Source organism: Paraburkholderia sp. J12, assembly GCF_905220215.1.
Lineage (GTDB): Bacteria > Pseudomonadota > Gammaproteobacteria > Burkholderiales > Burkholderiaceae > Paraburkholderia.
In genome coordinates, this window is the sequence record NZ_CAJMZC010000016.1 from 1 (window position 1) to 56,678 (window position 56,678).

The 56,678-nt window shown below is 63.7% G+C and carries 54 protein-coding genes, 1 tRNA gene, 2 pseudogenes and 1 riboswitch; of the genes and pseudogenes, 8 read left to right on the forward strand and 49 right to left on the reverse strand.

The genetic code is table 11. The features are described from left to right. Positions 1–373: 373 nt before the first annotated feature. From U5760_RS26400 to U5760_RS26420, 5 genes are all read right to left on the reverse strand, one after another. The gene (locus U5760_RS26400) at positions 374–1,249 is read right to left on the reverse strand and encodes an NAD(P)-dependent oxidoreductase (RefSeq protein ID WP_322015277.1); all 876 of its coding nucleotides are present in this window, start codon (positions 1,247–1,249) and stop codon (positions 374–376) included. After that, on the reverse strand, positions 1,246–3,015 hold the full coding sequence (gene ilvD, locus U5760_RS26405; RefSeq protein ID WP_322015278.1) for a dihydroxy-acid dehydratase: 1,770 nt from the start codon (positions 3,013–3,015) through the stop codon (positions 1,246–1,248). Before ilvD ends, U5760_RS26400 begins: the two co-directional genes overlap by 4 nt. 172 nt (positions 3,016–3,187) lie before the next feature. Further along, on the reverse strand, positions 3,188–4,576 hold the full coding sequence (locus tag U5760_RS26410) for an aspartate aminotransferase family protein (protein ID WP_322015279.1): 1,389 nt from the start codon (positions 4,574–4,576) through the stop codon (positions 3,188–3,190). Between the two features lie 2 nt (positions 4,577–4,578). Next, complete coding sequence (locus U5760_RS26415; RefSeq protein ID WP_415914186.1) at positions 4,579–5,751, reverse strand: porin; 1,173 nt, start codon at positions 5,749–5,751, stop codon at positions 4,579–4,581. A 59-nt stretch (positions 5,752–5,810) separates the two neighbouring features. After that, positions 5,811–6,482 carry a haloacid dehalogenase type II gene (locus tag U5760_RS26420; protein WP_322015280.1) on the reverse strand — a complete coding sequence of 224 codons (672 nt, stop codon included), beginning with the start codon at positions 6,480–6,482 and terminating at the stop codon, positions 5,811–5,813. A gap of 211 nt (positions 6,483–6,693) precedes the next feature. Here U5760_RS26420 and U5760_RS26425 point away from each other — a divergent pair, with 211 nt between their 5' ends. After that, entirely contained in the window at positions 6,694–7,332 is a 639-nt protein-coding gene (locus U5760_RS26425) for a GntR family transcriptional regulator (RefSeq protein WP_322015281.1), read from the forward strand. Positions 7,333–7,385: 53 nt separating this feature from the next. After that, a pseudogene (locus U5760_RS26430) lies at positions 7,386–8,025 on the forward strand (DDE-type integrase/transposase/recombinase); the annotation flags it as partial. A gap of 53 nt (positions 8,026–8,078) precedes the next feature. Here U5760_RS26430 and U5760_RS26435 read toward each other — a convergent pair. The 5 genes and pseudogenes from U5760_RS26435 to U5760_RS26455 all read right to left on the reverse strand — a co-directional run bounded on the left by U5760_RS26435 (position 8,079) and on the right by U5760_RS26455 (position 11,512). Continuing rightward, positions 8,079–8,273 carry a hypothetical protein gene (locus U5760_RS26435; protein ID WP_322015282.1) on the reverse strand — a complete coding sequence of 65 codons (195 nt, stop codon included), beginning with the start codon at positions 8,271–8,273 and terminating at the stop codon, positions 8,079–8,081. A gap of 59 nt (positions 8,274–8,332) precedes the next feature. Continuing rightward, positions 8,333–9,196, reverse strand: a complete 864-nt coding sequence (locus U5760_RS26440; RefSeq protein WP_322015283.1) for a YecA family protein — start codon at positions 9,194–9,196, stop codon at positions 8,333–8,335. After that, complete coding sequence (locus U5760_RS26445) at positions 9,180–9,683, reverse strand: hypothetical protein (RefSeq protein WP_322015284.1); 504 nt, start codon at positions 9,681–9,683, stop codon at positions 9,180–9,182. The genes U5760_RS26440 and U5760_RS26445 overlap by 17 nt, the downstream gene beginning before the upstream one ends. Positions 9,684–9,855: 172 nt before the next feature. Continuing rightward, positions 9,856–10,898: pseudogene (locus U5760_RS26450) on the reverse strand (site-specific integrase). Between the two features lie 440 nt (positions 10,899–11,338). Further along, the gene (locus tag U5760_RS26455; protein ID WP_322015285.1) at positions 11,339–11,512 is read right to left on the reverse strand and encodes a stability determinant; all 174 of its coding nucleotides are present in this window, start codon (positions 11,510–11,512) and stop codon (positions 11,339–11,341) included. 429 nt (positions 11,513–11,941) lie between these two features. On the opposite strand from U5760_RS26455, the gene U5760_RS26460 reads away from it, so the two are divergent. Continuing rightward, positions 11,942–12,280, forward strand: a complete 339-nt coding sequence (locus tag U5760_RS26460; RefSeq protein ID WP_322015364.1) for a tyrosine-type recombinase/integrase — start codon at positions 11,942–11,944, stop codon at positions 12,278–12,280. A gap of 51 nt (positions 12,281–12,331) precedes the next feature. Here the strand turns inward: U5760_RS26460 and U5760_RS26465 are convergent, their stop codons facing one another. From U5760_RS26465 to U5760_RS26500, 8 genes are all read right to left on the reverse strand, one after another. Next, entirely contained in the window at positions 12,332–14,938 is a 2,607-nt protein-coding gene (locus U5760_RS26465; RefSeq protein WP_322015286.1) for an N-6 DNA methylase, read from the reverse strand. Positions 14,939–15,132: 194 nt separating this feature from the next. Beyond that, a tRNA-Thr gene (locus U5760_RS26470) sits at positions 15,133–15,208 on the reverse strand. A gap of 18 nt (positions 15,209–15,226) precedes the next feature. Continuing rightward, positions 15,227–15,718: a ClpXP protease specificity-enhancing factor gene (locus U5760_RS26475; protein WP_322015287.1), complete on the reverse strand. Its 492-nt coding sequence runs from the start codon at positions 15,716–15,718 to the stop codon at positions 15,227–15,229. Positions 15,719–15,790: 72 nt separating this feature from the next. Continuing rightward, positions 15,791–16,402, reverse strand: coding sequence for a glutathione S-transferase N-terminal domain-containing protein (locus U5760_RS26480; RefSeq protein ID WP_027797364.1), 612 nt, complete (start codon positions 16,400–16,402; stop codon positions 15,791–15,793). Positions 16,403–16,509: 107 nt separating this feature from the next. After that, on the reverse strand, positions 16,510–17,295 hold the full coding sequence (locus U5760_RS26485) for a cytochrome c1 (protein ID WP_322015288.1): 786 nt from the start codon (positions 17,293–17,295) through the stop codon (positions 16,510–16,512). Positions 17,296–17,313: 18 nt separating this feature from the next. Next, complete coding sequence (locus tag U5760_RS26490) at positions 17,314–18,699, reverse strand: cytochrome bc complex cytochrome b subunit (RefSeq protein WP_322015289.1); 1,386 nt, start codon at positions 18,697–18,699, stop codon at positions 17,314–17,316. Beyond that, positions 18,699–19,319, reverse strand: a complete 621-nt coding sequence (petA, locus tag U5760_RS26495; protein ID WP_322015290.1) for a ubiquinol-cytochrome c reductase iron-sulfur subunit — start codon at positions 19,317–19,319, stop codon at positions 18,699–18,701. Before petA ends, U5760_RS26490 begins: the two co-directional genes overlap by 1 nt. Before the next feature lie 309 nt (positions 19,320–19,628). Then, a complete protein-coding gene (locus tag U5760_RS26500; RefSeq protein WP_322015291.1) occupies positions 19,629–20,375 on the reverse strand; it encodes a Nif3-like dinuclear metal center hexameric protein in 747 nt (248 codons plus the stop codon). 19 nt (positions 20,376–20,394) lie between these two features. Here U5760_RS26500 and U5760_RS26505 point away from each other — a divergent pair, with 19 nt between their 5' ends. Then, a complete protein-coding gene (locus U5760_RS26505; RefSeq protein WP_322015292.1) occupies positions 20,395–21,612 on the forward strand; it encodes a Do family serine endopeptidase in 1,218 nt (405 codons plus the stop codon). 120 nt (positions 21,613–21,732) lie between these two features. Here U5760_RS26505 and tatC read toward each other — a convergent pair whose 3' ends face one another. The 28 genes from tatC to U5760_RS26645 all read right to left on the reverse strand — a co-directional run bounded on the left by tatC (position 21,733) and on the right by U5760_RS26645 (position 43,281). Beyond that, positions 21,733–22,515 (reverse strand): twin-arginine translocase subunit TatC, encoded by a 783-nt coding sequence (gene tatC / locus U5760_RS26510; RefSeq protein WP_322015293.1) that lies wholly within the window; start codon positions 22,513–22,515, stop codon positions 21,733–21,735. Between the two features lie 40 nt (positions 22,516–22,555). Then, a complete protein-coding gene (gene tatB, locus U5760_RS26515; protein WP_322015294.1) occupies positions 22,556–23,101 on the reverse strand; it encodes a Sec-independent protein translocase protein TatB in 546 nt (181 codons plus the stop codon). Positions 23,102–23,144: 43 nt separating this feature from the next. Continuing rightward, entirely contained in the window at positions 23,145–23,387 is a 243-nt protein-coding gene (tatA, locus tag U5760_RS26520; protein ID WP_322015295.1) for a Sec-independent protein translocase subunit TatA, read from the reverse strand. Positions 23,388–23,538: 151 nt separating this feature from the next. Continuing rightward, a complete protein-coding gene (locus U5760_RS26525; RefSeq protein WP_322015296.1) occupies positions 23,539–23,907 on the reverse strand; it encodes a histidine triad nucleotide-binding protein in 369 nt (122 codons plus the stop codon). A gap of 37 nt (positions 23,908–23,944) precedes the next feature. Continuing rightward, on the reverse strand, positions 23,945–24,337 hold the full coding sequence (locus tag U5760_RS26530; protein ID WP_322015297.1) for a hypothetical protein: 393 nt from the start codon (positions 24,335–24,337) through the stop codon (positions 23,945–23,947). Between the two features lie 108 nt (positions 24,338–24,445). After that, on the reverse strand, positions 24,446–24,814 hold the full coding sequence (locus U5760_RS26535) for a phosphoribosyl-ATP diphosphatase (protein WP_322015298.1): 369 nt from the start codon (positions 24,812–24,814) through the stop codon (positions 24,446–24,448). Beyond that, complete coding sequence (gene hisI / locus U5760_RS26540; RefSeq protein ID WP_322015299.1) at positions 24,811–25,227, reverse strand: phosphoribosyl-AMP cyclohydrolase; 417 nt, start codon at positions 25,225–25,227, stop codon at positions 24,811–24,813. The genes U5760_RS26535 and hisI overlap by 4 nt, the downstream gene beginning before the upstream one ends. Before the next feature lies 1 nt (position 25,228). Further along, entirely contained in the window at positions 25,229–26,002 is a 774-nt protein-coding gene (gene hisF / locus U5760_RS26545; protein WP_322015300.1) for an imidazole glycerol phosphate synthase subunit HisF, read from the reverse strand. A 42-nt stretch (positions 26,003–26,044) separates the two neighbouring features. Beyond that, positions 26,045–26,797 carry a 1-(5-phosphoribosyl)-5-[(5-phosphoribosylamino)methylideneamino]imidazole-4-carboxamide isomerase gene (gene hisA / locus U5760_RS26550; protein WP_322015301.1) on the reverse strand — a complete coding sequence of 251 codons (753 nt, stop codon included), beginning with the start codon at positions 26,795–26,797 and terminating at the stop codon, positions 26,045–26,047. 184 nt (positions 26,798–26,981) lie between these two features. After that, a complete protein-coding gene (hisH, locus tag U5760_RS26555) occupies positions 26,982–27,623 on the reverse strand; it encodes an imidazole glycerol phosphate synthase subunit HisH (protein ID WP_322015302.1) in 642 nt (213 codons plus the stop codon). Between the two features lie 257 nt (positions 27,624–27,880). Continuing rightward, positions 27,881–28,468, reverse strand: a complete 588-nt coding sequence (hisB, locus tag U5760_RS26560; RefSeq protein WP_028228098.1) for an imidazoleglycerol-phosphate dehydratase HisB — start codon at positions 28,466–28,468, stop codon at positions 27,881–27,883. A gap of 48 nt (positions 28,469–28,516) precedes the next feature. Further along, on the reverse strand, positions 28,517–29,593 hold the full coding sequence (gene hisC, locus U5760_RS26565) for a histidinol-phosphate transaminase (protein ID WP_322015303.1): 1,077 nt from the start codon (positions 29,591–29,593) through the stop codon (positions 28,517–28,519). A gap of 197 nt (positions 29,594–29,790) precedes the next feature. Beyond that, positions 29,791–31,110, reverse strand: coding sequence for a histidinol dehydrogenase (gene hisD / locus U5760_RS26570; RefSeq protein ID WP_322015304.1), 1,320 nt, complete (start codon positions 31,108–31,110; stop codon positions 29,791–29,793). A 104-nt stretch (positions 31,111–31,214) separates the two neighbouring features. Beyond that, positions 31,215–31,913, reverse strand: coding sequence for an ATP phosphoribosyltransferase (hisG, locus tag U5760_RS26575; protein WP_322015305.1), 699 nt, complete (start codon positions 31,911–31,913; stop codon positions 31,215–31,217). Then, positions 31,910–33,172 (reverse strand): UDP-N-acetylglucosamine 1-carboxyvinyltransferase, encoded by a 1,263-nt coding sequence (gene murA, locus U5760_RS26580; protein WP_322015306.1) that lies wholly within the window; start codon positions 33,170–33,172, stop codon positions 31,910–31,912. The genes hisG and murA overlap by 4 nt, the downstream gene beginning before the upstream one ends. Positions 33,173–33,286: 114 nt before the next feature. Beyond that, positions 33,287–33,526: a BolA family protein gene (locus tag U5760_RS26585; protein WP_322015307.1), complete on the reverse strand. Its 240-nt coding sequence runs from the start codon at positions 33,524–33,526 to the stop codon at positions 33,287–33,289. Between the two features lie 21 nt (positions 33,527–33,547). Beyond that, on the reverse strand, positions 33,548–34,303 hold the full coding sequence (locus U5760_RS26590; RefSeq protein ID WP_322015308.1) for an ABC transporter permease: 756 nt from the start codon (positions 34,301–34,303) through the stop codon (positions 33,548–33,550). Further along, the gene (locus U5760_RS26595) at positions 34,300–35,226 is read right to left on the reverse strand and encodes an ABC transporter ATP-binding protein (protein WP_322015309.1); all 927 of its coding nucleotides are present in this window, start codon (positions 35,224–35,226) and stop codon (positions 34,300–34,302) included. Before U5760_RS26595 ends, U5760_RS26590 begins: the two co-directional genes overlap by 4 nt. Before the next feature lie 210 nt (positions 35,227–35,436). Next, positions 35,437–35,709 (reverse strand): STAS domain-containing protein, encoded by a 273-nt coding sequence (locus tag U5760_RS26600; RefSeq protein WP_322015310.1) that lies wholly within the window; start codon positions 35,707–35,709, stop codon positions 35,437–35,439. Further along, positions 35,706–36,335 (reverse strand): ABC transporter substrate-binding protein, encoded by a 630-nt coding sequence (locus tag U5760_RS26605; RefSeq protein WP_322015311.1) that lies wholly within the window; start codon positions 36,333–36,335, stop codon positions 35,706–35,708. Before U5760_RS26605 ends, U5760_RS26600 begins: the two co-directional genes overlap by 4 nt. A 187-nt stretch (positions 36,336–36,522) precedes the next feature. Beyond that, on the reverse strand, positions 36,523–37,509 hold the full coding sequence (locus tag U5760_RS26610) for a VacJ family lipoprotein (protein ID WP_322015312.1): 987 nt from the start codon (positions 37,507–37,509) through the stop codon (positions 36,523–36,525). An 11-nt stretch (positions 37,510–37,520) separates the two neighbouring features. Beyond that, entirely contained in the window at positions 37,521–38,060 is a 540-nt protein-coding gene (gene mlaD, locus U5760_RS26615; RefSeq protein ID WP_322015313.1) for an outer membrane lipid asymmetry maintenance protein MlaD, read from the reverse strand. 108 nt (positions 38,061–38,168) lie between these two features. Then, positions 38,169–38,945 (reverse strand): lipid asymmetry maintenance ABC transporter permease subunit MlaE, encoded by a 777-nt coding sequence (gene mlaE / locus U5760_RS26620; protein ID WP_322015315.1) that lies wholly within the window; start codon positions 38,943–38,945, stop codon positions 38,169–38,171. After that, entirely contained in the window at positions 38,942–39,763 is an 822-nt protein-coding gene (locus U5760_RS26625) for an ABC transporter ATP-binding protein (RefSeq protein WP_322015316.1), read from the reverse strand. The genes mlaE and U5760_RS26625 overlap by 4 nt, the downstream gene beginning before the upstream one ends. A gap of 159 nt (positions 39,764–39,922) precedes the next feature. Further along, the gene (gene thiE / locus U5760_RS26630) at positions 39,923–41,038 is read right to left on the reverse strand and encodes a thiamine phosphate synthase (protein ID WP_322015317.1); all 1,116 of its coding nucleotides are present in this window, start codon (positions 41,036–41,038) and stop codon (positions 39,923–39,925) included. Continuing rightward, positions 41,038–41,850 carry a thiazole synthase gene (locus tag U5760_RS26635; RefSeq protein WP_322015318.1) on the reverse strand — a complete coding sequence of 271 codons (813 nt, stop codon included), beginning with the start codon at positions 41,848–41,850 and terminating at the stop codon, positions 41,038–41,040. The genes thiE and U5760_RS26635 overlap by 1 nt, the downstream gene beginning before the upstream one ends. A gap of 61 nt (positions 41,851–41,911) precedes the next feature. After that, complete coding sequence (gene thiS, locus U5760_RS26640; protein WP_322015319.1) at positions 41,912–42,109, reverse strand: sulfur carrier protein ThiS; 198 nt, start codon at positions 42,107–42,109, stop codon at positions 41,912–41,914. Between the two features lie 11 nt (positions 42,110–42,120). After that, the gene (locus U5760_RS26645; RefSeq protein ID WP_322015320.1) at positions 42,121–43,281 is read right to left on the reverse strand and encodes an FAD-dependent oxidoreductase; all 1,161 of its coding nucleotides are present in this window, start codon (positions 43,279–43,281) and stop codon (positions 42,121–42,123) included. A 259-nt stretch (positions 43,282–43,540) separates the two neighbouring features. After that, a riboswitch (TPP riboswitch) is annotated at positions 43,541–43,654 on the reverse strand. Between the two features lie 291 nt (positions 43,655–43,945). Here U5760_RS26645 and U5760_RS26650 point away from each other — a divergent pair. The 4 genes from U5760_RS26650 to U5760_RS26665 all read left to right on the forward strand — a co-directional run bounded on the left by U5760_RS26650 (position 43,946) and on the right by U5760_RS26665 (position 49,375). Then, complete coding sequence (locus U5760_RS26650; protein WP_322015321.1) at positions 43,946–45,697, forward strand: ABC transporter ATP-binding protein/permease; 1,752 nt, start codon at positions 43,946–43,948, stop codon at positions 45,695–45,697. Continuing rightward, positions 45,694–46,467, forward strand: coding sequence for an SDR family NAD(P)-dependent oxidoreductase (locus U5760_RS26655; RefSeq protein WP_322015322.1), 774 nt, complete (start codon positions 45,694–45,696; stop codon positions 46,465–46,467). The genes U5760_RS26650 and U5760_RS26655 overlap by 4 nt, the downstream gene beginning before the upstream one ends. 246 nt (positions 46,468–46,713) lie before the next feature. Continuing rightward, positions 46,714–47,973: an MFS transporter gene (locus U5760_RS26660; protein WP_322015323.1), complete on the forward strand. Its 1,260-nt coding sequence runs from the start codon at positions 46,714–46,716 to the stop codon at positions 47,971–47,973. A gap of 46 nt (positions 47,974–48,019) precedes the next feature. Continuing rightward, positions 48,020–49,375, forward strand: a complete 1,356-nt coding sequence (locus U5760_RS26665) for a D-amino acid dehydrogenase (RefSeq protein ID WP_322015324.1) — start codon at positions 48,020–48,022, stop codon at positions 49,373–49,375. A 61-nt stretch (positions 49,376–49,436) separates the two neighbouring features. On the opposite strand, the gene thpR is transcribed toward U5760_RS26665, so the two are convergent. The 3 genes from thpR to U5760_RS26680 form a co-directional block, all read right to left on the reverse strand. Next, a complete protein-coding gene (thpR, locus tag U5760_RS26670; protein ID WP_322015325.1) occupies positions 49,437–49,997 on the reverse strand; it encodes an RNA 2',3'-cyclic phosphodiesterase in 561 nt (186 codons plus the stop codon). A gap of 127 nt (positions 49,998–50,124) precedes the next feature. Beyond that, positions 50,125–51,591: a glutamate synthase subunit beta gene (locus tag U5760_RS26675; protein WP_322015326.1), complete on the reverse strand. Its 1,467-nt coding sequence runs from the start codon at positions 51,589–51,591 to the stop codon at positions 50,125–50,127. 122 nt (positions 51,592–51,713) lie between these two features. Then, a complete protein-coding gene (locus U5760_RS26680) occupies positions 51,714–56,414 on the reverse strand; it encodes a glutamate synthase-related protein (protein ID WP_322015327.1) in 4,701 nt (1,566 codons plus the stop codon). Positions 56,415–56,678 lie beyond the last annotated feature (264 nt).

Here is a 56,678-nt window from a genome sequence, read left to right on the forward strand (position 1 = left end):
CGCGAAGCAGATGCTCGACGATCCGAAGGTGCGCGCGGCGTATCTCGGCGAGTAAGTCGCCAACACCTGTGAAGGCTGAACTCCTTCACAAAGCTTCAAATTCCGATGTGCGAACAACATTCGCGAGCGCGCAATACGAGGTTAGCCTTAAGTAGATGGCGGTTTCGATGCCGAAACGCGCCATTCCGGTGCCAGGCGATCCAATGACCACTTCGAGTCGCGTCGAGCCAGTCGCTCTCAACCATCCGCAGCCGCGCCGATGCGAATCGCATAAGGTCGTACGCGGCCAACAACGGTCACTGATAGATGCGTGACAAATGTCCGGAAGAGGCGCAACTACAGTCGGATACTGCACACTGTAGCCATGGAGAAACTATGCGCACACAATCTGCGAGATATCCGCGTCGCCGAAGCCATTGGCCACTGCGCGCTCCAACCACTCTCGCACGCGCGCAGCAACCGGCAGCTTAATGCCACTCTGTTCCGCAAACTCCGTCATGGCTTGCATATCCTTAAGCATCGTCCGAATCGAACCGGTCGGATGCTCCGGTGGCGTCAGCATGAGTGGCTGAAGCGTCTGCATGAGCACCGAGTCGGCCCAGCCGCCCTTGAGAGCAACAGGCACCATCGCAGCGTCGATACCCACCTGCTGTGCGAGCCGTGTCGCCTCGGCAATCGCCGCGATCGTCGTCATGACGATGGTCTGATTGACGAGCTTGGTCGCCTGCCCCGCGCCGATGTCGCCCATGTGCGTAACTCGTGCGGCAAAGGCCGCTAGCAGCGGGGATAGCGCGGCGATTCGCGCTGCATCGCCGCCCGCCATGATGGCGAGCGTGCCGTTCGAGGCGCCTGCTACGCCGCCCGACACCGGTGCGTCGATCCAGACACCGTCCGTGGTCTCTCGCCAGCGGGCAGCAAGCGAGCGTGTGTGCGATGGCGCGAGCGTCGAATGATCGACGATGGTCACGCCGCTGTCCGAGGCAAACGAAGCGAGGCCCTGATCGCCGAACACGACCGCTTCGACAGCCGCGCCATCGGCTAGACACAGCAGCACCACGTGCGCCCGCGTGACGACTTCGGCGGGTGTGCCGCATACGACACACGACGTCGACAACGCCGCCAGCATATGCGCTTTATCGGGCGACCGGTTCCAGACCGCCACCCGATGCCCGGCTTCGATCAACCGCCGCGCCATCGGCAATCCCATCTTGCCAAGACCGCAGAAACCCACTTCGAATAGCGCGCTCACACGTCGTCTCCCGGCGTCGGCGCGTCGTACGGCCATTCGAGCGCGCCCGAATGCGTGACCGCGCCCAGATGCGCGGGCCGCACCAGCGCCTCGTACTTTTCGAGCACGCCGGCGAGCCGCTTCGGCGTGCGCAGCGGCAGCGCGGCGCGGCGTCGCGCGAGTTCGTCGTCGGTGAGATCGACGTGCAGCGTGCGTGCGATCGCGTCGATGCGCACGCGGTCGCCGTTCATCAGCAAAGCGATCGGGCCGCCCTTCGCCGCTTCGGGTCCCACATAGCCGATGCACATGCCGCGCGTCGCTCCCGAGAAACGTCCGTCGGTCAGCAACGCAACTTTCTCGCCCATGCCCTGTCCGTAGATCGCCGCGGTCACGCTGAGCATTTCGCGCATGCCGGGACCGCCCTTCGGGCCTTCGTTGCGGATCACCAACACGTCGCCGGCTTCGTACGTGCGCGCAGCGACCACCGCCATGCAGTCCTCCTCGCATTCGAAAATGCGCGCGGTGCCGTCGAATTGCAGTGACTTCAGTCCCGCCACCTTCAGACACGCGCCATCGGGCGCGAGATTGCCACGCAGGATCACGAGACCGCCGTTCTCGCCGATCGGCGACTCGCACGCGCGCACGACTTCGCCGTCGGGGTCGGCGGCGTGCGTCAGCGCATCGTCGAGCGTGCGGCCTTCGAGCGTGAGCGCGTCGCCGTGCAGATAGCCGCCCTTGAGCAGCGCCTTGAGCACGGCCGGCACGCCGCCGGCGTGGTGCAGATCCTGCGCGAGGAAGCGGCCGCCCGGCTGCAGATCGCCGATCAGCGGAATCTTCGCGAACACGCGCTCGACGTCGTCGAGTGTGAAGCGGATGCCCGCTTCGTGAGCGATCGCTGGAATATGCAGCGCGGCGTTGGTCGAGCCGCCGGTCGCGGCGACCGCGGCCGTGGCGTTCTCGAGACTCTTCCGCGTCACCAGATCGCGCGGTAGCGGACCGCCTTGCATCAGCGTGCGCATCACGGTTTCTCCCGCGCGGCGCGCAATCGCGATGCGTTCGCTGTAGACCGCCGGTACCATCGCCGAGCCGAGCGGCGCGAGGCCGAGCGCCTCGGCGACCATCGCCATCGTGTTGGCGGTGAACTGGCCAGGACACGAGCCCGCGCCCGGCGTGCAGCCTTTTTCGATCGCGTCGAGTTGCGCGCGCGTGATGTCGCCGCGCTGCGCGGCGCCGACCGCTTCAATCGTCGTGAGAATGGTGGCCTGGCGTTGCAGGCCGGTGCCGGCGCCACCGGGCAGCTGGCCGGGCGCGGTGCCCGGCAGCATCGCGCCTCCGAACAGGAACACGCCCGGCACGTTGACACGCACCATGCCCATCAGAATGCCGGGCAGTGTCTTGTCGCAGCCGGCCACGCCAACCATCGCGTCGTATGCATGCGCGCGCACGAACAGCTCGACGCTATCGGCGACGACCTCGCGCGACACGAGACTCATGCGCATGCCCTGGTGATTCATCGACGTGCCGTCCGAGACGGAGATCGCGGTGCCGCGGATCGGCACGCCGCCGCCCGCGGCGATGCCCAGACGCGCGTTGTCGGAAACGCCGTTCAGCGACATCGAACACGGCGTGTTCTCGCCGAACGTATCGATGACGGCGACGAACGGCTTTTGCATCGACTCGTCGTCGAGGCCGGTCGCGCGCAGGAAGGCGCGATGCGGGGCGCGTGTTACGCCATCGGTGACGCGGCGCGATCGATGCTTGCCGAGTGGCTTGTAGTGTGAGGACATAATTCGATTAACCGTTGTGAAATAGCAGCCGTTATCCGCGGCGATTACCTGAGCCGCGATGGCAGGCGCGTGGCACAGAAAGCATGCAAAGGTTCGCGGGTTGCCGGCGCGCGGCAACCCGCGATCCGACGTAACCGAAGTCGCGGCAGCGTTGCACGCCGGCAAGCCACGCTCAGCCGAGCGCGCGGATGACAGGCGCATAGCGAACAACATACCGTTCGACGGCCGCGACAAACTGTGCGATATCGTCGTCGCTCAGCGGCAGGGAAAGAACGGTGAACCCTCGCGGTGCGAGATAGAAACCTTCCGCGAGGAGCGACATGAACAGGAGCTTGCGAAGACGTATGTCCACATCGGCGATGTCCCGGATGCTGGTGACCGCTTTCGACGTGAAGTGGGCATTCATCACGGACCCTACGCCGATGAACTGCATCGGAACGCCGTGCGCCTCGCAAACCTCGTTTAGCGCGGCTCGCATGCGTTCGCCTCTGGCCGACAGCGCGTCCGCCGCCGCAGGCGGAAACAACTGGCTCAGACCCGCGATACCAGCGGCCATCGTGACCACGTTATTGTTGAACGTGCCGGCGTGAGCGAGACGGCCGGCTCGTGGATCGAACTGCTGCATGACGTCCGCACGCCCGCCAAACGCGCCGAATGACATGCCGCCACCGATGTATTTTCCCAGCGTGGTCAGATCTGGGCGTATGCCGAGAGTCGCTTGAAGACCGCCTCCAGCCAGCCTGGACGTCATGACTTCGTCGAAGATCAGAAGCGAACGGCTTCGCTCGGTGGCGGCCCGAAGTGTCGCGAGAAAATCGGGCGATGCGGGGATGCAACCGCTTGCGCCGAGCATCGGTTCGACGAGGACTGCGGCGATCGAATCGCCGAGTCGCGCGAAGGCTTCCCTGACACCCACCCGGTCGTTGTATTCGAGCAGCACGAAATCGTACGGCGCATTGGTCGGCGCGCCTCGCATGCCGAAACTGATCATGCCGCCGTGATATCCACCTTCGAACACGACGATTTTCTTGCGCCCGGTGAAGCCGATCGCGGCATTGAGCGCCATCAGGTTCGCCTCCGTGCCGGAGTTGGTGAAGCGCACGCGCTCGACCGAAGCGAAGCGCTTGCAGACCAGTTCAGCGAGTTGACCTTCGAACAGATTGTTTCCCGCGAAGTTGATGCCTTGCACCATCGCGCGGTGCACGGCCTCGCGAATTTCCGGTGCCGAATGGCCATACACACCAGCCGTATATTCACCGATTAGATCGACGTATTCGTGGCCGTCCACGTCCCAGAGGCGCGCGCCCTCGCCTCGTGCGATCGTCAGCGGAAACGGCTCATAAAACAGGTTGGTTCGCGTGTTGCCACCCGGCATGTTGGCCAGCGCATTCTGATAGCGTCGCCGGCTGTCCGGATTGGCATCGGCGAAATCGGTGTAAAGACGCTCGAGAATCGCATCGATTTCGTCGGAGAGAGAAGACTTGTTCGTATTCATCTTGTTTCCCGGGGTTTTAAGGACGCGGGCAGCGAGATTTCCTTCGATCCGCAGGCCGCCATGCACGATCAGAACTTGTGAACCATCGCGAGGCGCGCGGCCAACTGGCTTCGCGTAGTCGAAGGATCGCCGACCGCGCCGTTGAACACCACCGCGACCGGTGCGGAGCCCGCCGCGCGCTGATATACGGTCGACAGATAGAAACTCGTTCGTTTCGACAACGAGTAGTTTGCGATGAACCCGGCCTGATGGTATTTGGGTTGCTGTCCGTTGTAGTTGATGTTTCCGAGCGTGAACGTGTAGTCGGCTCCCAGGATCAAGTCCGCGGTGATGGCGTAGTTCATCCAGGCGTCGAAGTTCTGGAACGTCACGGCGTGCGTCGTACCGTTGGCATCGGCGAAACGCGTATTCGTGTAGTCGAGCCCGACTGTGGTCTTTCCGAGCACGTAGTTCGCCGCGACGCCCATGATGCGCTCGTTGTCGGGTTGGCCGACGTAGCTAAACGGCCCGGTGTTGCCAATCGCGTTACCTTGCGTGTTCGGTCCGAAATCGCCGTCGGCGAACAGCGTGCCCGGCTTTTTCGCGTAGAAATAGGCGGCGCCGAGCGTCAGGCCGCCGATGGTGTAGTCGGCGCCGGCGCTGTACATGCCGGTCGTCGAAGTGCCGGGGCCGTTGACGTTGGAAAACGCGTACATCGCGCCAAAGCGCAATCCGCCGATCGTCGGGCTGGCGTACTTGATCGCGTTGTTGACGCGAAACGAATTCGCAGTGTTGTCGATGTCGCCGCCGTGTACGAACAGGCCGCCCCACGGAAAAATGACTTCCTGCAGATAGTCGACCACCGAATCGTATTGCCGTCCGAAAGTCACGGTTCCGAACCGCTGATCGGACAATCCGACATACGCCTGTCGCCCGAATTCCAGTCCGCCTTGCCGCAATTGACCGTTCTCCAGGCTGAAGCCGTTCTCGAGCCGGAAAATCACCGACATGCCGCCGCCGAGGTCTTCGGTGCCTTTCAGGCCCCATCGGCTGCCGTAAGTGCCGGCGTAGGTCCCGTCGCGCAATTGAACCAGGCTGTGACCGCCACTGTTGTTCACATAGTCCACGCCTTCTTCGATGATGCCGTACAGGCTGACGGCCGACTGCGCGAACGCGGCCCGCGGCGCAATCCAGGCCATCGCGATCAGTGCGCCAAGCACGTTCAGGCGCATGGCAACTGCAAAGTGTTTCGATTTCAACATGGTCGACTCTCTCGATTCGGGTGATCGCCGCCAGAAAGCGGGCCGGTTTGTGGGGTGCGTCAGCGGCGCGCTGAAGCGAGACGCACGAGCGTGTCGGGCAACTCGCGCATGCCGCTCAGTTCAGCGGCAAGAAACCCGGTATCGGCTGCACGCTCCGCGTCACGGTTGATCCAGATGCATTGCGCGCCCAACCGATTGCCAGCGACGAGGTCGTACTGGTTGTTGACCGCCGCGTAGACCCAGTTCCCCGGCTGGACCCCGGACCGTTCGAGAAAAAATCTGGCGTGAGCGTCTGCAGGCTTGTAGGACCTGACGTCCTGCGCGGTGACGACCAGATCGAACAGCACATCGAAGTGACGCAGCGTTCTGGAGATCAGGTCGCGGTCGACGTTCGACAGGATCGCGAGCCGGTAACCCAATTCCTTCAGACGCAGCAGCGCCGCGTTGGTGTCGGCGTAAAGCGGCCAGAACGGCATCGTGGCCGACAATATTTCTTCGTTTCCCCCAGCCAGAGCGAGCCCGAGTTCCGCAGCCATGCGCCGTACCGACTCGGCCAGCACTTCGCGATAAGGCCGATACGCTTCGTTGATCTCGATCTCGCCTTCGACCTTGCGATGCAACGCGAGCAGCCGTTCGCCGTTGCCCGGCGACACGATCTCCAGCGATGCCCTCATACCCGCGCGCCAGTCGACGAGGGTGCCGTAACAGTCGAACGTGATCCACTTGTCCATATGTGCTCCGAGAAAGTTGGAATAGGTAACTCTTCGCGCATAGTAATCGATTATCGATAATCGTTAAAAAGTAGTTTACCCTTACCTATCAATTAAAAATATCGATAGCGGGTTGCGCGGAATCGGCGCTTGGCTTACGCTCGCTCCGTTTCGGGTAGCAGGTTTGATCACACTGGCAATGTCACGCACGCGGGAGAGCAGCGAAATGGGAATGGCAACCGCCGCTTCGACGATCGCGAAGTTGCTTCGCAAAGAGATCATCGGGGGCGTTCGCCGATCAGGCGAACGGGTCATGCAGGACGGGATCGCGAGTGCGTACGGCGTGAGTCAGACCATCGTGCGGGAAGCGTTCTCGCAGCTCGTTGCCGAGGGATTTCTCACTGCGGAACCACGCCGTGGCGTGTCGGTGGCCGCGCTCAATGCCGACGATGCGCTGGAACTCGCCGAGTTGCGCAGCTTTCTCGAAGCGAAAGCGCTGCGTTATTCAATCCCGCTACTGACGGCCGAGCAGTTGCAGACATCGGCGGACATACTCGAACATCTGAACGGCTGCGAGGATGAAAACGAAGTGCTGGACTGGAACGCTGCGTTTCACGACAGTCTTTATGCTGCGGCCCCGCGTCCGCGAACCCTCGCGCTTGTTACGTCGCTGCGTCTCAACTTCGATCGCTATTTCCGCTTCGTGGCGGAAGAGCCGGACCAACTACAGCAGTCACATGCGGAACATCAGCAACTGCTGGAGCTGTGCGTCGCCCGCAAGGCTGCGGCGGCTAGCCGGCTGGTAGCGGCGCACATTCTGCAAACGGGAGAGGTGGTCTGCCGCCGTCTGCAAAGCGTGAGTCACGCCTGACGCGCGCCCGCTCTCATCACGGTTCGCTCGACGCTCTGCGGCACGTATCCCCGAAGCTGGTTGCGGAACTCAGCCTTGACAAGCCCATCCTGCAGGATATCGCCACAAAAAAGTGGCGCCGCCCGCGCTGAAGGGACAGGCAGTGAGCTACATCGTGGATCACTACGGTCTTCCTACGCAGCGGGCGTGCCGGTTGGTCAAGCAGGCGCGCAGCACCCACTACTATCGCAGCGTCAAGGATCCCCAGACGGCGTTGGGCCAAAGCATGCGCGAGATTGCCCAGACCCGTGTGCGGTAAGGCTACCCGCCGGGTGCACGTGCTGCTCAAACGGGAAGGCTGGCACGTGAGCCGCAACCGCGTTCACTGGCTCTACGCCGAAGAACAAATGCAACTGCGCTCGAAACTGCCCGGGCGACGCAGGATGGTCGCGCCGCGAACGCTGCGTGCCAACGCGTCCAAACGAGGTCTGGAGCCGGGACTTCGTGGCGGACCAACGGGTCGACGGTAGCCGTCTGCGAGCGCTAACTGTCGTGGACGTCTTCAGCCGCGAAGCGCTCGCCATCGAGGTTGGAAAGCGGCTGCGTGCGGAGGACGTTGTGTCGGTACTGAACCGTCTGGTGGCGCAGCGCCGTGCGCCACGCTTCCTGTTTGCCGATAATGGCAGCGAATTCTCCGGTCGCCTGCTGGACATTTGACGCTAGGTGAACTCGCCCGGCAGTACAGCCTTCGGTCTACGGCCGAAGGCTCATGAAAGACCGACCACTAACACTGCAATCTGTCCAGAAAACCCAAGCGGCTCAGGACAAACATTTTTCAGCTCTCCAAGCTGTACGAATTTTTCGATGCGCCTCCAGCGCCATTGGACGAAATCAAGCCGCTGCGCGTAAGAAAGTACCTTGATTGGCGCAACGCGATCACCAAGACCTCTGTTCTCGAACATCGCGCAGTCAATTCAGCCGGGGACCGTTGTCCACCGGCCATCTGCATCAGGTGCCGAAATTAGCAAAGCCCGCTTCTTTCGAAAATGGAAAGCTCTGGCAATATTTCTGCGTGGTCGATCTCGCGAAATTTCTTATCAATACAGCAGCGCTTGAATTTCTTCCCGCTTCGACAGTAACAGGGTTCATTTCTCCCGGGCAGCGTATATTCGGAATTTGGCACCAGTTTCTTACCCCAAGCTACGCCCCCGAAATTTGACACCGAAAGATGCTTTTGATTGAATGCGTCGCGAAGATATTGAACACCGCTAAACCCAGGTGCGTTGTCTTGAATTGAGACCACACAACGTTTGTCAACCGGATTTTCGACGAGAGCCACGTGATCAATTTCAAGTATATTTTTTGCAATGCCATACGCCATCTGCCCTCGATATAGCTCACCCTTTCGATGATTGCATTCAAATGAGTCAATGTCATTGCCACATATACTGCACTCAAATCGCTCAACAACGAAACCGCAGCTGGCAAAAATTTTGTAGGGGTAGAGTGACTCTAGCGCAAACAACTGCTCGACCAAAGAAGTCAAGGTAAAACCGGAAAGTCTACGAATTACGCGAAGCGAGTCGCTAGCGTCCTGCAATGCCCGCCATGATTCCGAATAGCGCCCCTCTGAAATTTTCCGCCAAATCCGGCCATATGAACGAAAGAACGTTACATACGTCTCCAGAATGAATATGTCATTCAAAACCTCATCAGGACTACTCGCGTGAATTTCGCGCACTGCCTTCAGTTGATCAAGTAGGCCATCAAGGGCGGCCGACGAGTCCACGCCGACCTCCAAATCGATTTTGACGAGATGAGCTTTAATTACGTCGTGCATTCCAGCCAGTAAGGCTACGCCCTCGCTGCTATTGAGTAGTTTCATCGAAGAAATTATCCAGATCGAAACGTTTGATAGCCTTGCTTAACGAATCGCCATCACCTGAGAATTCGAATCTCTTTGTAGTACCGTCCCGCTTATTCTGATACATGACAGACAAGTGAACCTTCGGCCGATCCTGTGGTAATTTTCCTTTGAGCTTGTCATACAGGTAATTAGAGACCAGATTCAGCAATACTGGCATCGCGACATCGCTCGATAGGTATATCAACGGAAGCCAAACATCGACACTATGAAGAGTAATCCTTGGCGATGAGGTCGGCAGCGAAATCGGGAGTTCAGGACGCTGTTGCTTGAGCCATTTTGCGAAATCGGCGCCGTCGGCCTTCAGGCCGAGCGAAGTGTTGCCATAGGGTTCCGGGACGAGGCCGATACCACCTTGGCCCGAACTGAAGTACTCCTGATACGTTGCGTCATCTGTGACGGTATGAACGGAGAGCTCGTCACTAGATTGAATTTGATTTTTTAGCAAGTCTCGCCCCAAAAATTAAATTGTGGTGAATTGATAGGCACCAAAATTTTCAGGTGCCGGCGGCCCCGCGTCAATCATCTATCACGGTGGCCGGACACGGAGCGATCAGCCTTCGTTGGTCAAGACATTCCCGCGATTGGGCGGCGTATGCAAGGGTCCAAATATGCCCGTGCTACGAGCGCACGAGTCTGTCCAGCTTGGTTACTAATTCCTCTGAGCACAGGTGTTTATAGCGCTTCAACATCTGCATCGACTTGTGTTCGCTGATAGCGGCGACCTCTTGGTCGCTGGAACCCGCTTCTATGAGTCTGCTAACCGCTTCGTGGCGCAAGTCGTGAAATGGAGATCGGCAAAACCGAGCTCGCGAACGATACCGGCCCAAAGCTTCTGGAACACATACGGCTTGCGCCGACCATCCCGACCGGGCTCGCCCAAAAAGATAAGATCCGGGTCGATAGGGCGTATTGGATTGTCCAGCGCTGCGCGCAGAATTTCGGCCGCGGCACGAGTTAATGGAACAGTCCGCGCCGTACCATTCTTGGTGTCGCGCAAAATAACGACTCTCCGATCAAAATCGATCTGCGAGCGTCGCAGCCCGGTAATTTCCGATGAGCGCATGCCCGTCTCGACCGCTAGCCGCACGACCCAACCGAGCATTGGGTTGCTATGAGCGCCAACAGCATCGAACAGTCGCTGCTGCTCCTCCGGCGACAAGCGACGATTCCACCCAGCTCCTGGGCTCGGCTTTCGGATGTTGGCGACAGGATTGAACGTGAGCCCGAGTCCCCACTCCTGAATCGCGACTCGAAACAGATGACCGAGCATCGCGAGTTCGATGCGCACGGTATTGTTGGATTTGCCCGCCACTAAGCGTTCGTCGCGGTACTTCGCGACGAGGTCGGCACTAACAGCCGCCATTGAGTACTTGCCGAAGAAGGCTTCGAGGTAGCTCCGTGTGAATTTCTCACTGCGCTGCGTGGTCGCTTTCTTGGTACCCGACACCTCTTCCATGTACGGCTTCAACGCGGCCGACACCGTGAGCTTTTCGGACGGGGCGCGAGACAGGTAGACGCCCCGAACCATCTCATCTTCGGTTCGGCGTGTCCAATCCTCAGCGTCGCGTTTGGTGCGGAAAGTCTTGGCCGTTGTCGGCCAACCAATCTTGCGGATGACCGCCTTCCACGTCCCGGAAGGCGTCTTGACGATGGTTGCCATGTACCTGTTCTGAGAGCTGACTGTACCGAAAATGTACTTTTCAACGCCCAGAAAGCACAAAGGGTTACGTGAAATTCACGTAACCCTTTGATTTTATTGGTGCGGCTGCAGGACTCAAACCCGCCACCTGATGATTACAAAGCTTCGTCAATCACCCGAAAAAACAAACAGTTAGGTAAAAACCTAGTCTACAAACACGATGAGCACCCCATAGGCAAACGCTCGCCAATATTAGCGCTCTCTTTTGTTTGTAGAACGTCGGTTGTCAGTGTTTCGGGAGTTCTTCAGTAGATTCTGGGCCGGCAGCGACATGCGAGTTCCGCCATCGAGTTGCAGGCGTTGCGTTGGTGTAGTGGTGACTTGACGACAGAGAAGCTAGTCGGATCCACTCGGATCCAACGCTTCTGATCTTAGAATCGGTGACATCAAACGGCTTTACGTCAGTGGAGCTGTGCAATACGTTCGGCCATGCGGCGCTCCACTTCTTGTTGCGGAACAACAGGGCGCGGATCAGCCAAGCTCGCGGCAACCTTCGCTCGCAGCCAGGCTGTATAGCGTGCGTCTTGCTCGGCACTTTCGAACTCCGAGACACGCGTGGGAAAGATTTTGTCCATGGGTGAACTCTCAGTTGGCTATGGTGCGAACCTGTGCCCGGGTTCAGGGTGTCACATTTGCCTATCTTTTTACTTCCCTCGCGACGCAAGCAATGTGCCGAAGGGCTTCTTGCTCAATTTGAGTGCCTCGTCGGCACGAGCCAATCTTAGCCGATCAATCAGAGCGATGAGCTTTCTTGGATCATCCCTCTCGATCGGAGTGTCTTTGAATTGTTCGGTAAGAGATTCGAGTCTCCGCTGGTAAGCCAGCCACGCTATCGCCGCGCCGAGCGTAGTGTTTGCTCGCGAACTACCCTTGAATTGTGCAGAGTCAGTCTGCTGCGTCGATGTAGCACTGTCCGCGTTCCATATGGGTTGCTCAATCGCCTCGTGTGGCCCATAGAAATGGTCCTGCAACAGCGTCAAGGCATCGAAATACTCCTCTGTTAGCTGCTCAACGTCTCGCGGCGATACACCTTAGCGAATCTCTTGCGTCGAATCTCCTCCCGCAAGCAGACTCACAATCCGCGCGCAACGAAACTCATTGTTGATGAGGATGGCGAACCACTCGGGCGCGCAGCGTTACGGTTTCGTTTCGACAAGGCTCGCGATGCCGCAGGGATCGCCAAGAGTGACTTCCAATTCAGGGATCTCCGCGCGAAAGCCGGAACAGACAAAGAAAGCGCGAGCGACTTGCGAGAGGCGCAGTCGTTGCTCGGCCATGGCAGCGTGGCCATGGCCGAACATTACGTGCGGAAGCGAGGAAAAAGGGTTACGCCTACGAGATGAGCCTGCGCTCACAGCATGCGAAGAGATCGTTTTCGATGATCGCCGCGTGTGTTATTCGGGCGGCTTATAGGCCAGCCACCTCCGAAGCGCAACCTTGTCGTCGATGCCCAAAGAGCGGTTGAGTTCGACGTAGTGGCTATCCCTGCTTTTGGTCAGTTGCTGGAACGTTTTCCAGTATGCCTCCAACTCACCAACCAAAGCCTTTGTGCTTGCTAAGTCGCTATCGTATAGCGGCACCTCAATTTGTGAGATGACGTCCCATTGGATTCGACCACGATTCATGCCCGTGTTTGCGGAGAGAATGTCGGCCAGTATCTCTTTTGTGCGGATGAGGTTGACGTAATAAATCGCTTCCTCATGAGAAGTGGCCTGGAGAATCGTGTACTCATTCGATACGAATTTTCCCGCGTGATACGGAGGCACGATTGCAATCGCGCCACGCCCAATGCCCATATTCGAGCAGAGGATGTCCCACGCCTTCGTTTCGTAGAGTGTGCGGTAGGAGCATTCATCTCCGTTGATCAACTCGCCTTCGTTAACTTCCCCGTCGTAGCTAACTCTAAGGAACTGGTAGTCCTCCCCTTCCTCTACTGAGGTTGCCCGGTTTTTTGCCAGCTTTAGGGCCGACCCCAAGGTCGCGATCGTGAAGCCTTTCGAAGACCATGTCAGGTGCCGATCCGTATTCAGCCGCTTGTTTACGCAAAACTTAACGTCTAGCCGATCGTCGATGTCGGCGGCTGGGATCGCGTAATCTCCTGGCCGTCCTTTCCTGAATGCCGTGAACTGCCGAATGATTTCTTTCGTCTCGCGCGCCTTCTCCGCCTCGAGGTCAGCTCCGGATAAGCCGATGCGCTTAGCAACCTTAGCGTCCAGCCCAAGGTACACCGAACTCGTCATAAAGACGTCCGGCTGCTCCTCATTATCATGACGCTTGCGGAGAACCAGAATTGAGGTCTTGACCCGCGCAGCCGAGCGCCGAAATGCGTCCCCAGGCAAGGAGATCACGCCCAAAATAATAAAATTAGCCCGAATATAATCCCGAACGAAACTGTACGACTGTCCAGAGAGTATCGACTCATCAATTACTGCGAAGATCTTTCCATCGTCCGCCACGAGATCACGGTAGCGCTCGATAAACATAACGCTACTCAATAGACTTCGCATGACCTTTCCTGCATCACGATCAAGCCGTACTGCGTACTGATTTAGAATCTCTTTTTGGTATTGATCGTCATTACTATATTTAAGGGAAAACGGAGGGTTCGACAAAATTACATCGAATTTTGTATCTTCCTTGAGTAGGATTTCCCTCAACTCTTTCAGCTCAAGCGAATGTTCAAGACTATTACGACCAACTTGGCCGATCGTCTTATCCAAAGCATCAGCCCAATAAATATTGCTACCTCCATCGCCGTGGAGATACATATTCATTCTCGCAATTCGATAAATCGACGGACTCGCCCCCGCATCTATCCCGAATACACTTTTCCGTTGAATCCTGTCGAGTAATGCACGCTTTTCGGCAGAACTGAGGCCGACCATGGCATTAACCTTCTTCAACATGAGGTTGAGCGCGGCAATGAGAAATCCGCCGGAACCGCAGCATGCATCCAGGACCTTATCGACCGCGCCCTTTTCGACTCGGATATCGGCGAGTTGAACCATCAGGTTCACGATGTCACGAGGCGTAAAAAACTGACCTAGCTCTCGCCCGCGTGCCGTCGCATCAAGGAATGCTTCGAACATCCGGCCATGGACGTCCTCCTCCATGCCGTACAGGTCAACGTTCTCCAACTCCTTAACAACCCACTGGATCGTCTCGGCGCTCAGATTGATCTGTTCGCCCTCGTCGAAAAATCGTTTTTTCTTTCCTTCCCGAATATCTTTTTCGAGAGAATCGATCAAATTTTTCAGGAGTGGATCATTAATAGGGCTCTCACTCTCCGTTTGTATAGATATCCAATACGAAGAGAAAATAACATCCTTATAAAGAGGAGTCGGATTAGCCCCATAACTTTCATGAATTCGTCGGTCGCATCGAATTTTCACAAAAATAATTTTTATGAGCTCACCAAATGCTGCACTGGGACTCATCTTCTCCTTGCTCCAAATATACTGGTGTATTTTTTGGAACAAATTTACCAAATCATCCAGACTACGCTTTTCGAATTGAAATTCGGTCTTTTCAATTTCACTTCGGATCGATTTACTTTGCTTCGCGAGATTCTTTTTCTCAAATAATTTCACGAATTGCGAATACGCCGGCGTCCCTTTCGTCACATCATCAAGAACAAAGGTACACAGGGGCTCTTTCTTGTCCCATTGATACAGCGCAGTTTTAACTCCGTTCGTGAGAACAAAATACAGAACAGGGTTATAGTCGTGTAGCTTGTTTAATTCAAGGCAGTAAGAGGAACACTGGTGTTCCCAATCTGCGATATTTTCGCTCGGACTTTTTGCATCTATTACCGCAACGGGGATGCCGCCAACGCTGACGATATAGTCAGGCTTGTAAAGCACAGCGACACGGCCTTTGCCTACGGTGAATTCGCTGATCGATGTCTTGAGCTTGATGTCATCGTGCTCGTACCCTAATTCTTGTAGCAAAGGATCGACGAAGCGTGCCTCAACAGCCGCTTCATTCGTCAGATCCTTCACCTTTAGGTCCTTTAGTGCCATCTGATTCAGTTCCTAGGAGTTGAGGCGCGAACAAAAGTTGTAAACGGGATAGCTCGGCGGTTGATCTGCCGTTCGGACGCTGAGCGAGCGCCAAACCCAACCCGTTTGTAGAACAAGCCGTCTTTTGTAGAGCAAAAAAAAACGGGTCCCATCTCTGGAACCCGTATGGGTACTGGTGCCGGCTGCAGGACTCGAACCCGCCACCTGATGATTACAAATCAACTGCTCTACCAGATGAGCTAAGCCGGCGTAGCCCGCGATTCTACCTCATTTCACGATCTTGAGGTGGCCCTTGCCGCCCTTCGCGCCGTCGTCGCCACCCTTCTCGGGAACATCCGGCTCGGCAGCCTGCTGTGCAGCGTCGGCCGCTTCGTGCGACTCGCCAGCGCCCGCCTCTTCGTGCTCGTCCTGAGCGGAAGGCAGCACGTCGTTGGCATCGCCCGCCGCGGCTTCGACCGGAAACGCCATGCCCTGTCCGTTCTCGCGCGCGTAGATCGCCAGCACGTTCGGCACCGGCACCTCGATCTTGTGCGACTTGCCGGAAAAGCGGGCGTGGAACTCGATCATCTCGTTGCCCATCTGCAACTGGCTCGTCGCCTCGAAGCTGATGTTCAGCACGATCTCGCCGTCGCGCACGAACTGGCGCGGCACGCGCGTCCGGTTATCGACCCGCACCGCGATATGCGGCGTGAAGCCATTGTCGGTGCACCATTCGTACAACGCGCGAAGCAGGTACGGCTTCGTGGAAATCTCTTGCATCAACGATCCTTTGCCGGGGCGCACGCCGCGCCAGCCAGCCGCGCGCGTGCCGCCCCTGGTTGCCCGGGAGGCTTAGCGGCGCATCACCTTTTCCGAAGGCGTCAGCGCTTCGATATAGGCCGGACGGCTGAAAATGCGCTCGGCGTACTTCATCAGCGGCGCGGCGTTCTTCGACAGTTCGATGCCGTAGTGATCGAGGCGCCACAGGAGCGGCGCGATCGCGACGTCGAGCATCGAGAACTCTTCGCCCAGCATGTACTTGTTCTTCAGGAAGATCGGCGCGAGCTGCGTGAGGCGGTCGCGGATCGCGAGGCGCGCCTTCTCGTGGTTCTTCTCGGCCGCCTTGCCCTTCTCGTTTTCGAGCGTGCTCACGTGCACGAACAGTTCCTTCTCGAAATTGAGCAGGAACAGACGCGCGCGGGCGCGCTGCACCGGGTCGGCCGGCATCAGTTGCGGATGCGGGAAGCGCTCGTCGATGTACTCGTTGATGATGTTCGATTCGTACAGAATCAGGTCGCGTTCGACCAGAATCGGCACCTGACCATACGGGTTCATCACGGCGATGTCTTCCGGCTTGTTGAACAGGTCGACGTCGCGAATTTCGAAGTCCATGCCCTTTTCGAACAACACCAGCCGGCAACGCTGGGAGAACGGGCAGGTAGTGCCGGAGTACAGAACCATCATGATTTACATTTCCTCAATAAACCCAAAAGGCCAGCGGGCGAACGATCCGTCAGACAGCGTCCAGACGGTTTGCTCGCGGCGCCGGCCCCACGTCGGTCAGGACGTGCCTATTTGATATCTTTCCAGTACGCAGCGTTCAGTCGCCACGCAAAAAAGCTCAGGACGCCGAGGAACAGCAGTACCCACACACCAAGCTGCTTGCGGGTCTTCTGCTCTGGTTCGGACATCCACCCCAGGTACGCCACCAGATCGGCCACGGCAGCATCATAATCCACCGGCGTGAGCGTCCCCGGCGTGACCTGCTGGAACCCCGTAAAGCTGTGGACCTTCTCGCCGGTTTCCGCGTCCGTCGCGTCCTCGAACTTCGCCGTGCGGATGCCCTGCAGTTGCCAGAGCACATGCGGCATGCCCACGTTCGGATACACGAGGTTGTTCCAGCCGGTCGGGCGCGTGTCGTCGCGGTAGAAGCTGCGCAGATACGTGTACAGCCAGTCGCGCCCGCGTGCGCGCGCCTCGACCGAGAGGTCCGGCGGCGCCACGCCGAACCACACTTTCGCGTCGTCCGGCCGCATGGCGATCGACATCGTGTTGCCGACCTTGTCGGTCGTGAACAGGAGATTGTCCTCGATCTGCTTCTGCGGGATGCCGATATCCTGCAACCGGCTGTAGCGCATCAGGTTCGCACTATGGCAGTTCAGGCAATAGTTTACAAACAATTGCGCGCCGTGTTGCAGCGAAGCAAGATTTTCGCCGTTATCGGGTGCGCGGTCGAGTGGAATGTTTTCCTGGGCTTGCGCCGGCGCCGCCGCCAGCGCCCAGACCAGCGCCAGCGCTGCCACGCCGAAGCCGGCGCCCACGCGGGTGAGCGCCGCAAAGAGGGATTTTGTCGTCATGTTTTCCTCGCTCACAGGTTAATGGGGCTTGAACCGCACGCGCTCAGGCGGCTGCTTGAACGTGCCAAGCGGCGTCCAGACCGGCATGCCGAGGAAAAACGCGAAATACACGAGGGCGCAAACCTGCGCGATCAGCGTGGCCGCAGGCGATGGTGGTTTTGTCCCCAAAAATGCCAGCGTCAGGAAGGCGACGACGAAAATCCCGAGGAAAACCTTGTGGAACGTCGGCCGGTAGCGAATCGACTTCACCGGCGCCCGGTCGAGCCAGGGCAGGAAGAAGAGCGAAATCACCGCCGAGCCCATCACCACGACACCCCAGAACTTCGATTCAGTGAAGTACATGGCGAGGATCACGAGGATCGCCAGCACCGGCAGGCCTACGCGCCATTTGCCGCGCGCCCGCACGAGCGAAAGCAGGCCGAGCAGCGCGATCACGATCATCAGCACGATCTTGAACGGGTCGGTCGTGGCGCGCAGCATCGCGTAGAACGCCGTGAAGTACCAGACCGGGGCGATTTCGGGCGGCGTCTGCAGTGGGTTGGCCGGGATGAAGTTGTTCGCTTCGAGGAAGTAGCCGCCCATTTCCGGCGCGAAGAAGACAATCGCCGCGAAGATCATCAGGAAGATGCACACGCCCATGAAGTCGTGCACCGAGTAGTAGGGATGGAACGGAATGCCGTCGAGCGGAATGCCGTTCGCGTCCTTTTTCTCCTTGATCTCAATGCCATCGGGGTTGTTCGACCCCACTTCGTGCAGCGCGACGATGTGCGCGACAACGAGCCCGATCAGCACCAGCGGAATCGCGATCACATGGAACGCGAAGAAGCGGTTGAGCGTGACGTCCGACACGACGTAGTCGCCGCGAATCCAGAGCGAGAGATCCGGCCCGATGAACGGAATCGCCGAGAACAGGTTCACGATCACCTGGGCGCCCCAGAACGACATCTGGCCCCACGGCAGCAGGTAGCCGAAGAACGCTTCGGCCATCAGGCACAGAAAGATCGCGCAGCCGAAGATCCAGACGAGTTCGCGCGGTTTGCGGTAAGAACCGTACAAAAGCCCGCGAAACATGTGCAGATAGACGACCACGAAGAACATCGAGGCGCCCGTCGAGTGCATGTAGCGGATCAGCCAGCCCCACGGCACCTCGCGCATGATGTACTCCACCGACGCGAACGCGAGCGTCGAGTCGGGCTTGTAGTTCATGGTAAGGAAGATGCCGGTGACGATCTGGTTCACCAGCACGAGCAGCGCGAGCGAGCCGAAGAAGTACCAGAAGTTGAAGTTCTTGGGCGCGTAGTACTCGGACACATGCGCGCGCCATGTCGCGGTGAGCGGGAAACGCTTGTCGATCCAGCCGAGCAGTCCCGTCGTCTCAACCTTGTTGTCGGTTCCCGTCGCCATTACGCTTCTCCTTGTTCGTCCTTGCCGATCACGATCTGCGTGGCAGACGCGAACATGTACCGGGGGATGTCGAGGTTCTGCGGCGCGGGCTTGTTCTTGAACACGCGCCCGGCGAGGTCGTAGGTGGAGCCGTGGCACGGACAGAGAAAGCCGCCGGGCCAGTCGTCGGGGAGATTGGGCTGCGGGCCTTCCTGGAAGCGCGGTGTCGGCGTGCAGCCCAGATGGGTGCAGACGGCCACGGCCACGAGGATGTTCTTGTGCTCGGGACGCGAGCGGTATTCGTTCTTGCAGTACTCCGGCATCGGCATGGAGAACGGATGCTCGGAGTTCGGGTCGGCCAGTTCGGGATCGGCCTTCACGACATCGGCCATCATGCGGTCGGTGCGGTTCAGGATCCACACCGGCTTGCCGCGCCAGGCCACCGTCATCATGCTGCCGGGTTCCAGATTGGTGATATCGACTGCGACGGGCGCCCCGGCGGCGCGCGCTTTCTCGGATGGTGCAAACGAAGCTACGAACGGTACGACAGTGGCTACGCCTCCTATGCCACCTGCTACGGACGTCGCAATCAGCCAGGTACGGCGGCTGCCATCGACGCGGTCATTTTCATTGTCTCGCATCACATCGCCCCACTTCTGAGTTGGATTTATCCGTCACGCCGTGCTTTCCCGCTTTACTACGCGCTTCACTGCCCTCATTACCGCCGAACGCTAGTTTGCGCGAATGGAGTTGGCATTTACAAGGGGCGGCTTCTAAAAAGCGCGCGAAGTCCTTGATATCTCGGGGTTTTCCCGCACGAAAAAGAGTTTTTTATTTTGTTTTTGTAAACGACTCTTGAATAAATCTCTTGCGATGTTTCGTGCAGCAGCCGGCGCAAACGCGCCGGCTCATGCAACGGATAATTCGCCCAGCCCGCACCTAAAGCGCATTTACACCGGATTGTGGATATCGATGAAAAGATGTTCGATGCCGAATACATCGGCGAGGTGCGCCCCCACGGCCTGCACGCCGAAACGCTCGGTCGCGTGATGGCCCGCCGCGAGGAACGCCACGCCGCTTTCCGCGGCGACGTGGAAAGTCGGCTCGGAGATCTCGCCGGTCAGGAAAACGTCGGCGCCGGCATCGATCGCGGCTTCGAAGAGGCCCTGCGCCGCGCCCGTGCACCACGCCACGCGGCGCAGCTCCCAGTCCGGGTCGCCCAGCACGAGCGGCACGCGACCCAGCGTCTGCTCGACCTGCGCGGAAAAGTGCGCGAGCGTGATGGGCATGGGCAAGGTCGCCATCCAGCCGAGATCCTGCTCGCCGAACCGCTGCTCGCCGATCCAGCCGAGGCGCGCGCCCAGCTGGGCGTTGTTGCCGAGCTCCGGATGGCTGTCGAGCGGCAGATGGTAGGCGAAGAGGCTCAGATCGTTCTGAAGCAGCGTCTTCAGGCGCCGGTACTTGCGGCCCGTGATCTGCGGCGCCTCGTTCTTCCAGAAGTAGCCGTGATGGACCAGCACGGCGTCGGCGCCCCACTCCAGCGCGGCCTCGAGGAATGCGAGCGAGGCGGTCACGCCGGTCGCGATCTTCTCCACGCGGCGGCGCCCCTCCACCTGCAGGCCGTTGGGGCAATAGTCCTTGAAGCGCGCGGCTTCGAGAAGATTGTTCAGATACAATTCCAGTTCGATCCGATCCATATAATCCTCTAATCTTCAGATGCTTAGACGCTTTTGGCTGTTCTTCGCCCAGGCGGTGACGGTCCTGCTCGCGTTGATGTTCATCGTCGCGACGCTCAAGCCGCAGTGGCTGCAGCATCAGGGGCAGTTCGGCAAGCAGCTCGCCGAACCGATCGTGGCTCTGCGGGAGGTGGCACCCGGCATCGGCGGTGGCACGGCGCAGAACTCCTATGCGGACGCCGCCCAGAAGGCCATGCCCGCGGTCGTCAACGTATTCTCGAGCAAGGACGGATCGCTTCCGCCCGATCCGCGCCAGAACGACCCGCTATTTCGCTACTTCTTCGGCAATCAGAACAACAACCGCAAGCAGCAGGAGCAACCGGCCGCGAATCTCGGCTCGGGGGTCATTGTCAGTCCGGACGGTTACATTCTAACGAACCAGCACGTGATCGACGGCGCGGATCAGATCGAAATCGCGCTCTCGGACGGCCGCACCACCAACGCGAAAGTCATCGGCATCGATCCGGAAACCGACCTGGCGGTGCTCAAGATCAACCTGCCGAACCTGCCCACCATCACGCTCGGCCGCATGGACCAGGCGCGCGTGGGCGACGTGGTGCTCGCCATCGGCAATCCGTTCGGCGTGGGCCAGACGGTCACCATGGGCATCATCAGCGCGCTCGGGCGCAATCACCTCGGCATCAATACCTTCGAGAATTTCATCCAGACCGACGCGCCGATCAACCCCGGCAACTCCGGCGGCGCGCTCGTCGACGTGAATGGCAACCTGCTCGGCATCAACACGGCCATCTACTCGCGCTCGGGCGGCTCGCTCGGGATCGGCTTCGCCATTCCCGTCTCCACGGCGCGCAGCGTGCTGGAGAGCATCATCACCACCGGCTCGGTCACGCGCGGCTGGATCGGCGTGGAGCCGCAGGACGTGACGCCCGAGATCGCCGAGTCGTTCGGGCTGAACCAGAAGTCGGGCGCGATCGTCGCGGGCGTGCTGCAGGGCGGCCCGGCGGACAAGGCCGGCATCAAGCCGGGCGACATCCTGCTTTCCGTGAACGGCGAGGAAATCACCGACACGACGCGGCTTCTGAACGTCATCGCGCAGATCAAGCCCGGCACGGACGCCAAGGTTCACCTCGTGCGCAAGAACAAGGACATGGATCTGGACGTGCTGATCGGCAAGCGGCCACCGCCGCCCAGGCAGCCGGAGCAGGAAGACGGCGAAGACGACGACAACGGCGGCTGATCGCCTGAGCGAGGCGCCCGCCGGAAAGACAAAGGCCGCGAACTCACCGTTCGCGGCCTTTTTCGTTGGCGTGACCCGCCTGAATCGCCTGGCCGCCTGCGGGCAGTGCGGCGCACTGGCCTAGCTGCTGGCTGCCTGGCTTTCGTCGGCCGGTTTCTCGCCGGTGCCGACGAAGATCCGCGCGGCAATGATCCCGGCTTCGTACAGCACGATCAGCGGCAGCGCGAGGATGAGCTGCGAGAACACATCCGGTGGCGTCACGACCGCCGAGACAACGAACGCGCCCACGACCACGTACGGACGAATCTCCTTGAGCTTCTTCACCGTCAGCAGGTTCATACGCACGAGCAGCACCACGACGATCGGCACCTCGAAGGTCACACCGAACGCAAGGAACATGGTGAGCACGAAACTCAGGTAATTATCGATATCGGTCGTCATCTCCGCGCCCAGCGGCGCGTTGTAGTGCGCCATGACGCGGAAGATGGTCGGAAACACGACGAAGTAGGCGAACGCCATGCCGCACAGGAAGAGCGTGTAGCTGCTCGCCACGAGCGGCGCCACGAGCTTCTTCTCGTGCTGATAGAGGCCCGGCGCCACGAAGGCCCAGATCTGGTAGAGCACGACCGGCAGCGCGATCACGAACGCGACCATCATCGTGACCTTCATCGGCACGAAGAACGAACCGGTGACGTCGGTGACGATCATCTTGCCGTCGCGCGGCAGGTTCTGCATGAGCGGGCGCGCGAGCAGCCGGAAGATGTCCGGGGCCCAGTACACGAGCCCGATGAACACGACGATGACGGCCACGCCCGCGCGGATGATGCGGTCGCGCAGTTCGACGAGATGGGAGATGAAGGTCTCTTCGGTACCTTCATCCTGTTTTTGCTGGGGGTCGCTCACACCGGCCCTCGATTGATGATGAACGTGCGCAAGATGGACATCAGAAGAAACGCACCGGACGGCGCAGGCTGGCCGGCGTATGCTGCGCGACGCGCGCCGCGCCCGACTGGACACGCGTGCGCCGCAGCGTGGCGCGTTTGTACCAGAGCGGCGCCGCGGTCTGCTTCACGCGCCAGTTCTTGCGTTTGGCCGGCGCACCCGCGTTGCCGCTGCGCCAGGACGACGTGTCGGCCGCCGATCCGGCGGCCAGTTCCTCAGCAACGCCCGGCGCCCCGCCGGCAATGCTCGGCGACACCGACGTACCGCTCGCCCACGCGTCGTTGAGCTCGGTCTCATGCTTGCGCAGGTTGTCCTGGACGGTCTTTTCGACGTTGCTCGCCGCTTCCTGGAAATCGGTCTTCATGCGGCGCAGTTCGTCGAGTTCGATCTCGCGCGTGACTTCCGCCTTGACGTCGTTGATATAGCGCTGGGCGCGGCCGAACAGGGCCCCGGCGGTGCGCGCGACGCGCGGCAACCGCTCTGGCCCGAGCACGACCAGCGCGACGACGCCGATCAGCGCCATCTTGGTAAGACCCAGATCGAGCATGGAGGGAGCTTTCCGTCAGCCTGAGGTGGGACGACCGGCCGCCTTAGCGGTAGTCGTTCGAACGCGAGGTCTTGTCCTTGGCTTCGACATCGACCGTGCTGCCGCCCGCCGGCAGTTCGCGCTTCTGGGCGTCGCCTTCGGGCGTCTCGCCGTCACGCATGCCTTCCTTGAAACCCTTCACGGCGCCACCCAGGTCGCTGCCGATATTGCGCAGTTTCTTCGTGCCGAAGACGAGCGCCACGATCAGCAAAACGATCAGCCAGTGCCAGATGCTCAACGAACCCATGATTCCAATTCTCCTTGACCCCGTTACCGCGCCTCATGCGCGGCAGGCAATCCGCGGAACGCCGTTGGCGCGCCGCTTGTATGCGCCACCCTTTGCAGGACATGGCGCGACTCGAAAATAGTGCCGGTGCAGTGTGGCGTCAGCGTGGCATTCAGCCCATGCGGTGCCACGGACGCGGCCCGGCCAGCACATGCGCGTGCAGGTGATACACCTCCTGCCCGCCGCCGGGCCCCGTGTTCACGACGGTGCGAAACCCGGTGTCGCCACCCGTGTACGCCACGCCCAGCTCTTTTGCCAGACGCGCAACCAGTACAAACATTCTACCAAGCAGCGCAGCGTCGGTTTCGTTGCAATCCGAAAGGGTAGGAATATGCTGGCGCGGGATGACGAGCACATGCGTTTGCGCCGCGGGACGGATATCGCGGAAGGCCACGAACTCGTCGTCTTCGTACACCCGGGTGCTGGGGATGGCGCCGTCGGCAATCTTGCAGAAAAGACAGGTGCTGCGGTCGTGACTCATGGTGCTCCGGGGGAATGACGGCAGTAGGCCCGGCCGGTCAAACCCACCCGCGCGGGTCGACCAGCGGCTTGTTGTCGTACAGGTACAGCCAGCCTTTGATGATACGGTACAACGTCCAGATCGCGACAGCCCAAAGAAATGGAATGCCGATCAGCACGATGAAGAACGCCACGGCGATCAGGTGGCCGGCGAGACCCAGCCAGAACGTGCGGATCTGCCAGGTGAAGTGCTGCTCGTAGGGCGTGCCGAGCGCCTCGTCGCGCTTGAGGTAATTCAGGATGATCGCGACCAGCACCGAAACGCCGCCCGTGAGCCAGTACACGGCGTAGAGCGCGTAGAGCACGTGTGTGAGGGTGCGCAGGCTGCGCAGACGATCCGCTTCGAGCGGATCCCGAACGGTCGGAGGCGGATATCCGCCGGGCATGGACATGCTGCTCGTCTCCCAATCAGTGAATCGACGGTGGCTGGGGCAAGCCGCCGGCACGTTCAGGATACAGCGTCGTCGTTAGAAAGAGGGCGGGCTTGCAGGCCCGGCGGCTCAGTCGCCGCTTTCCTCGCGCTCGCGGCTCTTGCGCAGCGCTTTTTCCTCGAGCCCCGAGAGCCCTTCGCGGCGCTCCAGTTCGGCCAGCACGTCGGCCGGACTCAGGTTGAAATGCGACAGCGCCACGAGGCAGTGGAACCACAGGTCGGCCACTTCGCCCACCAGCGCCGTCGGTGCGCCGCCCTGGCGCACGTCCTTCGCGGCCAGCACGACTTCGGTCGCCTCTTCGCCGATCTTCTTGAGCACGGCATCGTCGCCCTTGTGAAACAGGCGCGCGACGTAGGAAGCGTCCGGATCGCCGCCCTTGCGGCTGTCGATCACCGCGGCAAGGCGCAGCAAGGTGTCGTTGGTGGTGGGTTGCGTCATTTGTAGATGTGTTCGGGGTCTTTCAGCACGGGATCGACGGCGACCCAGCGGCCCTCCTCGACCGTGCCTTCGAATTGCTGGAAAAAGCACGAGTGACGGCCCGTGTGGCACGCGATGCCCGAGACCTGCTCCACCTTGATCAGCACGACGTCCTCGTCGCAGTCGAGGCGGATGTCGCGCACGTGCTGCACGTGGCCCGATTCCTCGCCCTTGAACCACAGGCGCTGGCGCGAGCGCGAGAAGTACACCGCGCGGCCCGTTTCGACCGTCTTCGCGAGTGCCTCGCGGTTCATCCACGCGAACATCAGCACGTCGCCCGTGGTCGCTTCCTGCGCGATCACCGGTACGAGACCGTTGGCGTCCCAGTTGACCTTGTCGAGCCAGGCCGCCTTTTCAATAGCGTTCGTCGTCACGTCACAACCTCACCGAAATGCCCTGATTGGCCATGAAGCGCTTCGCCTCGCCCACCGTGTGCTCGCCATAGTGGAAGATGCTCGCCGCCAGCACCGCGTCGGCGCGGCCTTTCACGATGCCGTCCGCGAGATCCTGCAGGCCGCCCACGCCGCCCGAGGCGATCACCGGCACCGGCACCGCGTCGGAGACGGCACACGTGAGATCGAGGTCGAAACCGCTCTTGGTCCCGTCGCGATCCATGCTCGTGAGCAGGATCTCGCCCGCGCCGAGCTCGGCCATCTTGCGCGCCCACTCCACCGCGTCGATGCCCGTGGCCTTGCGGCCGCCGTGCGTGAACACCTCCCAGCGCGACGGCTCGCCGGGGGCCGAAGTGCGCTTGGCGTCGATGGCGACGACGATGCACTGCGAGCCGTATTTGTCCGCCGCGTCGCGCACGAGCTGCGGATTCGCTACCGCAGACGAATTCATGCTGATCTTGTCCGCGCCCGCATTGAGCAGGCGCCGCACGTCCTCCACGGCACGCACGCCGCCGCCCACCGTCAGCGGAATGAACACCTGCGAAGCCACCGCTTCGATGATCGGCAGGATCAGGTCGCGCTGGTCGGAGGTGGCCGTGATGTCGAGGAAGGTGAGTTCGTCGGCGCCCTGGTCGTCGTAACGGCGCGCGATTTCGACGGGGTCGCCGGCATCGCGCAGTTCGACGAAATTGACGCCCTTGACGACCCGCCCGGCGGTCACGTCGAGACAGGGGATGATGCGTTTGGGTAGAGCCATGATCTTGCCGGTGTTGCCAGTCGGTGGTGCCAGTCGATGGGGTCAGGCGTCGTCCGATTCGCGCAGGCTGTCCGCGCGCGTCTGGGCCTGCGAGAAGTCGAGGTCGCCCGAATAGATCGCGCGGCCGCAGATCACGCCTTCGATGCCTTCGTCTTCCACTTCGCAAAGCGAATCGATGTCGGCCATGTTCGACAGGCCGCCGCTCGCGATGATGGGGATCTTCACCGCACGGGCGAGGCGCACCGTGGCTTCGATGTTGATGCCCTGAAGCATGCCGTCGCGGCCGATGTCCGTGTAGATGATCGATTCGACGCCGTAGTCCTCGAACTTGCGCGCGAGATCCACCACTTCGTGGCCCGTGAGCTTGCTCCAGCCGTCGGTGGCGACCTTGCCGTCCTTCGCGTCGAGGCCGACGATGATATGGCCCCCGAATGCAGTGCACGCTTCCTGGAGGAAGCCCGGGTTCTTGACCGCGGCGGTGCCGATGATCACGTACGAGAGGCCGTCATCCAGGTAACGCTCGATGGTGTCGAGGTCGCGAATGCCGCCGCCCAGTTGCACGGGAATCTGGTCGCCCACTTCCGCGATGATCTCGCGGATGGCGTCTTCGTTCTTCGGCTTGCCTGCGAACGCGCCGTTCAGGTCGACGAGGTGCAGACGCCGCGCGCCGCGCTCGAGCCAATGTCGGGCCATGGCCGCCGGCTCTTCGGAGAAAATCGTCGCCTGGTCCATATCGCCTTGTTTGAGGCGCACGCAGTGACCGTCTTTGAGATCGATGGCCGGAATCAGCAGCATAGCTATCGGGTGTTATCTGGGAATAAGGTTGAAAACAGCCGGCACCGGCGGAAAAAAGGCCCGATCCGACGCCGTTTCGCTAGTTTAGTACAACTCTTTGGGCGGTCTTGCTGACGCCAGTCGGCTTGGCAGCCACGTTGGCCGAACGGTCGATGCCTGCGTCGCGAGAAGCCCGCTCGGGTCGTTACGGGTTCCAGTGGACGAAGTTGCGATAAAGGCGCAAACCCGCCGCGGCGCTTTTTTCCGGGTGAAATTGGGTGGCGAAGATGTTATCCCGCGCCACGGCCGAGGTAAAGGCGGCGCCGTACGGCGTTTCGCCTACCGAATGGGCCGCCTCGTCGGGTACGACGTAGTAGCTATGCACGAAGTAGAAGTAGCTGCCGTCGGGCACGCCGTCCCACAGCGCGTGCGCGCGCGCCTGGCGCACCCGGTTCCAGCCCATCTGCGGCACCTTGAAGCGCGAGCCGTCGTCCTGCAGCCGGCCTTCCAGCTCGAAACGCACGACCTTGCCGGGCAAAAGACCCAGGCCCTTCGTGTCGCCTTCGGCGCTCCAGTCGAACAGCATCTGCTCGCCCACGCACACGCCCATCAGCGGTTTGGTACGCGAGGCCTCGATCACGGCGTCCTGCAAGCCGGATTCGGCGAGCGAGCGCATGCAGTCGGGCATCGCGCCCTGGCCGGGCAGCACCACGCGGTCGGCCGCGCGGATCGCCTCGGGGCGCTCGACGATAGCCACCTCGGCTTCCGGCGCAGCCTGCTTCAGCGCCTGCGCCACCGAGCGCAGGTTGCCCATCCCATAGTCCACAATCGCAATTGAAGTCTTCATCTCGAATCGGGCCGCGCGGGCCCTGCTCCTGGCATCACTTCGCTTTGAGTTGCGCATCGAATCGCATATCGAATCGCGCTTTAAACCGTTTCACGTGCCTCGAATGGCGTCGCCGAGGAGAGGCGCTGCCACGGCCGCCCTCCAATCCTCATGCTCGAGCGACCGGGCGCCGACACGACGGCCCGTTGCCGTGCGCGCCGCGGGGGCGGCAGGCTCGCCGCCGCCTCTCGCCAGCCGTCGCCCAGGTTCGTCGCGGATTAAAGGCTGCCCTTCGTGGACGGAATCTTGCCCGCCGCGCGCTCGTCGAGCTCGGCGGCCTGGCGCAGCGCGCGCCCGAACGCCTTGAACACGGTTTCCATCTGATGGTGGGCATTCAGCCCGCGCAGATTGTCGATGTGAAGCGTCACGCCCGCGTGGTTGACGAAGCCGCGGAAGAACTCGATCGACAGATCGACATCGAACGTACCGATGCGCGCGCGCGTAAACGGCACGTGGAACTCGAGGCCCGGACGGCCCGAAAAGTCGATCACGACGCGCGAGAGCGCCTCGTCGAGCGGCACGTAGGCATGGCCGTAGCGGCGAATGCCCTTCTTGTCGCCGATCGCCTGCGCCACGGCTTGGCCGAGCGTGATGCCGACGTCCTCCACCGTATGGTGGTCGTCGATATGGGTGTCGCCATGCGCTTCGATTTCCAGGTCGATCAGACCGTGTCGTGCGATCTGGTCGAGCATGTGATCGAGAAACGGCACACCGGTCGCGAGCTTCTGCTCGCCGGTGCCGTCCAGATTGATCTTCACGCGGATTTGCGTTTCGCTGGTGTTGCGAACGACTTGCGCGACGCGCATGGCAATTTCCTTCAAACAGCCCGTAACAGGAGAGTTAGAGAATGAAGCTCACTTCAGGACGAGCTTCAGCGCGGCGAGGAGCTGCGCGTTTTCGTCGGGTGTCCCGACCGTGAGGCGAACACAATTCGCCAGCAATGGATGCATTTTACTCACGTTTTTGATCAGAACCCGTGCCGCGAGCAGGGTATCGAACACCGAAGCGGCATCCGGCACGCGCACGAGCAGGAAATTGCCGGCACTTTCGAACACCTCGGCGCCCGGCAGTTTCGCCACTTCGTCCGCCAGTACGGCGCGTTCGGCGCGCAACTGCGCGGCTTGTGCGTCGAGCACATCCACGTGATCGAGCAGGAAATTCGCCGCCGCCTGGGTGAGCACGTTGATGTTGTACGGCGGCCGCACCTTGTCGAATTCGTTGAGCCACGAGGGGCGTCCGGCCAGATAGCCGAGGCGGATACCGGCCAGTCCGAGCTTCGACATGGTGCGCATCACCACCACGTTGTCGAACTCGCCCGCGCGCGGCATCCAGCTCTTTTGCGCGAACGGCTGGTAGGCCTCGTCGATCACCACGAGCCCCTGCGCCGCCTGGGCGGCAGCAATGATGCGCTCGATGTCGGCGTCGTCGAAAAGCGTGCCCGTGGGGTTGTTCGGGTAGGCGAGCCAGATCACGGCGGGACGGTGCGCGGCGATGGCCGCCACCACGGCGTCGGCGTCGAGCGTGAAGTCGGCGCGCAGCGGCACATCCACGAACTCAAGCTGCGCGAACTTCGCCGACATCGCATACATCACGAAACCCGGCACCGGCGCGAGCACCTTCGCGCCCGGCTTCGCGCACGCCGTCGTGATCATGCTGATGATCTCGTCCGAACCGTTGCCGAGCAGCACGTCGCAGTCGGCCGGCACGCCCATGACCGTCTTGAGCTTCGCGATGAGGGCTTCGGGACGCGGCGCCGGATAGCGGTTCAGCGCCACGCCGGCCAGATGCTCGCCCAACTGTGCCGCGAGGCCGGCGGGCAGCGAGAACGGGTTTTCCATGGCGTCGAGCTTCACGAAGCCGGTGGCGTCGGGCACCGGATAGCTCGTCATCGCGAGAACGTCGGGGCGCAGGATGTCGTGTGGTGTGGTCATGTCTGATGGGCGGCGCTCGGGAGGCGCGCCGGCCTCTATCGGGCGGCTTCGAAGCCGCGCTGGTTATCGCAAGTGTCTCGAGGATCGTACGCCGGCGGTGCGAAGCCGGCCCCGGCGGCCGGAAAACGGCGGCACGCCGGGAGAGGCCCGGCGCGCCCGGCCTTCCTGCACCGAACGCACCGGACCTGCCGCAAAGCTCAGAGCGGCTTCATCCGGTATTCGGCGCTGCGTGCATGCGCCTGCAGGCCCTCGCCGTACGCGAGTTCCGCGGCGATTTCGCCGAGCGTCTGCGCACCTTCCGCGCTGACCTCGATGACGCTCGACCGCTTGAAGAAATCATAGACGCCGAGCGGCGACGAGAAACGTGCGGTACGAGACGTAGGCAGCACGTGATTCGGCCCCGCGCAGTAGTCGCCGAGGCTCTCGCTCGTGTAGCGGCCGAGGAAGATCGCGCCCGCGTGGCGAATTTCGTTGCCCCACTTCTGCGGCTCCAGCGCCGAGATTTCGAGGTGCTCCGGCGCGATCTCGTTGGCGATCGCGCAGGCTTCGGCCATGTCGCGCACCTTCACCAGCGCGCCGCGGTGGGTGAGCGAGGTGGCGATCACGTCGGCACGCGGCATGGTCGGCAGCAGCTCGCCGATGGCCTCCTCCACGCGCGCGATGAACGCCGCGTCCGGGCACAGCAGGATCGACTGCGCGAGTTCGTCGTGCTCGGCCTGCGAGAACAGGTCCATCGCCACCCAGCGCGGATCGGTCGTGCCGTCGCACAGCACGAGGATTTCCGAGGGACCGGCGATCATGTCGATGCCGACCGTGCCGAACACGCGGCGCTTGGCCGAAGCCACGTAGGCATTGCCCGGGCCGCAGATCTTGTCCACGGCCGGAATGGTCCCGGTGCCGTAAGCGAGCGCCGCCACGGCCTGGGCGCCGCCGATCGTGAACACGCGGTCCACGCCGCCCAGCAGTGCGGCCGCCAGCACGAGCGGATTTTTCACGCCGTCCGGCGTGGGCACAACCATGATGATCTCGCGCACGCCCGCCACGCGCGCGGGAATCGCGTTCATCAGCACCGACGACGGATACGCCGCCTTGCCGCCCGGCACGTACAGGCCCACGCGATCGAGCGGCGTGACCTTCTGGCCGAGCACCGTGCCGTCCGCTTCGGTGTACTGCCAGCTGTGCGAGCCGCACTCGATGCGCTGCTTCTCGTGGTAGCCGCGCACGCGCGCCGCCGCCGCTTCGAGCGCCGCGCGCTGCTTGGGCTCGAGGCTCTCGAGCGCCGCTTCGAGCTCGCTCATCGGCAATTCGAGCGCCGCGACGCTCGTCGCCGAAAGGCGGTCGAAGCGGTTCGTGTACTCGAGCACCGCCGCGTCGCCGCGCGCCTTCACGTCGGCAAGAATCTGCGCCACCGAGCGCTCGATCGCCTCGTCTTCGCTCGCCTCGAACGCGAGCACCGCGTGCAGCGCCTTCTTGAAGCCTTCGACGCTGGAATCGAGTTTGCGAATCGTGATAGCCATGCTGATATCCATCCGTAACGATTGTGCGCGCGGTACCGTAAAGCCGCCCCTCGCGCCGACGACGCCTTGCCTTGGCCGGTCCGTGGCCGCCCTTCGGCGGACCTTTAGCCGGCGGCCACGTCCGCGCTGCGCCGCGACGCGCGTTCGAACGCGTCGATGAAAGGCCGCAACGCGGCGCGCTTGAGCTTGAGCGCCGCCTGGTTCACGACGAGGCGCGACGAGATCGGCATGATCTCCTCCACCTCGACCAGATTGTTCGCGCGCAGCGTGCCGCCCGAGCTGACGAGATCGACGATCGCGTCGGCGAGACCCACGAGCGGCGCCAGTTCCATCGAGCCATAGAGCTTGATGAGATCGACGTGCACGCCCTTCGCCGCGAAATGCTGCCGCGCGGTTTCCGTGTATTTCGTCGCGACGCGCAGGCGCGCACCCTGGCGCACCGCATTCGCATAATCGAAGCCCGCCTTCACGGCCACCGACATGCGGCAGCACGCGATGTCGAGATCGATCGGCTGATAGAGACCGCTGCCGCCGTGTTCGAGCAGCACGTCCTTGCCCGCCACGCCGAAGTCCGCCGCGCCGTATTCCACGTAGGTCGGCACGTCGGTCGCGCGCACGATGATCACGCGCAGGTTCGGGTCGGTGGTCGGCAGGATCAGCTTGCGCGAGGTCTCCGGATCTTCGGCCACCTGCACGCCCGCGGCGGCGAGAAGCGGCATCGTCTCTTCGAAGATGCGGCCCTTCGAAAGCGCGAGCGTGAGCGGCGCGCCTGCCGCCGCAGCCGGCGTCTGGACGGTGCTCATGCTGCGTTCCCCTTGATGCGCTTCACGTTCGCGCCGATCTTCGTGAGCTTCTCTTCCATGCGGTCGTAGCCGCGGTCGAGGTGATAGATGCGGTCGATCAGCGTTTCGCCGTCGGCGCACAGGCCCGCGATCACGAGGCTCGCCGATGCGCGCAGATCGGTGGCCATGACCTTCGCGCCCGAGAGCTTCTCGACGCCCGCGACGAGCGCGGTGTTGCCGTCGATAGTGATGCTCGCACCGAGGCGGTTGAGCTCCTGCACGTGCATGAAGCGGTTCTCGAAGATCGTTTCCACGACCTGCGAGGTGCCGTCCGCCAGCGCGTTGAGCGCCATGAACTGCGCCTGCATGTCGGTCGGGAAGGCCGGATATTCGGAGGTGCGCACGTTCACGGCGCGCGCGCGGCCGTCCATGCGCACGCGCATCCAGTCGTCGCCCTCTTCGATCGCGACGCCCGCTTCGCTCAGCTTCTCGACCACGGCGTCGAGGATGCCCGGGCGCACATGGCGCAGCGTGACGTCGCCGCCGGCGGCCGCCACCGCGCACAGGAACGTGCCGGCTTCGATGCGGTCGGGAATGACCGTGTGCGTGGCGCCGTGCAGCTTGTCCACGCCCTGGATCACGAGGCGGTCGGTGCCGATGCCGTCGATCTTCGCGCCCATCGCCACCAGCAGGTGCGCGAGGTCGCTCACTTCGGGCTCGCGCGCGGCGTTCTCGATCACGGTCTCGCCTTCGGCGAGCACGGCGGCCATCAACAGGTTTTCCGTGCCGGTGACCGTGATCATGTCGGTAACGATGCGCGCGCCCTTCAGGCGCTTCGCGCGCGCTTCGATGAAGCCGTGCTCGATCGTGATCTCGGCGCCCATCGCCTGCAGGCCCTTGATGTGCTGGTCCACGGGGCGCGCGCCGATCGCGCAGCCGCCCGGCAGCGACACCTTCGCCTCGCCGAAGCGCGCGACGAGCGGCCCGAGCACGAGGATCGAGGCGCGCATGGTCTTCACGAGTTCGTAGGGCGCGACGAGATTGGTCACGCCCGAGGCGTCGAGCTGCACGTGGCTGCCCGCCTGTTCGGTGCGCACGCCCATCTGGTCGAGCAGCTTGAGCGTGGTGCGCACGTCCTGCAGGTTGGGCACGTTCTCGAGATGCACCGGCTCCGCGCTCAGGAGGCCCGCGCACAGAATGGGCAGCGCGGCATTCTTCGCGCCGGAAACGGCCACTTCCCCCGCGAGCTTCTGCCCGCCGACGATGACGAGTTTGTCCATGCCTGAGGTTTCCTGATCGGTACGGCCTGCCTGCGGCGCCGCGGTCTTCGCTTCAGCGGTGGCGCCACTGGCGGCGCTGTCTTTGTCCTGGGTAATTCGCACTGATATTCCGGATTATGCGTTCTGCCATTCGGCGGGCGTGAGCGTCTTCATGCTGAGCGCGTGGATCTCCTCGCGCATGCGGTCGCCAAGCGCGGCATAGACGAGCTGATGGCGCTGGATCAGGCGTTTGCCTTCGAAGGACGGCGAAACGATGGTCGCGAAGAAGTGCTGGCCGTCGCCTTCCACTTCGAGGTGCTCGCACGCGAGCCCTGCCGAGATGTACTGCTTGACCTGTTCCGGAGTCGGCAACATGGTGAGAAGCTCCTGTCCTGCTTAGTGACGCAGCTTGTAGCCGCTCGCGAGCAGACGCATCGCGAGCGCGGCGAGCGCCACGAAAAAGACGAAAACGATCGAAAGGCTCGCGAACGGATTCACGTCGGACAAACCGAAGAAACCGTAGCGAAAACCGTCGATCATGTAGAAAAACGGATTGAGCCGCGACACTTCGCGCCACACGGGCGGCAGCGTATGCGTCGAATAGAACACGCCCGAGAGGAACGTGAGCGGCATGATGAGGAAATTCTGGAACGCGGCGAGCTGGTCGAACTTCTCGGCCCAGATGCCGGCGATGAGGCCGAGCGTGCCGAGTATGGCCGAGCCGAGCACCGCGAACGCCACGATATAGAGCGGCGCCGCGAAGCTGACCGGAATGAACCAGATCGTCACGACGAACACCCCCGCGCCGACCGCGAGCCCGCGCACGATGGACGCGAGCACGTAGGCCCCGAACATCTCCCAGGCGGCGAGCGGCGGCAGCAGAACGAAAACGAGATTGCCGGTGATCTTCGACTGGATCAAGGACGACGAGCTGTTCGCGAACGCATTCTGCAGCACGCTCATCATCACGAGGCCGGGGATCAGGAAACTCGTGTACTCCACGCCCGGATACACCTGCACGTGGCCGCGCAGCGCGTGGCCGAAGATCGTCAGATAGAGCAGCGCGGTGATGACGGGCGCGAGCACGGTCTGGAACGCGACCTTCCAGAAGCGCAGGACTTCCTTGTAGAACAGCGTACGGAACCCGCTCATGCCAGCCCCTCGATCACTTCCGGACCGCTCATCACCTGCACGAAAACATCCTCCAGATCGGCCTTGCGGACCTCGATTTCCTCAAGCTTGCAACCGTTCGCGCGGCACAGCGCGAGAATGCGCTCGACCTCGTCGTAATTGGCGAGACGCAGCAGGTGCTGGTGCGCATTGACGTTCGACGGATCGACTTCGAGCGCGCGCAGCTCGGCGGGCAGCACGCCCTCGGAGAAACGCAGGAACAGCTGCGTGCCCGCGAAGCGCTGCAGGAGCGCGCTCGTGCGCTCGAGCGCCACCACCTCGCCGCGGCGCAGCATGGCGATGCGGTCGCAGAGCTCTTCGGCCTCTTCGAGATAGTGCGTGGTCAGCACGATCGTGTGGCCTTCGCGGTTCAGACGCGCGATGAACTTCCAGAGCGTCTGGCGCAACTCGACGTCGACGCCGGCGGTCGGCTCGTCGAGCACGATCACGGGCGGACGGTGCACGAGCGCCTGCGCCACCAGCACGCGGCGCTTCATGCCGCCCGAGAGCGCACGCATGTTGACGTCGGCCTTTTCGGTGAGGTCGAGGTTCGCCATCACCTCGTCGATCCACGCGTCGTTGTTGCGCAGGCCGAAGTAGCCGGACTGGATGCGCAGCGTCTCGCGCACCGTGAAGAACGGGTCGAATACGAGTTCCTGGGGCACGACGCCGAGGCTGCGGCGCGCGTTGCGGTAGTCCTCGACGACGTCGTGGCCGCGCACGGCGATCGACCCTTCGTCGGCACGCGCGAGACCCGCGAGTATGCTGATGAGCGTCGTCTTGCCCGCACCGTTCGGACCGAGCAGCCCGAAGAATTCGCCCTCTTCGACCGTGAAGCTGACGCCCTTGAGCGCCTGCAGCTCTTTGTAGCGCTTCTTGACGTTACGGATTTCTATGGCTGGCATGACTTGAGCGCCGCCCGTCTCATAGCGGTGCGGCTGTATAAGTGCATCAATGCTGCGGGGAGACCGGGAATTGGGGGACAGCTCGTGGTGCCGTCCGGCCGCCGTAAAGTCCGGCGGCAATGCCCAAAAAACGGTTGATTATAGGGCAAAGTCGGAAGGCCCGACCTGGCCCGAAGCGGGGAAAGCAACGGGCCGATGGCCCGCTGCGCGTCAATGTCGCTCGTGAAGGAGCGGATCGACGCCGTAGGCGTGCGCGAGACTCGCGAGCTTGGGGGGCAGGTTGAGAACGGCGAGCGGGGTGCCGCGCTCGCGCGCGGCGCGCTGCCACGCGATCAGCACGGCGAGCGCCGACGAATCGAAATGCGTGAGCGGCGCGCAGTCCACGGCGGTCGCGCCCTGCGCGATCCGCGCGAGACCCGCCGAGAGCGCGGCTTTCGCGCTCTCGTGGGTCAGCGTGGCGCCGGTGTCGAAGCTCGCGCTCACGAGGCCTTGCCCGCGGCGAGCTGCTGGTTGCGTTGCGTGAGGAACTGGATCAGGCCGTCCACGCCGCCCTGCTGGATCTTTTCCTGGAACTGCTGCTGGTACGCCTGGATCAGCCAGGCGCCGAGCACGTTGATGTCATACACGCGCCAGCCTTGCGGCGTCTTGTACAGGCGGTAGTCGAGCTCGATCGGCTGGCCGTTGTTCATGACGGTCGAGCGCACCACCACGTCGGTGTCGTCCGGGTTCGCGCGGAACGGCTTGTACTGGATCTGCTGGTCGCGCACCTGGGCGAGCGCGCCCGAGTACGTGCGAATCAGGAGCGTCTTGAACTGCTCGATGACCTGGGTCTGCTGGTCCGGCGTGGCCGTGCGCCAGTTGCGGCCCATCGCGAGCTGCGTCGTGCGGCGGAAGTCCGTGTACGGCAGGATCTTCTCGTTGACGAGCTGGGTGATCTTGTTGACGTCGCCCGACTGGATCGACTTGTCGCCGCGGATCTGGTCCATCACCTGCTGGGTGATGGACTTGACCATCGCGTCCGGGTCGCTGGTGTCCACCGTCTGCGCGGAGGCGGCACCAGTCATCGCAAAAAACATGGCGAAAAGCGGAAACAGAAAGAATTTTTTCATATCGAGTCCTGCGTAATGGGGAGGAAGCGCCCCGTTGGAGCCAACGATATCACGCGAGTTCCATCTGGCTCCACCCTTGAACTGCGAAGATTCTGCGACAAGCGTTTCGGGTTGTTTCTGGTTGTTACGTCAGCCAGATAGGCCTCTTTTTGTCTGATCTATGCATGAAAAGACCTGAACGGCCGCCTCAGCGCAGGCGCAGCAGCGACGGATAGCCCACGCGCGCGGGCGGCACCATCTGGTCGGCCGGAACGGTCGTATCCGAGGCGCCGTTGGGGGCCACGGCGCCCGTCGGGCCGACCAGCGGCGCCGGGAACGCCGACGTGCCCGCGGCCTGCGCGCCGGAAGCCGCTGGCGCTGCTGCTGCCGCCGCTGCCGCATTGCCCGCGCCCGAAGCCGCTGTGGCCGGCGCCGCACCCTGATCGACGTCCTCGTACTTGGGCGGCGGTGCGCCTTCGCCGTAGTCGGGCAGATTCGACGACGCATCGCCCTTGCCGTCGGAAAGCTGATAGCGGCGGCGCTGCAGGTAGCCGTTGCGCACGAACGAGTACTTGTCGATGGCGGCGCCTTCGAGAATGTCGCTCGCGCCGAGCAAATTCGCCCGCGTGCTGACCACGTTCAGGCCGTAGAGCCCCCAGCTGAGCGCCGGCGGATCGACATAGGTGAGCGGGTTGATGAAGTAGTTGCCCGCCGTGCCCACGGCGTCGCGCACCGTGCTCGGGCCGAGGAACGGCAGCACGAGGTACGGGCCGGCCGGCACGCCGTAATGGCCGAGCGTGAGCCCCAGATCCTGGTTGTGCTTGGGCAGCTTCGCGAGCGTCGCCACGTCGAACAGGCCGCCGACACCGAAGACCGTGTTGATCACGATCCGCATGATGTCCTCGACCCCGTCGGCGATCTTCAGCTGCAGGATGTTGTTCGCCGCGTTGTAGACGTCGCCGATGTTCGAGAAGAAGTTCGTGACGCTATCGCGCACCGGCTGCGGCGTCACCTTCACGTAACCCTGGGCCACCGGCTTGAGCGCGTACTGGTCCACCTTGTCGTTGAAGGTGAACATCGTGCGGTTGAGGCCTTCCCACGGATCGTCCTTCGACGGCGTCTGCACCGTCGAGCACCCCGCCAGAGCCAGCGCCGCCACACCGATCGCGGCCGCGCGCATGCGCATCGTGAACATTGTTGTTCTCCTTATTTGCCTGCCGCGCCCGAGCCCGCCTCTGCGGGTGCCGGGGCCGTGCCGCTGCCGCCCGCCGGTTTCGACGCCCCCGAATCCGCCGCCTTGCTGTAGAGGAACTGGCCGATCAGGTTCTCGAGCACGATCGCCGATTGCGTCATCGCAATGGTATCGCCCGCCTTGAGCATTTCGGTGTCGCCGCCCGGCTCCAGACCGATGTACTGCTCGCCGAGCAGGCCCGAGGTCAGGATCTTCGCGGACGTATCCTTCGGAAACTGGTACTGCTGGTCGAGGTTGATCGTCACCAGCGCCTGGTAGGTGTTCGTATCGAAGCCGATCGAGGCCACCCGGCCCACCGTCACGCCCGCGCTCTTCACGGCCGCGCGCGGCTTGAGGCCGCCGATATTGTCGAACTTCAGCTTCACCGGGTAGGTGGACTGGAACGACAGCGAGCTCATGTTGCCGGCCTTCAGCGCGAGAAACAGCAGCGCAATGAAGCCCAGCACCACGAACAGGCCGACCCAGAAGTCGAGAGCATTCTTTTTCATCGTCATCCCATCAGAATCCGTTGCGGCGGCATCCGGTACCCAGGGCACCCGGCGCCGGCCGTCTGCTGCGGGCCGCGGCGCGAACCGCCCGTCGCGGCACGCACCCGGCGCGGCTTAGCTAAACATCAGTGCGGTAAGCAGGAAGTCGAGGCCCAGCACCGCGAGCGACGCATACACGACCGTCTTCGTGGTCGCGCGCGAGACGCCCTCGGGCGTCGGCTTCGCCTCGTAACCCTGGTAGAGCGCGGTGAACGTCACGGCAAAACCGAACACGATGCTCTTGATCACGCCGTTGCCCACGTCGGCCCAGACGTCCACGCCGCCCTGCATCTGCGACCAGAACGCGCCCGAATCGACGCCGATCAGCAGCACGCCCACCACGTAGCCGCCCAGTATGCCGACTGCGCTGAAGATCGCCGCGAGGATCGGCATGGCGATCACGCCCGCCCACATGCGCGGCGCGACCACGATGCGCACCGGATCGACGGCCATCATTTCCATGGCGGTGAGCTGCTCGCCGGCCTTCATCAGGCCGATTTCGGCCGTGAGCGACGTGCCGGCGCGGCCCGCGAAGAGGAGCGCCGTGACGACCGGCCCGAGTTCGCGCACGAGCGAAAGCGCCACCAGCAGCCCCAGCGCCTGCTCGGAGCCGTAGCGGTTGAGCGTGTAGTAGCCCTGCAGGCCGAGCACGAAGCCGACGAAGAGGCCCGACACGGCAATGATCAACAGCGAATAATTACCCACGAAGTGGATCTGCTTCGTGACAAGCCGCGGGCGCCGCAGAAGCGGGAAGAATTCGAGCACGAGGCGCGCGAAGAAGCACGCCGCATGGCCGACGCGCGCGATCTGCTCGAGCACCGCGCGCCCGAGCGAGCTGATGGCGCCGATCATGAGCGGCCTCCGCCGATGCCGAAGTCCGCGGCGAGCGACTCGCTCGCCGGGTAGTGGAAACGGAACGGACCGTCCGGCGCGCCGTCGATGAACTGGCGCACCGTGGGGTCCGTGGAGGCGCGCAGCTCGGCGGGCGTGCCCTGGGCGTGCACGCCGCCGTTGGCGAGGAAGTACACGTAGTCGGCAATGGCGAACGACTCGGGCACGTCGTGCGTGACGAGGATCGAGGTCGCGCCGAGCGCGTCGTTGAGCGTGCGGATCAGGTTGGCCGTGATGCCGAGCGAGATCGGGTCGAGGCCCGCGAACGGCTCGTCGTACATCATGAGTTCGGGGTCGAGCGCGATGGCGCGCGCGAGCGCGACGCGCCGGGCCATGCCGCCCGAGATTTCCGAAGGCGCGAGGTCGCGCGCGCCGCGCAGGCCGACTGCGTTGAGCTTCATCAGCACGAGGTCGCGGATCAGCTCTTCGGGAAGGTCGGTGTGCTCGCGCAGCGCAAAGGCGACGTTCTCGAACACCGACATGTCGGTGAAGAGCGCGCCGAACTGGAACAGCATGCCCATCTTGCGGCGCAGCGCGTAGAGGCCTTCGCGCGACTGCACGCCGATGTCCTCGCCGTGAAACAGCACCTGGCCGCGCTGGGCGCGCACGAGGCCGCCAATCAGGCGCAGCACCGTGGTCTTGCCGCCGCCCGAGCCGCCCATGACCGCCACGACCCGACCGCGCCCGAAGCGCATGTTCAGGCCGGACAGGACGAGCCGATCGCCATAGCCGAAATCGACGTCGCGCAGCTCCAGCAGGGTCTCAGAAGATGATGGCACGTGGGCTGACAGTCTATTTACACGAAGGCGGGATTATAGGGCCATCATGAAAAAGCTGCCTTGGCGCGCCCTATCCCGAATTCCGACCGGTAAGAGACGCCAACCGGCCACCCCGGCGGGATTGGGGCGCGAAACGCCCGACATCCCGCCGGCGGGCCATTATTGCGTAAACGCGTTGCGCAATGCAGCAACCGCGGCAGCCGGATCGGCCGCCTCGGTCACCGCGCGCACGACGGCCGCGCAGCCCACGCCCGTTGCAAGCACCTGCGGCAGCACCGCGCCGTCGATGCCGCCGATCGCCACCAGCGGCACCACGCCTTCCAGCAGCTTCACGTAGCGCGCGAGGCGCCGGAGCCCTTGCGGCGCGGTGGGCATCGCCTTGGTCGTGGTGGGAAAGACCGCGCCGAGCGCGACGTAGCTCGGGCGGAAATGCAGCGCCGTCAGCATCTCGAAATAGCCGTGCGTCGAAAGGCCGAGCCGCACGCCTGCCGCCGTCAGCGCGCCGAGATCCGCTTCGCGCAGGTCCTCCTGGCCGAGGTGCACGCCATACGCGCCCGCGGCCAGCGCTTCCTGCCAGTGATCGTTGATGAACACTCGGGAGTCGCTGTGCCGGCGCCCCGCCGCAACACAGCGTTCGATTTCGTCCACCAGTTCCGGCGACTTCGGCTGCTTGCTGCGCAGCTGCACGGTTTGCGCGCCGTAGTCGAGCACGCGTTCCACCCAGTCGGCCGTCGGCAGCACCGGGTACAGGCCGAGCTTCGCCGGGCACGGCGCGAACGGCTGCGCCGGCGCGGCGGGCAAGTCCGGCACGCGCGGAAAGCGCGCAATATCCACGGGCCACGCGTCCTCGCGAGCCTCGTCGCCGTCGCGCCAGGCGAGCGCCAGCACGAGCGCGTCGTGCGGATCGAACCCGCAGTCGAGGAATGCCGCCAGCGCCGGCACCCAGTCTTCCGCCAGCTCGCCCTCCAGCGCGTAGCGCTCGCCGCCCAGGTGCAGTGTCACGCGGGCCGCTTTCGGATCGTCGCCGGCGGCTTCGATCACGCCCGCGCCCGCCGTCATCCAGCGCGCGAGGTGGGCGAGATGCGGCGCCGCGTCGGTCACGACGATCAGGTCGCCGCCGTTCGGCGCGTCCGGCGCGGTGAGGCAGATGCGCCACGGCGCATGGGTGGGCGGCCAGTCGCCGAGGCGCGCGCGAATGCGCTCTGCCGTGGCAGTCAGTTCATCGGCCGGCGGCCAGAAAAGTTCGCGGTCCTGCAGTCGCAGCGTCTCGGTCATCACTGGCCTCCATCCTGATGCCAGAACGGCATGCCCACGACCGGCGTGCTCGCCACGGCCGCTTCGCGCTCGGCCATCGGCCCGGCGAGATACGCGGCGCGGCCCGCCTCCACGCCCAGCGCGAACGCGCGCGCCATCGCGTCGGGATGCGTGGCCTGCGCGACCGCCGTGTTGAGCAGCACGCCGTCGAAGCCCCACTCCATCACCTGCGCCGCATGCGACGGCAGGCCGAGACCCGCGTCGACGATCAGCGGCACGTCGGGCAGCCGCTCGCGCAGCACGCGCAGGCCGTATGGATTGATCACGCCCTTGCCGGTGCCGATGGGGGCGCCCCACGGCATCAGCGCCTCGCAGCCCGCGTCGAGCAGGCGCCGGCCGATCACGAGGTCTTCGGTGCAATACGGCAGCACCTTGAAGCCGTCCTTCACGAGACGCGACGCGGCCTCGATCAGGCCGACCGGGTCCGGCTGCAGCGTGTAGTCGTCGCCGATCAGTTCGAGCTTGATCCAGTCGGTTTCGAATACCTCGCGCGCCATGTGGGCCGTGGTCACCGCTTCGTTGACGGTGAGGCAGCCCGCCGTATTCGGCAGAAGCGGCACGCCGTGGCGCTTGAGCAGGTCGAAGAAGCCCGCCTCGGCGGTGCCGTCGTTCATCTGGCGGCGCAGCGCGACGGTGATCATGCCGGGGCGCCCCGCATCGATCGAATCGGAAAGCGACTGCAGCGACGGATAGCGCGACGTGCCGAGCAGCACGCGGCTCGCGAAGGTTTCGCCGTAGAGCGTGAGCGCGTCGGCGGTGGAAGAGGTGGTCATGGCGATGGAATCCCTGGCGGTTTCGGGTCGGACTCGAGGTGGCGTGGGGGTGGCGTGCGGCTCAGCCGCCGGCCACCGGACTCACGACGTCGAGGCGGTCGCCCGCAGCAAGCGTGCGCGCAACGTGCTGGGCGCGCGCGACGAAATCGCCGTTCAGCGCGACGGCATAGGGCGGACGCGCGCCGAACGCGGCCAGCGCGTCGGCAACGGTCGACCCTTCGGGCAGCGTGAGCGGTTTCTGGTTGATCTGTATGTCCATATCGATTCTGTTTACTTCACGTTCAGTGCTTCGCGTTCGCGGTTGGCGGCGCCGTTGTGCAGCATCGCGCTCCAGCGCGAGCCGTTGCGCCAGGCTTCGAAGGCGTCTGGATCCGCTACGCGGCCGGCGAGCAGCGCCTCTGCGCAACGCACCGCCTCGTCGGCCACAGCGGGCGCAATCATGAAGCCGTGCCGGTAGAGCCCGTTTACCCGCAAGGTCCGTGCGCCGTCCCAGATCAACGCCGGGCGGTGATCGGGCAGCGTGGGGCGGCATTGCGAATTGAGCTCGAGAATGCGCGCCTCGCCGAAGGCCGGATGCACGGCAAACGCCGCGCTCAGCAATTCGAGCGCCGAGCGCACGCTGACCGGCGACATGTCCTCGCCTTCGATCTCGGTGGCGCCGATCACGTAGAGGTCGTTCTGCTTGGGCGCGATATAGAGCGGATAGCGCGGATGCAAAAGACGCACGGGCCGCGTGAGTCCGATGCCCGGCGCATGCACGCGCGCGACTTCGCCGCGGATGCCGCGCAGCGCGGGCAGCGCAGGCTTGGCGCCGAGGCCGCGGCAATCGATCGTCACGCGCGCGGGCGGCAGATCGGCCTCGTCCACCGGCGTGTGCCAGTGCGCTTGTACGCCCCGCTGCGCGAGACCCGCCGCCAGCGCGGGCAGCACCTGGCGGTTATCGAGCTGGCCTTCGCCGGGCAGCAGCCAGCCGCGCGCGAAGCGGCCGGCGAGCGCCGGCTCCGCCGCATCGAGTTCCTGGCCCGCGAGCGCGACGAAGCCCTCGTCCGCCAGCCAGTGCGGCGCGTTCGCGCGCACGCGGCGCTCGAAGAGCGGCGCTTCGGTGCGATCGGCGTGATGCCACACGACGAGCGTGCCGTTGTGCTGGAAGAACACCGGCTCGGGCAGTTGCGCGAGTATCTGCGGCCACGTTTCGAGCGACGCGACACCGAGTTCGGTGATGAGCAGTTCGGCCACGGCGGCTTCGGCGAGCGGCGCGAGCATCGCGGCGGCAACCCACGCGGCGGCGTCGGCACCTTCTGGGCCGCCGCGCTCGTACAGCGCAACGCGATGCCCCGCGCCGGCAAGCCGCCACGCGACGAGTCGGCCGGAAAGCCCCCCGCCGAGCACGGCGAAATCGGGCATGGCAGCGGTGGCGCGCACGCGGCTCATGACGGCACTCCGCCGCGCGCGAGGGCACACCCACAGGTCGCGCCAAAGCTTGCGCGAACAACGAAGCGGGCGGCAACGCCACGAGAAACGCGGGCTAAATAAACTGAGGAATAGGCGGTCATCGTATCCTTTCCGTACGGCAACAGCAGACGTACCCAAGGACGAAACCGGCTGGCAAGGCCGGCCGGACAGGCGCGTGAGGCGCTGGGACACGGGTCCCATGCACGCTTGCCCGGCGGGAAACTGGAAATGGATCCAGCAAGACTTTCCGGAAACTTCCCGCGCCGGTATTACCCGGATCGGGTGCGAAGGGTCTCTCTCAGCCTCACGGCGACATGCACGGCATGCCGGCGAAGCACCCCTGTTTCGTCAACGGTCATTAGACCACAAAAGGCCCGGGGCCCGCAAACCTCGGCGGCGCGGCCTTCCCGGGCCGGCTGGCCGGTGCCGTTTCGCGGGCGCCGCGCACCCTCTGGCACAATGCCCGGAACGCCTGCGGGCTGTCGCAATGAGACAATGAGCCGCGCGCTTTAACGTCGACGGCACCGATGCCTCCCCTGTTAAGCCCCGCTTAAGCGGCCGGCGACAGAATCGCAGCACCGTCGTGCCACGCCGCACGCTTCGCATTTTTCCGGCCCGGGGCCGGGCCAACATCAGGACGCACATGACCAACCTATCTTCCCGCCCCACGCCGGATCAGCCCGAAAAGGTCTCGGCCTGGAGCCTGATCAAACCCTATTGGGTCTCCGAGGAGCGTTGGGTCGCCTGGGGGCTGCTGGTGGCGATCATCGTCATCAATCTGACCGTGGTGTGGATCAATGTGCGGTTCAACACCTGGAACGGCGACTTCTACGACGCGCTGCAGAGCAAGGACGTCAAGCAGTTCCCGCACCTTCTGATGGTCTTCACCGTACTCGCGTTCGCGTTCATCATCCTCGCGGTGTACGGGCGCTATCTGCGCCAGATGCTGGGCTTCCGGTGGCGTCAATGGCTCACGACGCGCTTTCTCGACGAATGGCTCGACAAGGGCGCGTTCTACCGCATCGAGCGCGATCGCCTCGCCGACAACCCCGACCAGCGGATCAGCGACGACCTGCAGGCGTTCGCCAACAACACGCTCGCGCTGACGCTCGATCTGCTCTCGACGGTCGTCACGCTGGTGTCGTTCATCACGATCCTCTGGTCGCTCGCGGGGGCGCTCACGTTTTCGCTGGGCGGCACGCCCATCACGATTCCGGGCTACATGGTCTGGGCCGCCCTGCTCTACGCCGTGTTCGGCTCGTACGTGACCCAGAAGGCCGGCCATCCGCTCGTCTCGATCAACTATCAGCAACAGAAAGTGGAAGCGGACTTCCGCTTCGGCCTCATCCGCCTGCGCGAAAACTCCGAGCAGATTGCCCTCTACGACGGCATGAACACCGAGCGCAGCAATGCGCAGGGGCTGTTCGAGCACATTCGCGAAAACTGGTGGCGCGTGATGAAGTACACGAAGCGCCTCACCTTCGTGCTCAGTTTTTACGGCCAGATTGCCATCATTTTCCCGCTCGTCGTCGCGGCGCCGCGCTACTTTGCAGGTGCATTCTCGTTCGGCGTGCTGATGAAGATCTCTGGAGCGTTCGGCACCGTGAGCGACTGCTTCTCGTGGTTCATGAACAGTTACTCCACCCTCGTCGAATGGCGCGCCACCGTCAACCGTCTGCGCGAATTCGCGCGCGTGGTGCATGCGCCGCGCCTGAAGGAAACGGTTTCTCCCGCCACCGAGCACGGCGGCATCAACCTGCACTACGTGGATGCCAACGCGCTGTCCACCGAGCATCTGAAGCTGTCGCTGCCCAACGGCCTGCCGCTTTCCGAAGTGCGCGACATCGCCATCAGGCCGGGCTCGCGCTGGCTCGTGCGCGGCCCGTCGGGCGCGGGCAAGAGCACGCTCATGCGCGCGCTCGCGGGGCTCTGGCCGTTCGGCGAAGGCTCGATCGACGCCCCCGTCGATGCGCGCATGATGTTCATCCCGCAGCAAAGCTACCTGCCGATCGGCACGCTCAAGGCCGCGCTCACCTACCCCTCGCCCGCCGCCGACTACAGCGACGAAGAATGCCGCGAAGCCCTGCGCGCGTGCCGGCTCGAAGACTACGTCGACCGGCTCGAAGAATCGGCGCACTGGACGCGCGTGCTCTCGCCGGGCGAGCAGCAACGGCTTGCGGGCGCTCGCGTGCTGCTGCACAAGCCCGACTACCTGTTCCTCGACGAAGCGACGAGCGCACTCGACGCCGAGAACGAAGGCCGTCTCTACAAGCTCTTCACCGAGCGCCTGCCGAAGGCGGCTATCGTGAGCGTTGCGCATCGCGAGTCGCTTGCGGCGTTCCACGAGGAAACGCTCGACATCGAGCGCATGCCCGAAGAGCGCATCGCCGCATGAGTGCGGGCGCGCACGAGCGTGTCGTCCTGATCACCGGAGCGGGCGCGGGGATCGGCGCCGCGCTCGCCCGGCGGCTCGCCGCGCCGGGCGTCGCGCTCATGCTGCATGCGCGCGGCGCCGACGAAGCGGCGCAGGCGCGTCTCGCCGCAGTCGCCGCGACGTGCGCGAGCCAAGGGGCGACGTGCGCAACCGTCTGCGCCGATCTGGCCGAATCGGGCGCTGCCGGCCGCATCGTCGAAACCACGCTGGCGCGTTTCGGCGCGCTCGACCAGCTGGTCGCCAACGCAGGCCACGCGCAGCGCCGGACGCTCGCGTCGCTCGATGCCGAAGCGCTCGCAGCCTCTTTCGCCGCCATGCCCGCGGCCTTCGCGGCCCTCGTTCGCGGCGCACAGGCCGCGCTCGCCGCATCGGCGTGCGGCCGCGTGGTGGCGCTCAGCTCGTTCGTCGCGCACCGCTACCGCGCCGACGCACCGTTCGCCGCCACCGCCGCCGCCAAGGCGGCACTCGAATCGCTCGCCAAAACCGCGGCGGCCGAACTCGCGCCGCACGGCATAACGGTGAACTGCGTGGCTCCCGGCTACACGCGCAAGGATCGGGGCCCCACGCCCGCGAACGCGCCCGCATGGGCCCGCGCGGCCGAGGAAACGCCGCTCGGCCGCGTGGCCGAACCCGCCGATATCGCCGAACTCATCGCCTTCCTGCTCTCCGGCGCCGCCCGCCATATCACCGGCCAGGTGATCCACGTCGACGGCGGACTCACGCTGGGCTAACCGTCTTGCGCAAGCTTTGCCGCATGGCGCAGCCGCGCCGCTACGGGTTAGCACGCCGGTTCGCACGCTGATTTGTTCGCTGGTTCGTTCGCTTGCTATCGAACCCGGCGTACGCACAAAGCGCATCGCGCGATCTCGTTACCCTCGCCTCTGCCCCAATCACCCCTTAAAATAGCCCCTCTCCAGCATTCACGCCGTATACGGCGCCGCCGGTCATGGCAGGACAACAACGGGGGAAGACACGCGATGGGATCGTTCCAGTGGTTCACGGAGCTGAGCGCGCGCGAGCGCCGCACGCTCTACGCCGGCTTCGGCGGCTACGCCGTCGACGCGTTCGACTTCATGATCTACTCGTTCCTGATCCCCACGCTGATCGCCGCCTGGGGCATGACCAAAAGCGAAGCCGGGATGATCGCCACCAGCTCGCTGATTTCCTCGGCGATCGGCGGCTGGTTCGCCGGCGTGCTGGCCGACCGCTACGGCCGGGTGCGCGTGCTGCAGTGGACCATCGCCACCTTCGCGCTCTTCACCTGCCTCTCCGGCTTCACGAACTCGTTCTGGCAGTTGCTCGCCACCCGCACGCTGCAGGGCTTCGGCTTCGGCGGCGAATGGTCGGTCGTCACGATCATGATGGCCGAGACGATCCGCTCGCCGCAGCATCGCGCCAAGGCCGTGGGCACGGTGCAGAGCAGCTGGTCGTTCGGCTGGGCCGCGGCCGCGATCCTCTACTGGGCCTTCTTCGCCATCCTGCCCGAAGCGCTCGCCTGGCGCGCGTGCTTCTGGATCGGCATCGTGCCCGCACTGTGGATCCTCTACGTGCGCCGCAACGTGAGCGACCCCGAGATCTTCGTTCAAACGCGCCGCGCCCGGGAAAGCGGCGCCACACAGGCCCATTTCCTGCAGATCTTCGCGCCCGCGCATCTCGGCACCACGCTCCTCGGCAGCGCACTGTGCACCGGCATGCTCGGCGGCTACTACGCCATCACCACCTGGCTGCCCACCTATCTGAAGACCGTGCGCCACCTCTCGGTGTTCAACACGAGCGGCTATCTGATCGTGCTGATCGTCGGCTCGTTCACGGGCTATATCGTCGGCGCGATTCTCTCGGACCGCATCGGGCGGCGCGCCTCGTTCATCCTGTTCGCGATCGGCTCGTTCGCGCTCGGCATGGCCTACACCATGCTGCCCATCACCAATGGCGCCATGCTGCTGCTCGGCTTTCCGCTCGGCATCGTGGTGCAGGGCATTTTCGCGGGCGTGGGCGCCTATCTCTCCGAGCTCTATCCGAACGCGATCCGGGGCTCCGGCCAGGGCTTCTGCTACAACCTCGGGCGCGGACTCGGCTCGTTTTTCCCGATCCTCGTCGGCACGCTCGCGCAGTCCATGTCGCTCGTGAAAGCGATCGGCGCCGTGGCCGGCGCGGGTTATCTGCTCGTGATCGTCAGCGCCCTCTGCCTGCCCGAAACGAAGGGCAAGGCGCTCGTTGCGGGGTCCGCTGCACAATGAGCGCGAACATGCTGCAATACCGACCGTCCCTCCTGGATCGACCGGCATGAAAACGATCGTCCTCGGCGCCGGTGTGATCGGCGTCGCTACCGCGTATTACCTGAGCGAACGAGGCTGCGACGTCACGGTCATCGAGCGCGAGCCGGGCGTCGCACTCGGCACGAGCTTCGGCAATGCGGGCGTGATCGCGCCCGGCTACGTCACCCCGTGGGCCGCGCCGGGCATGCCGGCCAAGCTCCTCAAGTACCTCCTCAAGCCCACCTCCCCGCTCATCTTCCGGCCCACGCTCGACCCCGCCCAATGGCGCTGGATCGCCCGATGGCTGCGCGAATGCGACCTCGCACGCTTTCGTGTGAACAAACAGCGGATGCAGCGCATCGCCTACTACAGCCGCGCCTGCCTGAACGCGTTTCGCGAAACGCACGCGTTCGAATACGGGCGCAGCCAGGGCTATCTCCAGCTCTTTCGCAGCGACTACGATCTCGAACTCGCGCAACCCGCGCTCGCGGTGCTGCGCGACGCGGGCATCGGGTATCGCGAACTCGATCCCGCAGCCTGCGCCCAGGTCGAGCCGGGCCTCGCCTGGGCGCGCATGCAACCCGTGGCCGGCATCTACCTGCCCGACGACGAAGCCGGCGACTGCGCCCGCTTCACGCGCGAATTGCGCGCCGTGTGCGAAGCGCGCGGCGTGCGCTTTCTGTTCGATACCGAGGTCGAGGCGCTCGCGGTAGAGGGCGGCAAGGTGCGCGGCGTGCGCGTGCGCGCCGGGCGCGGCAAGCTGAACCGGCGCGAACAGCGCCGCGCGCCGGCCGAGGTGCTGAAGACGTCGGCGGAAAGGTCCGCCGAGGACGCAGCGCCGCAAACGCTCACGGCCGATGCCGTGATCGTCGCGCTCGGCGTGGAGAGCGCGGCACTTGTCGCGCCGCTCGGCGTGCGCGTGCCGCTCTATCCGGTGAAAGGCTACTCGGCCACGCTGCCGGTGGTGGACGAACAGAAGGCACCGCGCGCCGCGCTCATGGACGAATCGCTCAAGACAGCGATCACGCGCTTCGGGCCGTATCTGCGCGTGGCGGGCACGGCGGAGCTCGGCAATCATCGCGCGACGCTGCGCGAGCAGGCACTGCAGACGCTCATGAAGGTGCTCGACGACTGGTTCCCGCACGCGGCAACGCCCTCGTCGGCGCAGTTCTGGGTGGGGCGGCGGCCGATGGTGCCGGACGGCGCGCCGCTCCTCGGCGCTTCGGGGGTGGAAGGGCTCTGGCTCAACGTGGGGCACGGCTCGACAGGCTGGGCGATGTCGATGGGGTCGGGGCGCGTAGTGGCCGATCTCGTCACGCAGCGCGCGCCCGAGATCGACCTGGACGGGCTCACGCTCGCGCGCTACCGGCGCAACGGGCATTGAGCGGTGAATCAAGCGGTGAACCAAGCGGCGCTGTCCCCCTGAAGACCCCGGCCCGACGCCCTTACGCCAGCGCCACGCTGGCCAGCGCGTCGTAGCGCGCGCCCTGACGGGCGAGCGTGCTCGAATACAGCACGAGCGCCTCGAACCGTAGCGGCGGCAGCGCTTCGCCGTCGAGCGTCGCCGGCCCGGCCGCCGCATCGCGCGCGAAACGCGCGAGCGTCACGTGCGGACGAAAGGCGCGCGCATCGAGCGGCAATCCCACTTCGCCCATGAGCGAACGCACGCGCCAGTCGAGCGCCGTGAACGCCTCCGACATCGCCAGCACCGCCACCATCAGCCGCGGCTGCGCGCGGCCGGGCCAGCATTCGATCTTCGTCACCGGCGCGGGCGCGAAAGGCGCGAGGAGTGGCCGCGCATGCTCGGCCAGCCGCTGCGCAAGCGCCTCGCCCTGCCCGAACGACATCGCGCCGATGAACGCCACCGTGAGATGCAGTTGCGCGTAGGGCACGCGCCGCGCGTTGAGCGGTACGTCGAGCGCGGCGAGCGCATCGCGCGATGCGGCGTCGGGCGCGAGCGCGATGAAGCAGCGCCGCCACTGACCGGTTTCGCGGGCTTCGGACATGGTCGGGGCCGGGAACGGAAGCGGATCGCGTCATGGTAACGCCATCGGAGGAACGCAAAAAAGCCGGGGCACCCTTACGAGCGCCCCGGCTTGGCAACACTACCGCCTGTTCGTCCTTATCTGCGCCTTAGCGCGGCAACTCCGAGCTGCCCATCAGATAGGCGTCGACGGAACGCGCGCATTGGCGGCCTTCACGAATCGCCCAAACCACGAGCGACTGGCCACGACGCATGTCGCCGGCCGTGAAAACCTTGTCGACCGACGTGTAATACGCCTTCTCGCCTTCGGTCGAGGCGCGCACGTTGCCGCGGGCATCCTTGTCCACCCCGAACGCTTCGAGCACCGGCGAAACCGGCTGCGTGAAGCCCATGGCGAGCAGCACGAGGTCGGCCTTCATTTCGAACTCCGAACCAGGCACTTCGACCATCTTGCCGTCCTTCCACTCCACGCGCGCGGCGACGAGCTTCTCGACCTTGCCGTTCTTGCCCTCGAAACGCTTGGTCGCCACCGACCAGTCGCGCTGGCAGCCTTCTTCGTGCGACGAGGAAGTGCGCAGCTTGACCGGCCAGTACGGCCAGACGAGCGGCTTGTTCTCGGCTTCGGGCGGCTGCGGCAGCAGTTCGAACTGGGTGACGCTCTTCGCGCCGTGGCGGTTCGAGGTGCCCACGCAGTCCGAACCCGTGTCGCCGCCGCCGATCACGATGACGTGCTTGCCCTTCGCCACGAGCTGGTCCGCCAGCTTGTCGCCCGCATTGACCTTGTTCTGCTGCGGCAGGAATTCCATCGCGTAGTAAATGCCCTGCAGCTCGCGGCCCGGCGTCGGCAGGTCGCGCGGCGTTTCCGAACCGCCTGCGATCACCACGGCGTCGAACTGCTCCTTCAGCTGATCGGGCGTGAGGGTTTCCTTCGCCGTGTTGCCGATGAACGCGGGCAGCTCGCCACGGCCGATGAACACGTTGGTGCGGAACGTCACGCCCTCGGCTTCCATCTGGCGCATGCGGCGATCGATCAGCCACTTCTCCAGCTTGAAGTCGGGAATGCCGTAGCGCAGCAGGCCGCCGATGCGGTCGTTCTTCTCGAACACCGTCACGTCGTGCCCGGCGCGCGCGAGCTGCTGCGCGACGGCGAGGCCCGCAGGGCCCGAGCCCACCACGGCAACCTTCTTGCCGGTCTTGTGCTTCGCGGGTTGCGGTGCGACCCAGCCTTCGGCCCAGGCCTTGTCGATGATCGCGTGCTCGATCGACTTGATGCCCACGGGATCGTCGTTGATGCCGAGCGTGCACGCCGCTTCGCACGGCGCCGGGCAGATGCGGCCGGTGAACTCGGGGAAGTTGTTCGTGGAATGCAGCACTTCGATCGCCGTCTTCCAGTCCTGGCGGAACACCAGGTCGTTGAAGTCGGGGATCACGTTGTTGACCGGGCAGCCGTTGTTGCAGAACGGAATGCCGCAGTCCATGCAGCGCGCGCCCTGGATCTTCGCGTCCGCGTCGCTGAGTGCGGAGACGAACTCCTTGTAGTGCTTCACGCGCGTGAGCGGTGCTTCGTACGCCTCGTGCTGGCGCTCGTACTCGAGAAAACCGGTTGCCTTACCCATTTGGCTCTCGTCTATCCATGTATTCGGTGAGGGGATCGGCGCCCGCCGCCGCGCGCTTTTTCGCGTTCGCGCGGCGGGCGCTCCTTCGTCTGTACGGTCTTTGCTGTCCGTACGGGGAGGCTTCAGGCAGCCAGCACTTCCGTGTTCGCCTTCTTCGCGCCCAGTTCGGCCAGGGCGCGCTTGTATTCTGTCGGGAACACCTTCACGAACTGGCGGCGTGCCGCATCCCAGTTTTCGAGCAGCGCCTTCGCACGCGGCGAGCCGGTGAACTGGAAGTGACGCTCGATGAGCCCCTTGAGGAGCACCTCGTCGGTCTCGCCTGCGTGCCACAGCGCGCGGTCCACCGTGCGTTCCTGCTCGGCCTGCTGGAGCACCGGATCGAGTGTCACCATCGCGCGGTTGCACTTGCCGGCGAACATGCCGTCCGGGTCGTAGACGAACGCGATGCCACCCGACATGCCGGCCGCGAAGTTACGGCCCGTCTCGCCCAGCACGACCACCGTGCCGCCCGTCATGTACTCGCAGCCGTGATCGCCCGTGCCTTCCACGACGGCCGTTGCCCCCGAGTTGCGCACGCAGAAGCGCTCGCCCGCCACGCCGCGGAAGAACGACTCGCCTTCGATCGCGCCGTACATCACCGTGTTGCCGCAGATGATGTTTTCTTCGGACTTGCCACGGAAATCGTTAGTCGGACGAATGATGATGCGGCCACCCGAAAGACCCTTGCCGACATAGTCGTTGCCGTCGCCGACGAGATCCAGCGTGATGCCCTTCGCGAGGAACGCACCGAAGCTCTGGCCCGCCGTGCCCTTCAGCTGGATGTGGATCGCGTCGTCGGAGAGGCCGTCGTGGCCGTACTTCTTCGCGACGACACCCGAGAGCATCGCGCCGACGGTACGGTTCACGTTGCGCACCGGCTGGATGAACGAGACATGCTCGCCGCTCTCGATCGCCGCGCGCGCCTTCTCGATCAGCGTGTGATCGAGTGCGCGGTCGAGACCGTGATCTTGCGTATCCACGTGCTTGCGTGCGACTTCGGCGGCCACCTGCGGCTGATAGAACACGCGCGAGAAGTCGAGACCCTTCGCCTTCCAGTGCTCCACGCCACGGCGCGTATCGAGCAGGTCCGCACGGCCGACGAGGTCGTCGAACTTGCGGATGCCGAGTTGCGCCATGATTTCGCGCACTTCTTCCGCGATGAAGAAGAAGAAGTTGACGACGTGCTCGGGCTGGCCCGAGAACTTCGCGCGCAGCACCGGATCTTGCGTCGCGACGCCGACCGGGCAGGTGTTCAGATGGCACTTGCGCATCATGATGCAGCCCTGGACGACGAGCGGCGCCGTCGCGAAGCCGAACTCGTCCGCGCCGAGCAGCGCGCCGATCACCACGTCGCGGCCCGTCTTCATCTGGCCGTCGGCCTGCACGCGAATGCGGCCGCGCAGCTGGTTCAGCACCAGCGTCTGCTGCGTTTCGGCGAGGCCGAGTTCCCACGGCGTGCCGGCGTGCTTGAGCGACGAGAGCGGCGAAGCGCCCGTGCCGCCGTCATGGCCCGCGATCACAACGTGATCGGCCTTGGCCTTCGCCACGCCCGCGGCCACCGTGCCCACGCCCACTTCGGACACCAGCTTCACCGAGATCGACGAAACCGGGTTCACGTTCTTCAGATCGTGAATCAGCTGCGCCAGATCTTCGATCGAGTAGATGTCGTGGTGCGGCGGCGGCGAAATGAGGCCCACGCCCGGCACCGAATAACGCAGCTTGCCGATGTAGTCCGAAACCTTGTGGCCCGGCAGCTGACCGCCTTCGCCCGGCTTCGCGCCCTGCGCCATCTTGATCTGGATCTGGTCCGCCGACGAGAGATACTCGGCCGTCACGCCGAAGCGCCCCGACGCGACCTGCTTGATCTTCGAGCGCAGCGAGTCGCCGTCCTTCAGCGGAATGTCCTTGACGACTTCCGGCCCGATGATCGACTGCATCGTGTCGCCGTTCTTGATCGGAATGCCGCGCAGTTCGTTGCGATAGCGCTTCTCGTCTTCGCCGCCTTCGCCCGTGTTCGACTTGCCGCCGATGCGGTTCATCGCGACCGCCAGCGTAGCGTGCGCTTCCGTGCTGATCGAGCCGAGCGACATCGCACCCGTGGCGAAACGCTTGACGATTTCCTTGGCCGGCTCGACGTCGTCGATCGAGATCGCGCGCGCCGGGTCGATGCGGAATTCGAACAGGCCGCGGAACGTCATGTGACGCTTCGTCTGGTCGTTGATGAGGTGCGCGTATTCCTTGTACGTCTGGTACGAGTTGCTGCGCGCCGAGTGCTGCAGCTTGGCGATCGCATCCGGCGTCCACATGTGGTCTTCGCCGCGGATGCGGAATGCGTATTCGCCGCCGGCGTCGAGCATGTTCGCGAGCACGGGGTCGTCGCTGAACGCGTCGCGGTGCAGACGGATGGCTTCCTCGGCCACTTCGAAGAGGCCGATGCCGCCCACCTTCGAAGCCGTGCCCTTGAAGTACTTCTGCACGAGATCGTCGGCAAGGCCAACCGCTTCGAAGATCTGGGCGCCCGTGTACGACATGTACGTGGAGATGCCCATCTTCGACATGACCTTCTGCAGGCCCTTGCCGACCGCCTTCGTGAAGTTGTAGATCGCCTTGTCGGCCGAGAGGTCGCCCTTCAGGCCGCTGGCCATCTGCGCGAGCGTTTCCATCGCGAGGTACGGATGCACGGCTTCCGCGCCATAACCCGCGAGCAGCGCGAAGTGGTGCGTCTCGCGCGCCGAACCCGTTTCCACGACGAGACCCGTGCTCGTGCGCAGACCATGCTGCACGAGATGCGAGTGGATCGCCGAGGTGGCGAGCAGCGCCGGGATCGCGACGTTGTCGCGGTCCGCGCGGCGGTCCGAGACGATCAGGATGTTGTAGCCGGACTTGACCGCATCGACGGCTTCCGCGCACAGCGACGCGAGGCGCGCTTCGATGCCTTCCTTGCCCCAGGCCACCGGATAGCAGATGTTCAGCTCATAGGAGCTGAACTTGCCGCCCGTGTACTGCTCGATCGCGCGGATCTTGGCGATGTCCTTGAAATCGAGCACCGGCTGCGACACTTCGAGACGCATCGGCGGGTTGATGTTGTTCGTATCGAGCAGGTTCGGCTTCGGGCCGATGAACGACACGAGCGACATGACCATGTTCTCGCGGATCGGGTCGATCGGCGGGTTCGTGACCTGCGCGAACAGCTGCTTGAAGTAGTTGAAAAGCGTCTTGTTCTTGTTGGACATGACCGCCAGCGGCGAGTCGTTGCCCATCGAACCCACGGCTTCCTCGCCCGACATCGCCATCGGCGCCATCAGGAACTTGAGGTCTTCCTGCGTGTAGCCGAACGCCTGCTGACGGTCGAGCAGCGCAGCGGCTTCGGCGCGCGCGGTCGCGACGTCTTCGGCCTTCGGCTCGATCTCGTCGAGCTTGATGCGCACGGCGTCGATCCAGCTCTTGTAGGGCTTGGCGTTGGCGAGGTTGTCCTTGAGTTCCTTGTCGTCGATGATGCGGCCGTGCTCCATGTCGATCAGGAACATCTTGCCCGGCTGCAGGCGCCACTTCTTGACGATCTTCGACTCGGGGATCGGCAGCGTGCCGGCTTCCGAAGCCATGATGACGAGGTCGTCGTCGGTGACGATGTAGCGCGCCGGACGCAGACCGTTACGGTCGAGCGTCGCGCCGATCTGGCGGCCGTCGGTGAAGGCGATCGCGGCGGGGCCGTCCCACGGCTCCATCATCGCGGCGTGGTATTCGTAGAACGCCTTGCGGTTCTCGTCCATCAGCGTGTGCTGTTCCCACGCTTCCGGGATCATCATCATGACCGCGTGCACGAGCGGATAACCCGCCATCACGAGCAGTTCGAGACAGTTGTCGAACGAAGCCGTATCGGACTGGCCCGGATAGATCAGCGGCCAGAGTTTGGGCAGGTCGTCGCCCAGCACGTGCGAGGCGATCGCGCCGGTACGGGCGTTCAGCCAGTTCACGTTGCCCTTCACGGTGTTGATTTCACCGTTGTGGGCAATCATGCGGTACGGGTGAGCCAGCTCCCACGCCGGGAACGTGTTCGTGGAGAAGCGCTGGTGCACGAGCGCGAGCGCCGACACCACGCGTTCGTCCTGCAGGTCGCGGTAGTACACGCCCACCTGGCCGGCCAGCAGCAGACCCTTGTAGACGACCGTGCGCGCCGAGCACGACGGCACGAAGTATTCCTTGCCGTGCTTGAGCTTGAGCGCCTGGATGCGGTGGCTTGCGGTCTTGCGGATGATGTACAGCTTGCGCTCGAGCGCGTCGGTGACCATCACGTCCTTGCCGCGGCCGATGAAGATCTGGCGGATCAGCGGCTCGCTCGCCTTGACGGTGGGCGAGATCGGCATGGCGTGATCGACCGGCACATCGCGCCAGCCCAGCACGACCTGGCCTTCGGCGCGCACCGTGCGCTCCAGCTCCTGTTCGCACGCGAGACGCGAAGCATGCTCCTTCGGCAGGAAGATCATGCCCACGCCGTATTCGCCAGCCGGCGGCAGCGTCACGCCCTGCTTGGCCATTTCCTCGCGATAGAAGGCGTCCGGAATCTGGATCAGGATGCCCGCGCCGTCGCCCATCAGCGGATCGGCGCCCACTGCGCCCCGGTGGTCGAGGTTTTCCAGAATCTTCAGACCTTGCTGAATGATTTCGTGACTCTTCTTGCCCTTGATATGGGCGACGAAACCGACGCCGCACGCGTCGTGTTCGTTTTGCGGGTCATACAGACCTTGCGCGGCGGGCACCGCGGCGCGCTGCAGGTGATCGTTCATGGGGACACCGTCCAAGAATGGCCATGGCTGGCCGTTGATTCCGTCTTTTTGTTTCCCGCCGTCAGTCAGAACCGGGGTACGGCGTTGCGCGGGCGATGTGAGCTCCCTGCGTTGTGCGCTTGAGGAGAGCCGAAAGGCGAATATACGCGACGAATCAAGGGCATGCAAATAAAACCGCATGTTAGAACCCCAATTATCAAGATGGTGCATCCGCACATTATTTTATTGGTTCCATATCAAAAAGAGGCAAAAGAAAACGGCGTC

Bases quoted from the DNA above. Each gene is read 5' to 3' on its own strand.
- ilvD (WP_322015278.1), bottom strand. From the start codon at position 3,015: ATGTCCTCACACTACAAGCCACTCGGCAAGCATCGATCGCGCCGCGTC.
- U5760_RS26415 (WP_415914186.1), bottom strand. From the start codon at position 5,751: ATGTTGAAATCGAAACACTTTGCAGTTGCCATGCGCCTGAACGTGCTT.
- U5760_RS26420 (WP_322015280.1), bottom strand. From the start codon at position 6,482: ATGGACAAGTGGATCACGTTCGACTGTTACGGCACCCTCGTCGACTGG.
- U5760_RS26425 (WP_322015281.1), top strand. From the start codon at position 6,694: ATGGCAACCGCCGCTTCGACGATCGCGAAGTTGCTTCGCAAAGAGATC.
- U5760_RS26435 (WP_322015282.1), bottom strand. From the start codon at position 8,273: ATGTTCGAGAACAGAGGTCTTGGTGATCGCGTTGCGCCAATCAAGGTA.
- U5760_RS26440 (WP_322015283.1), bottom strand. From the start codon at position 9,196: ATGAAACTACTCAATAGCAGCGAGGGCGTAGCCTTACTGGCTGGAATG.
- U5760_RS26455 (WP_322015285.1), bottom strand. From the start codon at position 11,512: ATGGACAAAATCTTTCCCACGCGTGTCTCGGAGTTCGAAAGTGCCGAG.
- U5760_RS26475 (WP_322015287.1), bottom strand. From the start codon at position 15,718: ATGCAAGAGATTTCCACGAAGCCGTACCTGCTTCGCGCGTTGTACGAA.
- U5760_RS26480 (WP_027797364.1), bottom strand. From the start codon at position 16,402: ATGATGGTTCTGTACTCCGGCACTACCTGCCCGTTCTCCCAGCGTTGC.
- U5760_RS26485 (WP_322015288.1), bottom strand. From the start codon at position 17,295: ATGACGACAAAATCCCTCTTTGCGGCGCTCACCCGCGTGGGCGCCGGC.
- U5760_RS26490 (WP_322015289.1), bottom strand. From the start codon at position 18,699: ATGGCGACGGGAACCGACAACAAGGTTGAGACGACGGGACTGCTCGGC.
- petA (WP_322015290.1), bottom strand. From the start codon at position 19,319: ATGCGAGACAATGAAAATGACCGCGTCGATGGCAGCCGCCGTACCTGG.
- U5760_RS26500 (WP_322015291.1), bottom strand. From the start codon at position 20,375: ATGGATCGGATCGAACTGGAATTGTATCTGAACAATCTTCTCGAAGCC.
- U5760_RS26505 (WP_322015292.1), top strand. From the start codon at position 20,395: ATGCTTAGACGCTTTTGGCTGTTCTTCGCCCAGGCGGTGACGGTCCTG.
- tatB (WP_322015294.1), bottom strand. From the start codon at position 23,101: ATGCTCGATCTGGGTCTTACCAAGATGGCGCTGATCGGCGTCGTCGCG.
- tatA (WP_322015295.1), bottom strand. From the start codon at position 23,387: ATGGGTTCGTTGAGCATCTGGCACTGGCTGATCGTTTTGCTGATCGTG.
- U5760_RS26525 (WP_322015296.1), bottom strand. From the start codon at position 23,907: ATGAGTCACGACCGCAGCACCTGTCTTTTCTGCAAGATTGCCGACGGC.
- U5760_RS26530 (WP_322015297.1), bottom strand. From the start codon at position 24,337: ATGTCCATGCCCGGCGGATATCCGCCTCCGACCGTTCGGGATCCGCTC.
- U5760_RS26535 (WP_322015298.1), bottom strand. From the start codon at position 24,814: ATGACGCAACCCACCACCAACGACACCTTGCTGCGCCTTGCCGCGGTG.
- hisF (WP_322015300.1), bottom strand. From the start codon at position 26,002: ATGGCTCTACCCAAACGCATCATCCCCTGTCTCGACGTGACCGCCGGG.
- hisA (WP_322015301.1), bottom strand. From the start codon at position 26,797: ATGCTGCTGATTCCGGCCATCGATCTCAAAGACGGTCACTGCGTGCGC.
- hisH (WP_322015302.1), bottom strand. From the start codon at position 27,623: ATGAAGACTTCAATTGCGATTGTGGACTATGGGATGGGCAACCTGCGC.
- hisB (WP_028228098.1), bottom strand. From the start codon at position 28,468: ATGCGCGTCGCGCAAGTCGTTCGCAACACCAGCGAAACGCAAATCCGC.
- hisC (WP_322015303.1), bottom strand. From the start codon at position 29,593: ATGACCACACCACACGACATCCTGCGCCCCGACGTTCTCGCGATGACG.
- hisD (WP_322015304.1), bottom strand. From the start codon at position 31,110: ATGGCTATCACGATTCGCAAACTCGATTCCAGCGTCGAAGGCTTCAAG.
- hisG (WP_322015305.1), bottom strand. From the start codon at position 31,913: ATGAGCACCGTCCAGACGCCGGCTGCGGCGGCAGGCGCGCCGCTCACG.
- murA (WP_322015306.1), bottom strand. From the start codon at position 33,172: ATGGACAAACTCGTCATCGTCGGCGGGCAGAAGCTCGCGGGGGAAGTG.
- U5760_RS26585 (WP_322015307.1), bottom strand. From the start codon at position 33,526: ATGTTGCCGACTCCGGAACAGGTCAAGCAGTACATCTCGGCAGGGCTC.
- U5760_RS26590 (WP_322015308.1), bottom strand. From the start codon at position 34,303: ATGAGCGGGTTCCGTACGCTGTTCTACAAGGAAGTCCTGCGCTTCTGG.
- U5760_RS26595 (WP_322015309.1), bottom strand. From the start codon at position 35,226: ATGCCAGCCATAGAAATCCGTAACGTCAAGAAGCGCTACAAAGAGCTG.
- U5760_RS26605 (WP_322015311.1), bottom strand. From the start codon at position 36,335: ATGAAAAAATTCTTTCTGTTTCCGCTTTTCGCCATGTTTTTTGCGATG.
- U5760_RS26610 (WP_322015312.1), bottom strand. From the start codon at position 37,509: ATGTTCACGATGCGCATGCGCGCGGCCGCGATCGGTGTGGCGGCGCTG.
- mlaD (WP_322015313.1), bottom strand. From the start codon at position 38,060: ATGACGATGAAAAAGAATGCTCTCGACTTCTGGGTCGGCCTGTTCGTG.
- mlaE (WP_322015315.1), bottom strand. From the start codon at position 38,945: ATGATCGGCGCCATCAGCTCGCTCGGGCGCGCGGTGCTCGAGCAGATC.
- thiE (WP_322015317.1), bottom strand. From the start codon at position 41,038: ATGACCGAGACGCTGCGACTGCAGGACCGCGAACTTTTCTGGCCGCCG.
- U5760_RS26635 (WP_322015318.1), bottom strand. From the start codon at position 41,850: ATGACCACCTCTTCCACCGCCGACGCGCTCACGCTCTACGGCGAAACC.
- thiS (WP_322015319.1), bottom strand. From the start codon at position 42,109: ATGGACATACAGATCAACCAGAAACCGCTCACGCTGCCCGAAGGGTCG.
- U5760_RS26645 (WP_322015320.1), bottom strand. From the start codon at position 43,281: ATGAGCCGCGTGCGCGCCACCGCTGCCATGCCCGATTTCGCCGTGCTC.
- U5760_RS26650 (WP_322015321.1), top strand. From the start codon at position 43,946: ATGACCAACCTATCTTCCCGCCCCACGCCGGATCAGCCCGAAAAGGTC.
- U5760_RS26655 (WP_322015322.1), top strand. From the start codon at position 45,694: ATGAGTGCGGGCGCGCACGAGCGTGTCGTCCTGATCACCGGAGCGGGC.
- U5760_RS26660 (WP_322015323.1), top strand. From the start codon at position 46,714: ATGGGATCGTTCCAGTGGTTCACGGAGCTGAGCGCGCGCGAGCGCCGC.
- U5760_RS26665 (WP_322015324.1), top strand. From the start codon at position 48,020: ATGAAAACGATCGTCCTCGGCGCCGGTGTGATCGGCGTCGCTACCGCG.
- thpR (WP_322015325.1), bottom strand. From the start codon at position 49,997: ATGTCCGAAGCCCGCGAAACCGGTCAGTGGCGGCGCTGCTTCATCGCG.
- U5760_RS26675 (WP_322015326.1), bottom strand. From the start codon at position 51,591: ATGGGTAAGGCAACCGGTTTTCTCGAGTACGAGCGCCAGCACGAGGCG.
- U5760_RS26680 (WP_322015327.1), bottom strand. From the start codon at position 56,414: ATGAACGATCACCTGCAGCGCGCCGCGGTGCCCGCCGCGCAAGGTCTG.